Annotated in this window: 52 protein-coding genes and 3 tRNA genes (1 of these 55 only partly in view); 33 read left to right on the top strand and 22 right to left on the bottom strand. The window is 58.3% G+C overall.

The window, feature by feature from the left end:
* The 7 genes in view from AQ621_RS05645 to metG are tightly spaced (at most 22 nt apart) and all read right to left on the bottom strand, a layout consistent with a single transcriptional unit that may run on beyond the window.
* Positions 1-223: the 5' end (the start) of an electron transport complex subunit E gene (locus AQ621_RS05645; RefSeq protein WP_058340636.1), read on the bottom strand. It extends 494 nt beyond the left edge of the window; the window shows 223 of its 717 coding nt (coding positions 1-223); it begins with the start codon at positions 221-223; its stop codon lies off the left edge, out of view.
* A gap of 1 nt (position 224) precedes the next feature.
* Positions 225-878 (bottom strand): electron transport complex subunit RsxG, encoded by a 654-nt coding sequence (gene rsxG / locus AQ621_RS05640; protein WP_022990080.1) that lies wholly within the window; start codon positions 876-878, stop codon positions 225-227.
* A gap of 2 nt (positions 879-880) precedes the next feature.
* Entirely contained in the window at positions 881-1,933 is a 1,053-nt protein-coding gene (rsxD, locus tag AQ621_RS05635; RefSeq protein ID WP_058340635.1) for an electron transport complex subunit RsxD, read from the bottom strand.
* Positions 1,934-1,954: 21 nt separating this feature from the next.
* Complete coding sequence (gene rsxC / locus AQ621_RS05630) at positions 1,955-3,820, bottom strand: electron transport complex subunit RsxC (RefSeq protein WP_058340634.1); 1,866 nt, start codon at positions 3,818-3,820, stop codon at positions 1,955-1,957.
* The gene (gene rsxB / locus AQ621_RS05625) at positions 3,820-4,398 is read right to left on the bottom strand and encodes an electron transport complex subunit RsxB (protein ID WP_058340633.1); all 579 of its coding nucleotides are present in this window, start codon (positions 4,396-4,398) and stop codon (positions 3,820-3,822) included. The genes rsxC and rsxB overlap by 1 nt, the downstream gene beginning before the upstream one ends.
* A gap of 15 nt (positions 4,399-4,413) precedes the next feature.
* The gene (gene rsxA / locus AQ621_RS05620) at positions 4,414-4,995 is read right to left on the bottom strand and encodes an electron transport complex subunit RsxA (protein ID WP_022990084.1); all 582 of its coding nucleotides are present in this window, start codon (positions 4,993-4,995) and stop codon (positions 4,414-4,416) included.
* A gap of 22 nt (positions 4,996-5,017) precedes the next feature.
* Complete coding sequence (gene metG, locus AQ621_RS05615) at positions 5,018-7,054, bottom strand: methionine--tRNA ligase (protein WP_058340632.1); 2,037 nt, start codon at positions 7,052-7,054, stop codon at positions 5,018-5,020.
* A 177-nt stretch (positions 7,055-7,231) separates the two neighbouring features.
* On the opposite strand from metG, the gene apbC reads away from it, so the two are divergent.
* The 4 genes from apbC to AQ621_RS05595 all read left to right on the top strand — a co-directional run bounded on the left by apbC (position 7,232) and on the right by AQ621_RS05595 (position 11,229).
* Positions 7,232-8,332 carry an iron-sulfur cluster carrier protein ApbC gene (gene apbC / locus AQ621_RS05610; protein ID WP_058340631.1) on the top strand — a complete coding sequence of 367 codons (1,101 nt, stop codon included), beginning with the start codon at positions 7,232-7,234 and terminating at the stop codon, positions 8,330-8,332.
* 385 nt (positions 8,333-8,717) lie between these two features.
* A complete protein-coding gene (gene dcd / locus AQ621_RS05605; protein ID WP_022990087.1) occupies positions 8,718-9,284 on the top strand; it encodes a dCTP deaminase in 567 nt (188 codons plus the stop codon).
* On the top strand, positions 9,281-9,880 hold the full coding sequence (locus AQ621_RS05600; RefSeq protein ID WP_022990088.1) for a YjaG family protein: 600 nt from the start codon (positions 9,281-9,283) through the stop codon (positions 9,878-9,880). Before dcd ends, AQ621_RS05600 begins: the two co-directional genes overlap by 4 nt.
* Before the next feature lie 65 nt (positions 9,881-9,945).
* Positions 9,946-11,229 carry a valine--pyruvate transaminase gene (locus AQ621_RS05595; protein ID WP_058340630.1) on the top strand — a complete coding sequence of 428 codons (1,284 nt, stop codon included), beginning with the start codon at positions 9,946-9,948 and terminating at the stop codon, positions 11,227-11,229.
* On the opposite strand, the gene AQ621_RS05590 is transcribed toward AQ621_RS05595, so the two are convergent.
* From AQ621_RS05590 to purM, 3 genes are all read right to left on the bottom strand, one after another.
* Positions 11,220-11,957, bottom strand: coding sequence for a DUF3108 domain-containing protein (locus AQ621_RS05590; protein ID WP_058340629.1), 738 nt, complete (start codon positions 11,955-11,957; stop codon positions 11,220-11,222). The genes AQ621_RS05595 and AQ621_RS05590 overlap by 10 nt on opposite strands.
* 73 nt (positions 11,958-12,030) lie before the next feature.
* Positions 12,031-12,693, bottom strand: a complete 663-nt coding sequence (gene purN / locus AQ621_RS05585; protein ID WP_058340628.1) for a phosphoribosylglycinamide formyltransferase — start codon at positions 12,691-12,693, stop codon at positions 12,031-12,033.
* Positions 12,690-13,754: a phosphoribosylformylglycinamidine cyclo-ligase gene (gene purM, locus AQ621_RS05580; RefSeq protein WP_058340627.1), complete on the bottom strand. Its 1,065-nt coding sequence runs from the start codon at positions 13,752-13,754 to the stop codon at positions 12,690-12,692. The genes purN and purM overlap by 4 nt, the downstream gene beginning before the upstream one ends.
* Before the next feature lie 191 nt (positions 13,755-13,945).
* Between purM and AQ621_RS05575 the strand changes: the two genes are divergently transcribed.
* The 5 genes from AQ621_RS05575 to AQ621_RS05555 are packed head-to-tail and all read left to right on the top strand — an operon-like array spanning position 13,946 to position 17,554.
* On the top strand, positions 13,946-15,091 hold the full coding sequence (locus AQ621_RS05575; RefSeq protein ID WP_058340626.1) for a DUF2066 domain-containing protein: 1,146 nt from the start codon (positions 13,946-13,948) through the stop codon (positions 15,089-15,091).
* A gap of 21 nt (positions 15,092-15,112) precedes the next feature.
* Complete coding sequence (locus tag AQ621_RS05570; protein WP_022990094.1) at positions 15,113-15,673, top strand: CDP-alcohol phosphatidyltransferase family protein; 561 nt, start codon at positions 15,113-15,115, stop codon at positions 15,671-15,673.
* Positions 15,670-16,371 carry a DnaA regulatory inactivator Hda gene (hda, locus tag AQ621_RS05565; protein ID WP_058340625.1) on the top strand — a complete coding sequence of 234 codons (702 nt, stop codon included), beginning with the start codon at positions 15,670-15,672 and terminating at the stop codon, positions 16,369-16,371. Before AQ621_RS05570 ends, hda begins: the two co-directional genes overlap by 4 nt.
* Before the next feature lie 40 nt (positions 16,372-16,411).
* Entirely contained in the window at positions 16,412-17,209 is a 798-nt protein-coding gene (locus AQ621_RS05560; RefSeq protein ID WP_022990096.1) for a ParA family protein, read from the top strand.
* A gap of 9 nt (positions 17,210-17,218) precedes the next feature.
* A complete protein-coding gene (locus AQ621_RS05555; protein WP_058340624.1) occupies positions 17,219-17,554 on the top strand; it encodes a YqcC family protein in 336 nt (111 codons plus the stop codon).
* 18 nt (positions 17,555-17,572) lie between these two features.
* On the opposite strand, the gene nadC is transcribed toward AQ621_RS05555, so the two are convergent.
* The gene (nadC, locus tag AQ621_RS05550; RefSeq protein WP_058340623.1) at positions 17,573-18,412 is read right to left on the bottom strand and encodes a carboxylating nicotinate-nucleotide diphosphorylase; all 840 of its coding nucleotides are present in this window, start codon (positions 18,410-18,412) and stop codon (positions 17,573-17,575) included.
* 214 nt (positions 18,413-18,626) lie between these two features.
* Between nadC and AQ621_RS05545 the strand changes: the two genes are divergently transcribed.
* The 3 genes from AQ621_RS05545 to AQ621_RS05535 all read left to right on the top strand — a co-directional run bounded on the left by AQ621_RS05545 (position 18,627) and on the right by AQ621_RS05535 (position 22,452).
* Complete coding sequence (locus AQ621_RS05545) at positions 18,627-20,888, top strand: DUF1631 domain-containing protein (RefSeq protein ID WP_058340622.1); 2,262 nt, start codon at positions 18,627-18,629, stop codon at positions 20,886-20,888.
* An 85-nt stretch (positions 20,889-20,973) separates the two neighbouring features.
* The gene (gene ampD, locus AQ621_RS05540; RefSeq protein ID WP_058340621.1) at positions 20,974-21,564 is read left to right on the top strand and encodes a 1,6-anhydro-N-acetylmuramyl-L-alanine amidase AmpD; all 591 of its coding nucleotides are present in this window, start codon (positions 20,974-20,976) and stop codon (positions 21,562-21,564) included.
* Entirely contained in the window at positions 21,565-22,452 is an 888-nt protein-coding gene (locus tag AQ621_RS05535; RefSeq protein ID WP_058340620.1) for a hypothetical protein, read from the top strand. It abuts the gene before it with no gap.
* Between the two features lie 25 nt (positions 22,453-22,477).
* Here AQ621_RS05535 and AQ621_RS05530 read toward each other — a convergent pair whose 3' ends face one another.
* The 5 genes from AQ621_RS05530 to AQ621_RS05505 form a co-directional block, all read right to left on the bottom strand.
* A complete protein-coding gene (locus tag AQ621_RS05530; RefSeq protein WP_058340619.1) occupies positions 22,478-23,035 on the bottom strand; it encodes a cob(I)yrinic acid a,c-diamide adenosyltransferase in 558 nt (185 codons plus the stop codon).
* Positions 23,036-23,059: 24 nt separating this feature from the next.
* A complete protein-coding gene (locus AQ621_RS05525; RefSeq protein ID WP_058340618.1) occupies positions 23,060-23,944 on the bottom strand; it encodes a ketopantoate reductase family protein in 885 nt (294 codons plus the stop codon).
* 4 nt (positions 23,945-23,948) lie between these two features.
* Positions 23,949-26,801, bottom strand: coding sequence for a valine--tRNA ligase (locus AQ621_RS05520; RefSeq protein ID WP_058340617.1), 2,853 nt, complete (start codon positions 26,799-26,801; stop codon positions 23,949-23,951).
* Positions 26,802-27,272: 471 nt separating this feature from the next.
* Positions 27,273-27,785 (bottom strand): DNA polymerase III subunit chi, encoded by a 513-nt coding sequence (locus AQ621_RS05510; RefSeq protein WP_058340615.1) that lies wholly within the window; start codon positions 27,783-27,785, stop codon positions 27,273-27,275.
* Positions 27,775-29,265 carry a leucyl aminopeptidase gene (locus tag AQ621_RS05505; RefSeq protein WP_058340614.1) on the bottom strand — a complete coding sequence of 497 codons (1,491 nt, stop codon included), beginning with the start codon at positions 29,263-29,265 and terminating at the stop codon, positions 27,775-27,777. Before AQ621_RS05505 ends, AQ621_RS05510 begins: the two co-directional genes overlap by 11 nt.
* A gap of 228 nt (positions 29,266-29,493) precedes the next feature.
* On the opposite strand from AQ621_RS05505, the gene lptF reads away from it, so the two are divergent.
* Positions 29,494-30,597, top strand: coding sequence for an LPS export ABC transporter permease LptF (gene lptF / locus AQ621_RS05500; RefSeq protein ID WP_058340613.1), 1,104 nt, complete (start codon positions 29,494-29,496; stop codon positions 30,595-30,597).
* A complete protein-coding gene (gene lptG, locus AQ621_RS05495) occupies positions 30,590-31,651 on the top strand; it encodes an LPS export ABC transporter permease LptG (RefSeq protein ID WP_058340612.1) in 1,062 nt (353 codons plus the stop codon). The genes lptF and lptG overlap by 8 nt, the downstream gene beginning before the upstream one ends.
* Before the next feature lie 15 nt (positions 31,652-31,666).
* Here the strand turns inward: lptG and AQ621_RS05490 are convergent, their stop codons facing one another.
* Positions 31,667-32,203, bottom strand: coding sequence for an RDD family protein (locus AQ621_RS05490; RefSeq protein WP_022989562.1), 537 nt, complete (start codon positions 32,201-32,203; stop codon positions 31,667-31,669).
* A gap of 105 nt (positions 32,204-32,308) precedes the next feature.
* Between AQ621_RS05490 and alaS the strand changes: the two genes are divergently transcribed.
* From alaS to AQ621_RS05460, 6 genes are all read left to right on the top strand, one after another.
* Positions 32,309-34,939, top strand: a complete 2,631-nt coding sequence (gene alaS, locus AQ621_RS05485) for an alanine--tRNA ligase (protein ID WP_058340611.1) — start codon at positions 32,309-32,311, stop codon at positions 34,937-34,939.
* A 103-nt stretch (positions 34,940-35,042) separates the two neighbouring features.
* Positions 35,043-36,284, top strand: a complete 1,242-nt coding sequence (locus AQ621_RS05480) for an aspartate kinase (RefSeq protein ID WP_058340610.1) — start codon at positions 35,043-35,045, stop codon at positions 36,282-36,284.
* A gap of 170 nt (positions 36,285-36,454) precedes the next feature.
* A complete protein-coding gene (csrA, locus tag AQ621_RS05475; protein ID WP_022989559.1) occupies positions 36,455-36,652 on the top strand; it encodes a carbon storage regulator CsrA in 198 nt (65 codons plus the stop codon).
* 126 nt (positions 36,653-36,778) lie between these two features.
* Positions 36,779-36,868 (top strand) — tRNA-Ser (locus AQ621_RS05470).
* A 59-nt stretch (positions 36,869-36,927) separates the two neighbouring features.
* A tRNA-Arg gene (locus tag AQ621_RS05465) sits at positions 36,928-37,004 on the top strand.
* 21 nt (positions 37,005-37,025) lie between these two features.
* Positions 37,026-37,102 (top strand) — tRNA-Arg (locus AQ621_RS05460).
* Between the two features lie 234 nt (positions 37,103-37,336).
* Here AQ621_RS05460 and AQ621_RS05455 read toward each other — a convergent pair.
* The gene (locus AQ621_RS05455; RefSeq protein WP_036219739.1) at positions 37,337-37,873 is read right to left on the bottom strand and encodes a DUF2058 domain-containing protein; all 537 of its coding nucleotides are present in this window, start codon (positions 37,871-37,873) and stop codon (positions 37,337-37,339) included.
* Between the two features lie 104 nt (positions 37,874-37,977).
* Here AQ621_RS05455 and dbpA point away from each other — a divergent pair, with 104 nt between their 5' ends.
* The 4 genes from dbpA to AQ621_RS05435 all read left to right on the top strand — a co-directional run bounded on the left by dbpA (position 37,978) and on the right by AQ621_RS05435 (position 42,994).
* Positions 37,978-39,351: an ATP-dependent RNA helicase DbpA gene (gene dbpA, locus AQ621_RS05450; protein ID WP_058340609.1), complete on the top strand. Its 1,374-nt coding sequence runs from the start codon at positions 37,978-37,980 to the stop codon at positions 39,349-39,351.
* 223 nt (positions 39,352-39,574) lie between these two features.
* Complete coding sequence (locus AQ621_RS05445) at positions 39,575-39,826, top strand: OadG family protein (protein ID WP_022989556.1); 252 nt, start codon at positions 39,575-39,577, stop codon at positions 39,824-39,826.
* A 41-nt stretch (positions 39,827-39,867) separates the two neighbouring features.
* The gene (gene oadA, locus AQ621_RS05440; RefSeq protein WP_022989555.1) at positions 39,868-41,646 is read left to right on the top strand and encodes a sodium-extruding oxaloacetate decarboxylase subunit alpha; all 1,779 of its coding nucleotides are present in this window, start codon (positions 39,868-39,870) and stop codon (positions 41,644-41,646) included.
* A 13-nt stretch (positions 41,647-41,659) separates the two neighbouring features.
* The gene (locus AQ621_RS05435; protein WP_058340608.1) at positions 41,660-42,994 is read left to right on the top strand and encodes a sodium ion-translocating decarboxylase subunit beta; all 1,335 of its coding nucleotides are present in this window, start codon (positions 41,660-41,662) and stop codon (positions 42,992-42,994) included.
* Between the two features lie 165 nt (positions 42,995-43,159).
* On the opposite strand, the gene AQ621_RS05430 is transcribed toward AQ621_RS05435, so the two are convergent.
* From AQ621_RS05430 to imuA, 3 genes are read right to left on the bottom strand one after another with little or no spacing between them, the layout of a single operon-like run.
* Entirely contained in the window at positions 43,160-46,276 is a 3,117-nt protein-coding gene (locus AQ621_RS05430; protein WP_058340607.1) for an error-prone DNA polymerase, read from the bottom strand.
* Positions 46,276-47,694: a Y-family DNA polymerase gene (locus AQ621_RS05425; protein WP_058340606.1), complete on the bottom strand. Its 1,419-nt coding sequence runs from the start codon at positions 47,692-47,694 to the stop codon at positions 46,276-46,278. The genes AQ621_RS05430 and AQ621_RS05425 overlap by 1 nt, the downstream gene beginning before the upstream one ends.
* Positions 47,695-47,698: 4 nt before the next feature.
* Entirely contained in the window at positions 47,699-48,388 is a 690-nt protein-coding gene (gene imuA, locus AQ621_RS05420) for a translesion DNA synthesis-associated protein ImuA (RefSeq protein ID WP_058340605.1), read from the bottom strand.
* A gap of 126 nt (positions 48,389-48,514) precedes the next feature.
* Between imuA and AQ621_RS05415 the strand changes: the two genes are divergently transcribed.
* Complete coding sequence (locus AQ621_RS05415) at positions 48,515-48,850, top strand: 4a-hydroxytetrahydrobiopterin dehydratase (RefSeq protein ID WP_022989328.1); 336 nt, start codon at positions 48,515-48,517, stop codon at positions 48,848-48,850.
* 27 nt (positions 48,851-48,877) lie between these two features.
* Here the strand turns inward: AQ621_RS05415 and AQ621_RS05410 are convergent, their stop codons facing one another.
* Positions 48,878-49,492 (bottom strand): phage integrase N-terminal SAM-like domain-containing protein, encoded by a 615-nt coding sequence (locus AQ621_RS05410; RefSeq protein WP_227508248.1) that lies wholly within the window; start codon positions 49,490-49,492, stop codon positions 48,878-48,880.
* Between the two features lie 465 nt (positions 49,493-49,957).
* On the opposite strand from AQ621_RS05410, the gene AQ621_RS05405 reads away from it, so the two are divergent.
* The 8 genes from AQ621_RS05405 (at position 49,958) to AQ621_RS05360 (ending at position 56,788) form a co-directional block, all read left to right on the top strand.
* Positions 49,958-50,800, top strand: a complete 843-nt coding sequence (locus AQ621_RS05405) for a tyrosine-type recombinase/integrase (RefSeq protein WP_058340604.1) — start codon at positions 49,958-49,960, stop codon at positions 50,798-50,800.
* Positions 50,797-51,924, top strand: coding sequence for an IS91 family transposase (locus AQ621_RS17245; RefSeq protein WP_082640910.1), 1,128 nt, complete (start codon positions 50,797-50,799; stop codon positions 51,922-51,924). Before AQ621_RS05405 ends, AQ621_RS17245 begins: the two co-directional genes overlap by 4 nt.
* Before the next feature lie 331 nt (positions 51,925-52,255).
* On the top strand, positions 52,256-52,768 hold the full coding sequence (locus AQ621_RS05390) for a hypothetical protein (protein WP_145840251.1): 513 nt from the start codon (positions 52,256-52,258) through the stop codon (positions 52,766-52,768).
* 141 nt (positions 52,769-52,909) lie between these two features.
* The gene (locus AQ621_RS05385) at positions 52,910-53,395 is read left to right on the top strand and encodes a hypothetical protein (protein ID WP_058340600.1); all 486 of its coding nucleotides are present in this window, start codon (positions 52,910-52,912) and stop codon (positions 53,393-53,395) included.
* Between the two features lie 66 nt (positions 53,396-53,461).
* The gene (locus AQ621_RS05380) at positions 53,462-54,199 is read left to right on the top strand and encodes a hypothetical protein (protein ID WP_058340599.1); all 738 of its coding nucleotides are present in this window, start codon (positions 53,462-53,464) and stop codon (positions 54,197-54,199) included.
* A gap of 92 nt (positions 54,200-54,291) precedes the next feature.
* Positions 54,292-54,708 carry a GNAT family N-acetyltransferase gene (locus AQ621_RS05375; RefSeq protein ID WP_022992962.1) on the top strand — a complete coding sequence of 139 codons (417 nt, stop codon included), beginning with the start codon at positions 54,292-54,294 and terminating at the stop codon, positions 54,706-54,708.
* Between the two features lie 95 nt (positions 54,709-54,803).
* Positions 54,804-55,448: a hypothetical protein gene (locus AQ621_RS05370; RefSeq protein ID WP_058340598.1), complete on the top strand. Its 645-nt coding sequence runs from the start codon at positions 54,804-54,806 to the stop codon at positions 55,446-55,448.
* A 207-nt stretch (positions 55,449-55,655) separates the two neighbouring features.
* A protein-coding gene (locus AQ621_RS05360; RefSeq protein WP_413772290.1) for an IS3 family transposase occupies positions 55,656-56,788 on the top strand; the annotation gives its coding sequence in 2 pieces (ribosomal slippage) (positions 55,656-55,938 and positions 55,938-56,788; 1,134 coding nt in all).
* The last annotated feature ends 68 nt before the right edge of the window (positions 56,789-56,856 follow it).

Below are 56,856 nucleotides of genomic sequence, written 5' to 3'. Positions count from 1 at the left end.
CGAAGGCCGGCAACCGGACGGACTCACTGACAAAGTTCCGGATCACCGAGACGGACAGGTTGGAACCAATCAGCACCAGCAGGGTGGCAATGCCCAGACCGATGGCGTTGACCACGGTACTGGTCACCGCCAGCAGGGGGCACAGGCCTAACACCTGAACCAGCGCCGGGTTGTTGTGCCACAGCCCGTCTTTGATGATCTCTCCGTTGGTTTTGGTAGCCATGTCAGGAGTGCTCCTCAGACAGCGGATGGGCGGCAATGGCCTCGCGGATATCGGCCCGGTGTTTGCGGAAATACACCAGCGTTTTCTGGACGGCTTTCACCACCGCGCGCGGCGTGATGGTGGCTCCTGTGAACTGGTCAAATACGCCACCGTTCTTCTTTACGTTCCACTCCCGGGGCTTGGGATTGTTCAGGGAGCGGCCATTGAAATCATAAACCCAGTCTGATTTTCGGGTTTCGATACGATCGCCCAGCCCCGGTGTTTCCCGGTGGCTGGTTACCCGAACGCCCAGTACCGTGCCGTCCAGGTCCACGCCCACCAGCAGGTGGATGTTACCGGAATAGCCATCGGGAGCCACTGCCGGAAAGATCAGGCCCACCGGGCGGCCATCCTGCCGGGCTACCCATGCCAGTACCGGCCCGGCTTCCGGGGCTCTCTCGTCAGCCGGCAGGGCAACTGCGCTGTTCAGCAGGTCGTTGTTGTGGCGGCTCTCCGGAATAATCTCGAACAGGGCTTTTGCCTCGGCCCGGGCGGCTTGCTCGGCAATCCGGTCTTTGGTGAGGCCCTGGGTCAGCGCAATGGTGCCGCCGGTCAGTACGGCAAACAGGCCAAGGCCGATAGCGCTGCGACGGATGGAGGTGGTCAGTGTGCTCATGGTCAGCCTCCGTTCCTGCCCGGCAGGCCGCGCCGGGGCTTGTGGTGGCCGTAGGTTCTGGGCGGCGTGTAATGATCGATAAACGGAACGGCAAAATTCATCAGCAGTACGCTGAAGGCGACGGCGTCCGGGTAGTTACCCCAACTGCGAATCAGGTAGATGAGCACCCCGATGCCGGCGCCATAAATCAGCTTGCCCTGGTGGCTGGTTGCCGCCGAAACCGGGTCGGTCGCGATAAAGAAGGCACCCAGCATGGTGCCGCCGGCCAGCAGGTGCAGTTGCAGGGGCGCGTATTGGTCCGGGTTGCTGCCAAAGGCCAGGCTCATCAGGGCGATACCCGCCAGAAACGCCACGGGAATATGCCAGGTGATGATTTTCAGGCCGATCAGCAGCAGGCCACCGGCCAGGAAGGCCAGGTTGACCCATTCCCAGCCTGCGGCTATCTGCTCGCCGAATGTCGGGTGCTGCAGCACTTCAGCGGCGGTGTGGCTGGCAATCTTGTGCTTGTACTCATCCAGTGGGGTAGCCATGGTCCAGCCGTCGACCGTTGTCTGACTGGCGGAGAAAATGCTGCTGAGTGTTTCGCCGAATCCGGGAGCATTGCCCCAAAGGGTCGCCGCCTGTGCCCAGTTGGTGGTCATGGCCACCGGGAAGGAAATAAGCACCAGGGCATAGCCGACCATGGCCGGATTGAACGGGTTGGAGCCGAGCCCGCCGTATAGCTGCTTGGCCACCACGATGGCGGTAATCACCGAAATGCCGGAGACCCACCAGGGAGCAAACTGCGGCAGGGACAGGCCCAGCAGCAATCCGGTTACCGCCGCGGTATTGTCTTTCAGGAAAAACGCCACCGGCTTACCGCGGAGTTTCAGAATGGCGGCTTCGGCCGCCAGTGCTAGTGCGATACACCACACCACATTGATCAGGTTACCCCAGCCGAAAAACAGGGTCTGGGCCAGCAGGCCGGGCAGGGCGGCAAGAATGACCCAGAGCATGACCCGTGACGTGGGGCGGGCGTTGTGGGCATGGGGTGACGACTGTTGAACTAATGCCATGAACAATAAGCCTGCAATGGGTTATTCGGATGCGGCGGAGCCGGTTTGCTCAGCGAGAACGTTTCGGGCATCAGCCAGGGCCTGTTCGGCTCGCTGTACCCGGTCGTGGTTCTTGGCCACGGCCCGCTCCAGTTTGTCCACGTTGTCGGCCTGCTGGGCCCGGGCTTCTTCCAGCATGCCGTGCATGGTATCGAGCTTGCCCTGAGCCTGCATAAGCTGCTTCTCCAGTGCCTCGATATCCGGCAGCGCCTGCTCTTCCCCTGTAGTGTCGGGTGATGCAGTCTCTTGAGACGGTGCAGGCGTAGCTGCAGCCGCTTCTGCGGTTTTGGCGGCCTTGGCCTTTTTCCGCTCCAGCGCCTGCTGGACCAGGGCGGCCTTGGCGGCACGGTCGTCCACTGCTTCGCCCTGCTGTGCCGCCTGTTCTGCTTCAGCCTGTTTCTTTGCCTGGGCTTCTGCAGCGGCCTTGGCCCGTTCCTTTCGGCGCTGTTCCTTTTCTTCCTGCTCCCGATCAAGGCGGGCCTGGCGGGCTTCGAAACGCTCCCGGGCATGGTCGGATTTCAGCTGCTCTGCACGCTGCTGGCGGATTTCGCCCTTGGCGTACCGGTAATACTGCACCAGCGGGATTGAACTCGGGCACACGTAGGAGCAGGCGCCGCACTCGATACAATCGAACAGGTTCAGGTGCTCGGCTTTCTCGAACTCGGCGGCCTTGGCGTACCAGAACAGTTGTTGTGGCAACAACTCCATGGGGCAAGCCAGCGCACACTGGCCGCAGCGGATACAGGGTTGTTCCGGAGGTGGAGCTGGCAGTTCTTCAGCAGTTGCTGCAATCACGCAGTTGGATGTTTTTACTACCGGCACGTCATCTGAGTGCAGGGTATAGCCCATCATGGGCCCGCCCAGCACCAGGCGGTTGAGCTGTTCCGGCCGCAGCCCGGCCTGTGCCAGCAGATAACTTATGGGTGTGCCGATCAGCGCTTCTACGTTGCCGGGCTGTTGCAGTGCTTCACCGGTCAGGGTGACCACGCGGGAAATCAGGGGCTTGCCTTCAAAAACCGCCCTGGAGACAGCCAGCGAGGTACCGATGTTCTGGCACATCACGCCGACATCTGCAGGAATGCCGCCACTGGGCACTTCCAGGCCAGTCAGGATTTCGATCAGTTGCTTTTCACCACCGGAAGGATACTTGGTGGGGATCACCGCAATCTCGATCTGGGTGCCCTGAACCGCTGCCTGCATGGCGGCAATGGCTTCAGGTTTGTTGTCTTCTATGCCGATCACGCAGCGGGCAGGGCGAAGAATCCAGGCCATTACCTGCATGCCGGACACCACTTCGGCGGCATGCTCGCGCATGGTCATGTCGTCGGCGGTGATGTAGGGCTCGCATTCGGCACCGTTCAGGATCAGGGTTTCAACCTTGCGGTCCCTTGGCGGACGCAGCTTGATGTCGGTGGGGAAGCCTGCGCCACCCATACCGGCAATGCCGGCATTTCGGATGATCTGCAGAACCTGTTCCCGGTCCATCAGCTTGTAGTCGGAAATCGGGGACAGCTCTGTCCACCGGTCTTCGCCATCAGGCTTCAGAACCACGCACCAGTCGGACATGCCAGATGGGTGCGGCACCGGCAGCTGCTCGACAGCTTCAATGGTGCCGGAGGTAGGGGCGTGTACCGGCACGCCCATTCCTGAAGTAACATCGGCCACAACCTGGCCTTTGAGTACCTGGTCGCCAACGTTGACGACCACTTCTGCAGGCTCCCCGATGTGCTGCTGCAGGGGCAGAACCAGTCGCTCAGGAATGCCTGCTTGCTGAATGGGGCGGGTGGTGGACTGGTGCTTGTTTTCCGGCGGATGAATGCCGCCGGCGAAATTCCACAGCTGAGTCATCAGGTGCTGGCTCCCTGGCGGTCCGTGGCAATCAGGTTGGGCTTCGGTGGTGTCCAGGTCCAGGTGCGGATATCCGGCTCCAGGGTGACCATGTCGATGCAGTCAACGGGGCAGGGCTCTACGCACAGGTCGCAGCCGGTGCATTCGCTTTCGATGACGGTGTGCATATGCTTGGCGGCGCCGAGGATGGCGTCTACCGGGCAGGCCTGGATGCACTTGGTGCAGCCGATGCATTCATCTTCACGAATGACTGCGACACGCTTGGCCTGTTCAACGCCGTGTTCGGCGTCCAGGGGCTGGGGTTCTACGTCCAGCAGGTCTGCCAGGGCCTTGATGGTGCTTTCGCCGCCTGGCGGGCACTTGTTGATGGCTTCGCCGTGGGCTATGGCTTCGGCGTAGGGGCGGCAACCGGGGAAGCCGCACTGGCCGCACTGGGTCTGCGGCAACAGTGAATCGATCTGGTCTACCAGCGGATTGCCTTCAACCCTGAACCGCTCTGCGGCAAACCCCAGCAACCCGCCAAAGACCAGCGCCAGTGCCAGCAGAACCACAACGGCAATCAGAAAGCTTGTCCACATAAAACAACTGCTCCGTCAGACCGTAACCAGGCCGGTAAAGCCCAGAAACGCCAGCGACATGAGACCTGCGGTAATCATACCAATGGCGGCGCCACGAAAGGCAACCGGTACATCAGACACGGCAATACGCTCGCGCATGGCGGCAAACAGCACCAGCACCAGGGAGAAACCGGCCGCTGCGCCAAAGCCGTACAGCACGGATTCAACGAAGTTATTGTTTTTGTTCAGGTTAAGCAGGGCTACGCCCAGAACCGCGCAGTTGGTGGTAATCAGCGGCAGAAAAATACCGAGTACCCGGTACAGCAAAGGGCTGGTTTTACGCACCACCATTTCGGTGAACTGAACCACCACCGCAATCACCAGGATGAAGGTGATGGTTTTCAGGAAAGCCAGGTCCAGCGGTGCCAGCAGATAGGTATAGGCCAGATAGCTGCACACCGACGACAGAGTCAGCACAAACGTGGTTGCCAGCGACATACCCATGGCGGTTTCCAGTTTCCCGGAAACCCCCATGAAGGGGCACAGTCCCAGAAACTGCACCAGCACGAAGTTGTTCACCAGAATGGTGCTGACCAGTATCAGCAAATACTCTGTCATCGGAGCGTCTCAGCCTTGCTGCTTACATTACCCGCATGCCGGGTGTGGCGCCGGAATCCGGAGACAGGATGAAGATCTCTTTGCCACCCGGGCCTGCGGCCAGAACCATACCTTCAGACATGCCGAACTTCATTTTCCGGGGTTTCAGGTTGGCCACCATCACGGTCATACGGCCTTCCAGATCTTCCGGTTTGTAGGCGGACTTGATACCAGCAAACACGTTGCGTTCGCCATGGCCTATATCAAGTGTCAGGCGAAGAAGCTTGTCTGCGCCTTCCACATGCTCGGCTTTGACGATCTTGGCGACCCGCAGGTCCACCTTGGCAAAGTCGGGGAATTCGATTTCCTCAGCCACAGGTTCCAGGTCTGCGGCCGGCGCCGCTGAGGGCTGACCGACGGCTGCCGGCATTTCTTCTTTCGAAGCGTCCAGCATTTTCTCGATCTGCGCCATATCCACCCGGTTCATCAGCGGCTTGAACTTGTCGATGCCGTGATTTTCCAGCAGGGCGGCGCGGTTGTTCCAGTCCAGGCGGGAGTTCAGGAACGACTGCGCGGCATCTGCGGTCTTCGGCAGTACCGGTGCCAGGTAAGTCATCAGCAGGCGGAACATATTCAGGGCGTTGGTGCAGATGGCCTGCAGCTTGTCGTCCTGGCCTTCCTGCTTGGCAATCACCCAGGGCTGTTCATCGTTCACGTACTGGTTGGCGATGTCTGCCAGCTCCATGATCCGGCGCATGGCACGGCCGAACTCGCGAGTTTCGTAGAACTCGGCAATCTGCTCACCGGCATCGATAAATTCTTTCAGTTTGTCCTGCTCGGTGACCTTGCCCAGCTTGCCGTCAAAGCGCTTGGTGATAAATCCGGCGCTGCGGCTGGCGATATTCACCACCTTGCCGACCAGGTCCGAGTTCACCCGTGCGGCAAAGTCTTCCAGGTTCAGGTCCATGTCATCCACGCCACCGGTCAGCTTGGCGGCGAAGTAGTAACGCAGGTATTCCGGGTCCAGGTGATCCAGGTAGGTGCGGGCCATGATGAAGGTACCGCGGGACTTGGACATCTTCTTGCCGTTCACCGTCACGAAGCCGTGGGCCCAGACAGCGGTCGGGGTACGGAAACCGGCATCGTGCAGCATGGACGGCCAGAACAGGGCGTGGAAGTTGATGATGTCCTTGCCGATGAAGTGGTACACCTCGGCGGTGGAATCTTTCTTCCAGAAATGCTCGAAATCGATGCCTTCGCGGTTACACAGGTTCTTGAAGCTGGCGAGGTAACCGATAGGCGCGTCCAGCCAGACATAGAAATACTTGCCCGGGGCATCGGGAATCTCGAAGCCGAAATAAGGCGCATCACGGCTGATGTCCCACTCCTGCAGGCCGGCATCCAGCCACTCGGCCAGCTTGTTGGCCACCTGCGGCTGCAGGGCACCACTGCGGGTCCACTTGCTCAGGAAGTCGTGGAACTCCGGCAGCTTGAAGAAGTAGTGCTCGGATTCTTTCTCCACCGGCGTAGCGCCGGAGACCGCAGAGCGCGGGTTGATCAGCTCCGCCGGGGTATAGGTGGCACCACAGGCCTCACAGTTATCACCGTACTGGTCATCAGTCTTGCACTTGGGGCAGGTGCCCTTGATGAACCGGTCCGCCAGGAACATTTCCTTTTCAGGATCGAAGAACTGGGTAATCTTGCGGGTCGCAATATTCCCGTTTTCCTGGATCTGGCGGTAAATGTACTCGGAGAAATACTGGTTCTCCTCCGAGTGCGTGGAGTAGTAATTGTCGAAGCGGATATGGAAGCCGGCAAAGTCTTCCTGGTGCTCCTGGCGAATCCGGTCAATCAGCTCTTCGGGGGTAATGCCCTCACGCTCGGCCCGCAGCATGATGGCGGTACCGTGGGCATCGTCGGCGCAAACGTAGTAGCAGTTGTGGCCCCGCATGTTCTGGTAGCGCACCCAGATGTCGGTCTGAATGTATTCCAGCAGGTGCCCCAGATGAATGGGCCCGTTGGCGTAGGGCAGGGCGCTGGTAACCAGAATATCGCGCTGTTGCTTGCTCGCTTGCGTCATGGTGATGTCCGAACCTTATGTTGATACGGGTTGGAAAGACAAACAGGGCTCAGGAGCATCGGCAACCGCTTGCTCCAGGTGAAGACCCCGTATGGTCAGAAACGGCCACAGATGATACCTTCCAAGCCATCATTTTTCACCTGCAATCAAGCTTATGTGCTTATTCCGGAGACCCCGATGACCCAGATATCCCAACAGGCCCTTGAGGCCGCCGTAAAAGAATACCGGGACCCGTACCTGAACAAAGACCTCTACGAACTGGGCGCGGTAAAAAGCCTGAGCGCAGACGAACAGGGCAAAGTCACCCTGATGGTCGAATTGCCATACCCTTCAAAAGGCATCGCCGGCGGCCTGAAACAGATCGTCGCCAACGCCCTGGAGTTTGTGGACGGCGTTGAAAGCGCAGAAGTTCACGTGGGCCAGAAAATCCACGCCTGCAAAATCAACAAAGACATCGCCACCGTACCGGGCGTGAAAAACATCATCGCCGTCGCCTCCGGCAAGGGCGGCGTGGGCAAATCCACCACCGCCGTCAACCTCGCCCTGGCCCTGCAAGCCGAAGGTGCCCGAGTCGGCATCCTCGACGCCGACATCTACGGCCCCAGCATCGGCATGATGCTCGGCGTACCCGAAGGCCAGCGCCCGGACGTACGAGAGAACAAATACTTCGTACCCATCAAAGCCCACGGCCTGCAAGCCAACTCCATGGCCTTCGTTACCACCGACAAAACCCCCATGGCCTGGCGCGGCCCCATGGTCAGCGGCGCCGTCATGCAACTGCTCCAGCAAACCCTGTGGGATGAACTCGACTACCTCATCGTCGACATGCCCCCCGGCACCGGCGACATCCAGCTCACCCTCGGCCAGAAAGTCCCGGTCACCGGCGCCGTCATCGTCACCACCCCGCAAGACATCGCCCTGCTGGACGGCAAAAAAGGCATCGAAATGTTCCGCAAAGTCGACATCCCGGTGATCGGCGTCGTCGAAAACATGAGCGTGCACATCTGCTCCAACTGCGGCCACGAAGAACCCCTCTTCGGCCACGGCGGCGGCGAACGCATCGCAGAAGAATACCAAACCGTCCTGCTGGGCCAGCTGCCCCTGCACATGACCATCCGGGAACAGACCGACAGCGGCTCACCCACGGTTGTTGCTGAGCCAGATTCCGAAGTGGCGAGGCGGTATCTTGATATCGCGAGAAGGGTGGGTGCTGAGCTGTCTACCCGGGAGCGGAATCTTGGTGGAACGATTTCCAGTGTTTCTGTTACCGAACACTGAATCAGGACACCAGGCACAATCTGCGTCAACGGAATAACGGAATATAGGTTTTAACAAAGAGCGATTTCCGAGTAGTCGGTGCAGAGGAAGTGAGGGGCGCTTTCCAAAAATGTCGGAGGCCATGGATGGCCGGAGAGAAGCGCACAGGGGTGAGGCAAGCGTTTATGAAGCGGAGCTTCATGCGCAGCCGAACGCCAGCAATCTGTGATTGCTGGCTGGACCCGCTTGCGGGTGCTCGTAGCGGTTTTTGGAAAGCGCCCCTCACTTCCTCAGACTCCAAACTAGCAGGCTACAAGGATCGCGAACGCCAAGCCTTCGACAGCCATCAAGGGACAAGGTAAACTACGCCCCAATTTTCCCACCAGCTGGAAACGAGAATTCACCCATGAGCATCAAATCCGACAAGTGGATCCGCCGGATGTCCGAACAACACGGCATGATCGAACCCTTCGAAGCCGGACAAGTTCGGGAAAACGAAAAAGGCCGCGTCATCTCCTACGGCACCTCAAGCTACGGCTACGACGTACGTTGCAGCAACGAATTCAAAATCTTCACCAACGTCCACAGCGCCACCGTAGACCCGAAAAATTTCGATGAAAACAGCTTCGTCAACTACACCGGCGACGTCTGCATCATCCCCCCGAACAGCTTCGCCCTGGCACGCACCGTAGAATACTTCCGCATCCCCAGAAGCGTGCTCACCATCTGCCTCGGCAAAAGCACCTACGCCCGCTGCGGCATCATCGTGAACGTCACCCCGCTGGAGCCGGAGTGGGAAGGCCAGGTAACCCTGGAGTTCTCCAACACCACCAACCTGCCGGCGAAAATCTACGCCAACGAAGGTGTGGCCCAGATGCTGTTCTTCGAATCCGACGAAATCTGTGAAACCAGCTACAAAGACCGCGGCGGCAAGTACCTTGGCCAGACCGGCGTGACCCTGCCCAGGACATGAACGCCAACCAGTTTCTTAAAGCCGTCTCACAACTGCAGGGCTGGCGCGAATGCGCCTTCCTGCTGACCCTGGCCGAACGGGCCTTCCCTAACTACGCACTGTTTGCAGACGCAGTCGGCATGAAAAGCGGCGGTAAAATGCGCCAGCTGCTCGACCTTGCCTGGGGCATGCTGCAAAAAGACGCCTCCGAAGCGGCCATCCCCCAGCTGCTGAGCAAGCTTGAAACCCTTAGCCCGAATGTCGACGAGTACGATGCCTACGGCGTATACCCGGCCTTCGACTTCTGCCAGTTGCTGGAGCAGGCCCTGCTCAACCGCCTGAACCCCAACAAGCATCGGGCAACCGAAGCATCGCAGCTGGCTACCAAAACCGTGATGGATTTCGTCGAAATGTCCGAAGGTGAGGGCATGGATGACGATGAGCTGATCCGCATGTTCGAGCACCATCCCCTGCTCAAAGAAGACAAGCTGTTCCAGCGTGACACCGTGCTCGCCCTCAAGCGCCAGCGCACGCCCCGGGAAGACTTCATTGCCGAACTCAAGGCCGAGGCCGCCAACGACGGCGTCAGCAATCTCGGTATTTCCCTCGATAGCTGAGCCGTTCCGGCTCAGATTAAACTTGTTAGCTACCTGTTGAATTGCCTGTTGAACGGATAACTGCCATGAAACTCTCTGCTTTTGGTCGTAAATTTACCGCCGACGCCGGTATCACTTCCCTGATGGATGACCTTGGCAATGCCATGGCCTCCGGCGAGGGAATGATCATGATGGGTGGTGGTAATCCCGGGCACATCCCGGAGATTCAGGAGCGGGTGCAGGAAATCCTGGCGGGTATGGCGGCAGACGAAGGGCAGGTGCGGCGGCTGGTGGGTATCTACGACCCCCCTCAGGGCGAGAAGCAGTTCATTGCCTCGCTGGCGGAGTTGCTGAACAATGAATACAACTGGGGCCTGAAGCCGGAAAACATCGCCCTGACCAACGGCAGCCAGGCCGCCTTCTTCATGTTGTTCAACATGTTTGGCGGTGAATATGGCGAGGGTCAGCGCAAGCACATCCTGCTGCCACTGGCGCCGGAATACATCGGCTATGCCGATGCGGGCATTGATTCAGACTTATTCCGGGCTGTGCAGCCGGACATTTCATTTACCGATGCCCACGAATTCAAATACCGGGTGGATTTTGATGCGGTGGAGGTTACGGGTGAAACCGGTGCAATCTGTGTCTCCCGGCCCACCAATCCGACCGGTAATGTCATCACCGATGAAGAGTTGGCCCGGCTCGAAGAAATGGCCCGGCAGCAGGATATTCCGCTGATTGTCGATGGCGCCTACGGTACGCCGTTCCCGAGCCTGCTGTTTGTGGATGCGCAGCCCACCTGGAACGAGCAGATTATTCTGTGCCTGAGCCTGTCCAAACTTGGTTTGCCGGCTGCCCGTACCGGTATCGTGATTGCCGCAGAGCCCATCATCAAGGCGTTGTCCGGCATCAATGCCATCATGAACCTGGCCACTGGCAGCTTTGGCGCCATGCTGGCGGAGCCGCTTGTGCGCTCTGGCGAAATCCTGTCCCTCAGCCGGGATGTGGTGTGCCCCTTCTATAAGGCGAAAATGGAAAAGGCCGTGGCAGCGTTCCGTGACGCTATGGGCGAAGACAGCTGCCGTTGGTACATCCACAAACCGGAAGGTGCCATGTTCCTGTGGCTATGGTTTCCGGATTTGCCGATTTCCAGCCTGGAGCTGTATCAGCGCCTGAAAGAGCGGGGAGTGCTGGTGGTGTCCGGGCACTATTTCTTCCCGGGCCTGCCGGATGACGACTGGAAGCATCGTCACGAATGCTTGCGGGTTACCTACTCCCAGGATGATGCGCAGGTGGCGGAAGGCCTGCGTATCATCGCGGATGAGGTCAAAGCGGTATGGCGGGAGTTCGGCCGGGCCGGTCAGTCCTGAACCCGGGCATCTCTAAGCTTCAGTTCGTATTCGCTGCCGTCCGGCTCTACCTGTAGCAGCCGGACCAGCAGGTAGTCCTGGGCCGGATCAAACCACATCAGGGTCCGGCGCCGGGCATTCTCGCCGCGAACCTTTTCCGCTTTCAGGGTGTTCATGGTGCGGCCCCGGTCGCTCAGGCTGTCTTCATCAATCACCGAGAACCGGTCTTCATCGTAGTCACCCTTGTCGAGCACATGGTAGGTGACGTCCCGTTTGCCTGCTTTCAGGTCCTGGTGCAGTTGCAGCTGGTAGCCCAGCGGGTCCAGGGTGCCTTCCCTCAGCTCAACGTTGAACGACTCGCCCCGGTAAGAGCCCCTGGCCATACCTTTCTGCCAGTCGAAATCGATGGCTTGTTCGCGATCTTTAATCAGAAATCCTGACAACCGGTAGCGATAGCGCAGGGGAATGACCTGGCCGTCCTGCCACTTGAAGATCAGTGATTCGTCGATATCGGCAATGAAGGAGTCAACGTCTGTACGGTACAGCCAGACGTTGTTGCCCTGGTCGGTCAGTGTGCGCACGCCTTCGCCGTTCAGGCTGACACCCTTTGACATGGAAGCGGTGTAGCTGGCTTCGTACGGGGTAAGCTCAGGGCTGGCGTCGGCAGCGCTGGCGGAGAGTGCAAGCAGGCCGGACAAAAGCCCGGCCAGCAGGGCGGAAGTTCTGGTGACAGCTGGGTTTCTTTGCATCCGGTTGCCTCTTTCTCTGTCTATGCTTGCGACAGTCTAGCTGCTCCCGGTGCTCAGGAGGATGACAAACTGTTCAGCTGGCTGTCAGCCGCATGGGGTGTTGCAGAAGTTTGCCGTCAAACTGGACGCCGTCGGCGGTCAGCTGAATGCGGCCTTCGCAGAACCAGCGCACCACGATGGGGTAAAGCACATGTTCCTGCTGCTGTACCCGCTCGGCCAGTGATTCTGTATCGTCGTCCGATTGAACCGCGACTTCGGCCTGTGCGATTACCGGGCCACCATCGAGTTCTTCGGTAACGAAGTGAATGGATACGCCGTGAACCTTGTCGCCGGCATCGAGCACCCGCTGGTGGGTATTCAGGCCGGTATAGGCTGGCAGCAGGGAAGGGTGGATGTTCAGCATCCGGCCCCGGAATGCCCGCACAAAGTCGGCGGTCAGGATGCGCATGAAGCCGGCCAGTACGATCACGTCCGGGTTCAGGCGCCGCAGCTCGGCCATCAGGGCGCCATCAAACTCTTCGCGGGAACCATACTTCTTATGGTCCACCACGAAGGTTTTGATGTTTGCCTGGGCTGCCCGCTCCAGCGCGAAGGCACCGGGGCGGTTGCAGCCAACGGCGAGGATTTCGCCGGGGAAATCCCGTTCACGGCTGGCGTCTATCAGGGCCTGAAGGTTGGTGCCGCTGCCCGAAGCCAGAACAACAATGGTCGGTAGCGGTGCTGGGTCTGCCATCATGCCTTCAGCAGCTCCGGTGCGTAGCGCACCTTCGGCTCGGCATCACTGGCATCGGCGGCTTCCATAACGCCAACCTGCCAGACTTTCTCGCCCATGGCATTGAGGGTATCGATGGCCAGGTCTTTCTGGTCAGCCGGTACACACACAATCATGCCAATACCACAGTTGAAGGTGCGGTACATTTCTTCAGCGGCCACGCCGCCTGCGTCCTGCAGCCACTGGAACACCGGGGGCAGTTCCCAGCTATGGGTATCGATGGCGGCAACGGTGCCCGCCGGCAGTACCCTGGGAATGTTTTCCGGCAGGCCGCCACCGGTGATGTGGCACAGTGCGCGCACATCGACTTCGCGGATCAGTTGCAGCAGGTTTTTCACGTAAATGCGGGTCGGGGCCATCAGCGCATCGGCCAGGGTGCTGTCTCCCATGGGCTGGCTGAGGTCCGCGTTGCTGACTTCGATGATCTTGCGGATCAGCGAGTAGCCGTTGGAATGCGGGCCGGAGGAGCCCAGGGCCAGCAGCACATCGCCTGGCTGTACACGGCTGCCGTCGATGATGTCGCTGCGCTCGGCCACGCCTACGCAGAAGCCGGCCAGGTCGTAGTCGTCGCCTTCGTACATGCCCGGCATTTCGGCAGTTTCACCGCCTACCAGGGCACAGCCGGAAAGCTCGCAGCCTTTACCGATGCCTTCTACTACCTGGGCTGCAATGTCGACATTCAGCTTGCCGGTGGCGTAGTAATCCAGGAAGAACAGGGGCTCGGCACCGCCAACGACCAGGTCGTTCACGCACATCGCCACCAGGTCGATACCGATGCTGTCGTGCTTTTGCAGCTGCATGGCAAGGCGAAGCTTGGTGCCCACGCCATCGGTGCCGGATACCAGTACCGGCTCCTTGTAACCTGCCGGGATGGATACCATCGCACCAAAACCGCCAAGACCGCCGAGCACTTCAGGACGACGGGTCCTGGCTGCGGTATTCTTGATGCGGTTGACCAGTTCGTTGCCGGCATCGATATCAACGCCGGCGTCACGATAGGTAAGGGAGGGCTTCTGTTCGCTCATGGAATGTTAACCGTTGGCCTGTGGGTCAAGCGGCGGATTTTAACAGGTGCGCACGGGGGCTCCAAATGGAATTCCCGCTTAGTCTCGGGAATTGCCTGCCTTATATTGCGAACCTGCAACAGGGGCTTGCTACTCTAGTCAAAGGTGATGGTGTATCCTGTGCGCCATTCATGGGAACGGCAGGGTGTTACATGACTGAATCACGACGGAAAAATTCCAGGCCTTGGCTGCTTTGGCCAGTATTGTCTGCATTGCTGGCCCTGGCCACTCCGGCCGCGGCAGTCTCTGTATCCGGGCTGTACAACGCCGACGTTCCGGTGCAGGGCGGTTCTGCCGCCGCGTTGCAGCAGGGCTATGCCGATGGTCTGCGCCAGGTAATGGTGCGGGTGTCCGGCAGTCGGGATGTGTTGCAGCGAGAAGGCATTGATCAGGTGTTGTCCGAGGCGGAAAGCCTGTTGCAGGCCTACCAGGTTGGCAGCGAGGCTGGCCAGTCACGGCTGCGGATGAGTTTTGGTGCAGTTGGCGTTAACCGGGCCCTGGCCTCGATTGGTGCGCCGGTCTGGGGTGCTAACCGCCCACTGACCCTCGCCTGGGTGGCGGTAGAGGATCGCGGTAGTCGCAGTTTGCTGACCCGCTCCGGCGCCGGTGCCGAGTGGCGTGATGCGTTCCGGCAGGCGGCTGGTGTTCGGGGCTTGCCGATCGAATTTCCGCCCGAGAACCAGGGTAGTGACCGGGCGTTGCTGTCTGATCTTTGGGGGCAATTTATCGGGCGCATCCAGAAGGCATCTGAAGATGTCTCCTATGACGTCCTTGCCCTGATCCGGGTGAGCCGCTCCGGTGGCCAGTGGCGCGCCGGCTGGGTTGTAGACGGCATGGGTATGGACGCTGCCGAGCGTTCGGTATCTGCCGGTAACCCGGATGACCTGGCCCAGGCCGTGGTCGATTACTGGGCCGAACAGTACGCCAGCCGCTACGCGGTTTCAGCCGGTGAAATCGGGGACTCGCCCAAGGTGGACGTGGTGTTCGACGGAGTATCCACACTGGCGGACTACGGGCGGATCAACAAGGTGCTTGAAGGCCTGACACCGGTAGTCTCGGTGAGCGCTGCCCGCATTCGCGGCGAACGGCTGACCGCGCGGATTGCGTTTACCGGCGAGCTGGAGCAGCTGAAAGAGTACATTGCGCTTGATCCGCGCTTTGTACCGGTTGAAGGTGAGTCCGAACAGACGCAGCCCGCCGATGAGCAGGATGCCGAACAGGCCTTTGAATCCCTCTATCAGGTGCTTAACTATCGCTGGCAGCCGTCCCCGGTTGTCAGCAGTGGTGAAGACGGCTGATAAATTGACGGAGGCAGCCGGGTGAAATCAACACAGTGGCGCTGGATTCCCAATGCCCTGACTTTCATGCGGATGGTGTTGATCATTCCGTTTGCAGGTGCGCTGCTGGATGGCAACTACCGGTTGTCATTGCTGATTTTCCTCGTGGCTGCCATCAGCGATGGCGTTGATGGCTTTCTCGCCCGCTATTTCAACTGGCGCACGCGGGTAGGGGCCATTGCTGACCCCCTGGCCGACAAGGCGTTACTGATTACCACCTACCTGATGCTTACCATCACCGGTATCCTGCCGGTGTGGCTGTTTGTGCTGGTTCTGGCGCGGGATATTGCGATTGTTGGCGGGGCATTGGCGTTTCATTACGGCATTGGCCGGTTCGAAATGGCGCCGAGTGTGCCCGGCAAGATCAACACGCTGGTGCAGATCCTGGTGGCCCTGGCCATTATCATCCTGCTGGCGGGCTGGCCGATGCAGCCCTGGGTGATTGATGCGGGCGTCTGGCTGGTGGCGGGTTCTGCCATCTTCAGCGGCTGCCACTATGTGATTGTATGGAGTTTGCGGGCCTTAAGGATGAAGCGATCATGACTACTGCCTCCCAGATGGCCCTAGGTGTCCGGCTGCGTGACGATGCCCGCTTTGACAATTTCCACGGCGACCGTAACCGCGATGCCGCCCGCAGGCTGGAAACCCTGTGTGAGCAAAACCACGACCTGCCGGTGATGGTGATCTGTGGCGATTCCGATACCGGCAAAAGCCATCTGTTACAGGCGGTCTGCCACAGGGTAGAGCAGCTTGGCCAGAGTGCTGTGTGTATCAGCATCGAAGAGTTGTTGCCATTTGGCCCGGATGCATTATCGGGGTTAGAGACCCGTCATGTAGTCTGTCTGGATGACCTGGACAAGCTGGCGGGCGATCCTCGCTGGGAAGAGGCGGTGTTCCATCTGTATAACCGGATCCTGGATCGCCGCGGTTTGTTAGTGGTGTCGATGTCGGAAGTGCCCGCCTCGTTACCCTTTGGCCTGGCTGATCTCGGTTCCCGGCTGGCCCACGGCCTGCTGGTGCAGCTGGGCGTGTACCGGGATGAAGACCGCATGCGCATCCTGGTGGCCCGGGCGGAACAGCGAGGCATGGTGATGACCGACGAAGTCGCCAGCTTCATCATGCGCCGGGCTCCCCGAAGGCTGGGCGAGCTGCTGGCCATCCTGGATTCTCTCGATGAGAACTCGCTGCAGGCCCAGCGCCGGCTCACCATCCCCTTTGTTAAAACCGTGATGGGCTGGTAGTCACAGATCAATAACTACAAGTGTTTACTGGAGAGATAACATGAGACGGGTTGTATTCAATCAGAAAGGTGGTGTGGGCAAGTCCAGCATCACCTGTAACCTGGCGGCCATCAGTGCGGCCCGGGGCAAGCGCACGCTGGTGGTAGACCTGGATCCACAGGGCAACTCCAGTCATTACCTGCTCGGCAAGCCTGCATCTGAACTGCGGGATACCGTGGCGGACCTGATGGAGCAAACCGTGGCGTTCAGCATGTTCAACCGGCGCCCGGACGAGTTTGTGCATGCCACGCCGTTTGATAACCTGTTTGTGCTGCCGTCCAGTCCGGAACTGGATTTTCTCGAGCGCAAGCTTGAAGCCAAGCACAAGATCTACAAGTTGCGGGAGTATCTGAAAAAACTCAGCGAGTCGTTCGATGAAATCTACATCGACACAGCCCCGGCCCTGAATTTCTATACCCGTTCGGCGCTGATTGCGGCCCAGCGTTGCCTGATTCCGTTTGATTGCGACGATTTCTCCCGCCAGGCGCTTTATAACATTCTCAACGAAATCCGGGAGTTGCAGGAAGATCATAACGAAGAACTGGTGGTTGAAGGTATCATTGCCAACCAGTTCCAGCCCCGGGCCAGCTTGCCGAGACAGCTGGTTAAGGAGCTGCTGGAGGAAGGTTTGCCGGTATTGCCGGTGAGGCTTTCCAGCTCGGTGAAGATGAAAGAATCCCACCAGAGCCGGCAGCCACTCATTCATATGGCTCCGAAACACGGCCTGACTCGTCAGTTCGAAGACCTCTACAGGGTGCTGCACGGGGAGTCGGTGGAGCTGGAACCGCTTCAGGATTGATCAGAACCCATGAGTGACGAAAACCAACACCTCGACCTGCTGACTGACGGACTGCTGCGGATAGAGATCGAACTCCGGCAGCTGGGAGTCTGGCAGGCCGAGCCGCCACCACAAGAGGCGTTTCAGAGCACCCAGCCATTTTGCCTGGATACCATGGAGTTTCCGCAGTGGCTGCAGTTTGTGTTTCTGGAGCGCATGAAAGTGCTGGTTGAGCACAATCATCCGCTGCCGTCTGCTTCCGGGATTGCGCCCATGGCGGAAGAGCATTTCCGGGGGCGTCCGGAATCCGGGCAGGGCCTGGTGAAGGCGCTGGAAGAAATGGACCGGTTGCTGACCCGGTCCTGAGCCCGGTAACTGGCCGGGTTATTCCAGCCGCATCGACAGGTCGATGGCCTTGACGTCTTTGGTCAGGGCGCCGATCGAAATGTAGTCCACTCCGGTCTCGGCAATTGGCACCAGGGTTTGCTCATTAATGCCGCCGGAGGCCTCCAGCCTGGCGCGGCCTGCAGTCAGCTTGACCGCTTCAACCATATCCTCCAGTGAAAACTCGTCCAGCATGATGATGTCGGCACCGGCTTCGAGGGCCTGGGTGAGCTCGTCCATATTCTCGGTTTCCACCTCAACCGGTTTGCCCGGCGCAATGCGGTGTGCTTCAGCAACGGCCCGTGCGATAGAGCCACAGGCCGCGATGTGGTTTTCCTTGATCAGGAAAGCGTCCCACAGGCCGATCCGGTGGTTGTCACAGTCGCCACAGGTCACCGCGTATTTTTGCGCCAGCCGCAGGCCGGGCAGGGTCTTTCGGGTATCCAGCAAGCGTACCTTGGTATGGGCAACCCTGGCCGCGTAGCCGGCGCACTGGGTGGCGACGGCAGAGAGTGTCTGCAGCCAGTTCAGGGCAGACCGCTCAGCCGTCAGTAGCGAGCGGGCAGGGCCCTGCATGCGGAACAGTACAGCATCGGCCGGCACATCGTCGCCGTCGCTGAACAGCCACTCCAGCTCTACGTTGGGGTCTACCTGCCGGAAGACTTCGTTGACCCACTCGACACCGGCCAGCCTGGCGTTCTCGCGGGTGATGACCCGGCCGCGGGCGGTTTTGTCTGCCGGAATCAGCATGGCGGTGATGTCGCCGTCCCCGATGTCTTCCCGGAGGCTGTGGGCTACGGATTCAATACGGGCCTGTCGGAGCAGTTCGGGGGCAATCATGGTGTTTTTCCGCTGGTCAGTGGGGTGGAATTAACGGCTGCGGGGCAATTCTACTGCTACCCCGGCAATTCACAAAATGCCACCATGAATTTCAACGTCTTGTGTCGGAAACAAATGGTGACAAAAACTGACACAAGGTGACGGCAACTGGTCGTATCATAGAGCTGCGGAGTAATATAAGTTTGTCACGCAGATTCGATCCCGGAGCAAGTCCATGGCGCACGATAGCAAGGTTGTCCGATTAGCTGGCCACAGGCCGGCGGGCCGGTTTACGTTGCCTGCTGCATTGGTCAGGTTGCGTGACACTGCGGGTCAGGAACTGAAAACCGTACTCGCCAGCTTTTTCGAACAGGCGGACGACAGCCTGTTCTCCCTGGCCGACCGTGCCGGTTCCAACAAAGATCAATCCGCCTATTTTGATGCCATGCGGGAGCTCCGGCTGCGCCGCCGGGCGATGTCGCTTTCCGTGTTGCAGTATGTCAGCCAGGCCTTTAACGAGCTGGGCCGGTTCAAGCCGGTGCGTTCCGGCGGCTCCCTGGAAGAGGTTAACCAGGACACCCTGAGCCTGGTCGAGCATTCCGAGCTTGAAGAGCAGGTAGCCGTTGAAAGCCTGACCAATCGCCTGCGTAACCGCCACCAGGAGCAGGTTCGCATGCTTGCGGCCCGGGTACGGCACCTGGTTCCCGAGCTGGAGCTGGCTGATGACCAGATTCCCCTGAGCGCCGAGGTTATTTGCGGCGGTATCGCTGAAGCCTGTTCAGACCTGGATATTGATATCCGGGCCAAGCTGGTTGTCCTGAAACTGTTCGAGCGCTTGCTGGCAGACAAGCTGGAGCAGTTCTACCAGAAATGTAACCAGACACTGATTTCCGAAGGCGTGATGCCGGGTATGAAGAATGCCCCGGTCGGCCGTGCGCCGGCGCCTTCAAGGCCAGCCAGTCAGCCGGTTCCGCCCGCCGCGTCGCAACAAGCCGAGGCCATGCCCCAGGCTCCTGCCGACGATGCCGGCAGCCAACTGGCCAGTGCTACCTTCAACGAATTGAGCGCATTGCTGCGGCAGGGTGGCGATGCCGGTGTTGTTTCCCGGCCAGCCGCTGGCGGCAATGTGTTGGACACCAGTCGCTTGCTGGCTCGCCTGACCGAGCTGCAGGCACTCAGCCGGGATGAGGCACAGGTTGAGCAGGTTATGCCCCTGCGTGAGCAGCTGCAGCCGGTATTACAGCCCGCTGAAGGTTCCAGCGTTTCTGTCACCCAGGTCGACAGCGATGTGATCAACCTGGTGGGCATGTTGTTTGACTTCATCCTGGATGACCGTCAGCTGCACCCGGTGATGAAGTCGCTGATTGGCCGGTTGCAGATCCCGGTGCTGAAAGTTGCCCTGAGCGACCGCAACTTCTTCAACCGCGGTGGTCATCCGGCGCGCAAGCTGCTGAACGAACTGGCGCTGGCGGCAATCGGCTGGAATGAAAAGCGGCCGGGCATGCGTGACCCGCTGCGGGAAAAAATCGAAGAAGTGGTCGGCCGGGTGCTGGCAGAGTTCACCGACAGCGTCGACCTGTTTGAAGAACTGCTGAAAGACTTCGGCCACTTCATGGACCTGGACCGTCGCCGCCGTGAGCTGGTCGAGCAGCGCTTGCGTGATGCCGAAGAGGGCCGGGCACGGCAGGAAAGGGCAAGCCAGGCGGCAAAAGATGTCATGCTGGAGCAGGCCGAAGGCCGGGACATTCCCGAGGCTATCCGAGCATTGCTGGACGGCCCGTGCACCCGCTATCTGCAGTGGATCATGCTGCGTCAGGGCGAAGAAAGCCCTCAGTGGCAAGATGCCTGCGAACTGGTCACACGGCTGATCTGGACGGTAGACCCGAGCCCGATTACCGATTCTACCCGTGCCGAGTTGCTGAGGGCGATTCCGGGCGTTGTGGAAGACCTGCGGGCAGCGCTCAAGGAAATTTCCTGGGATCCGTTTGCTACCGACAATGCCGTTCGCGATCTGGAGTTGGCCCACGTAGGTGCGTTCCAGAAGCTGGTAACCGCGCCGGTAGAGGTTGAAGACGAGCCGGTTGTGGACGAGCTGCCTGAGGTTTCAGAACCTGAGCCGGCTGTCCAGGCCGAGCCAGAAGTCGCCTTGGCTCCGGAGCCTGTTCCCCGGCCAGAAGTTGCGCCAGAACCAGAGCCGGAGCCCGAAGCTTCCATTGATCCGGAATGGCTTGCCCGGGCGGATCAGATGCGGGTTGGTTCGTGGGTGGAGCTCAAGCGCGACGACACCCGCCTGCGTTGCAAGCTGGCAGCGTTTATCAAGGCTACCGGCAAGTACATCTTCGTGAACCGCAGTGGTGCCAAGGTGGCTGAGTATCAGCGGGAAGAACTGGCGACAGCCATGCAGACCGGTTTGATCGGCATGCTGGACGATGGCCTGATTTTTGACCGGGCCCTGGAATCCATCATCGACAACCTGCGATACAGTCGCAAGGACTGACCGCTGCAGGCGACTCCGTGGCATCGGAATGGACTTTGTGATTCAATCTCCGGATCGAGTCACCCATTGCGTATCTGGATGCACCTTGCCTGATCAACACTTCAACGCCCGGGTCGAACAGCTTCGAGCGACGGGCCGGTTCCCGGATGCCCGTTGGTGTCCTTCCCCGAATTTCGGCCCCCGCCCCGAGGGTGCTGCCATTTCGTTACTGGTGGTACACAACATCAGCTTACCGCCGGGCGAGTTCGGCGGTGGCCATATCGAGGAATTCTTCTGTAACCGGCTGGATCCTCACGCCCATCCCTATTTCCAGACCATTGCAAATTTGCAGGTTTCCGCCCACGGGCTTATCTGCAGAGACGGCTCGGTGGTCCAGTTTGTCAGCTGCCTGGACCGCGCCTGGCATGCCGGGCGCTCCTGTTTTGAGGGAGAGGAAGAGTGCAATGACTTTTCCATCGGTATCGAACTGGAAGGGGCAGACGACGTGTCCTACACCGATGCCCAGTATCAGTCCCTGGCCCGTCTGGCTGCCCTGGTTCGGGCTGCCTGGCCGGCGATTACGGCAGAGCGGATTACCGGCCACTGCGATATTGCCCCGGGCAGAAAGACGGACCCCGGTGAGGCCTTCCAGTGGGCGCACTTCCATCGCGTTTTAAGCACAACGGAGAATGCCTGAATGGTACTGGTGGTTTTTCTGCTCGCCTATGTGATCCGGCAGCGCCTTGACCGGCTCGGTGTGTTATCCAGTGACGACCTGTGGCGATCCTGGCTGCATATCGGGGCCCGCAGCAAGGCCGGCAAAGAAGGTTCCCTGTTTTTAGGCCTGTTACTGGCTCTCGGCCCCGCTGTGTTATTGGGGGCCTTGGTTCTGGCGGCCGGTTACGGTGGTATTCGTGTTGTGGTTTACCCCGTGGAACTGATCGTTCTGGTGCTGATGATGGGCGTGCCCGGCTGGCGCCCCGTACTGGAGGCCTACACTGAGGCCTGGGGCCGCGGTGACATGCAGGGAGCCTGGCATCATATCGAAGACCGTTTGCTTGAGGATGAGCGGGGCAGTGCGCAAAGCGCAGAAGTGATGCATTTGTCGGTTTCCCGTGCCTTGATGGTATCGGTGTTCGAGCGGTTTTTCCTGGTGGTGTTCTGGTATGTGGTTGGCGGAATCTGGCTGGCAGTCATTGCCCGTGGACTGGTGGCACTGGCAGAGCAGTGGCCCCAGCCGGCTGCCCGGCAGCGCTTTGCCATCGCGGCAGACATTATGGCCTGGGTGCCGTCTCGTCTACTGGCTTGTACCTTTGGCGTGGCTGGGGACCTGGCGGGCTGGTCCCGATCCATCCGTCTGGTGGTGCCGGGGTTCGGCAAGCCGACAGACAATGTGCTGATGACCGCTGCCAGCGGCTCCCTGACGGGCTATGCCCTGGATCCGGAACGGTTCGGCCAGGTATACGCCGATGACTGGCCGAAATTCGGTGGCCGTAGCATTCGGGCCATGCGGGATTTGCTCAGCCGCAGCATGCTGGTGTGGATCTGCGCCATCGCGCTGTTGGTGATTGCCGGGATCGTATGATGCCCGGCAAACAGGAATCTGGCCCTCAGAGGCCGGATTTTTTTTGCTCCCAGAGAATTTCCTGGGCGCTGTCCCGGCGGGCCAGTACCCGCGCAACTACGAACAGCAGGTCGGACAGCCGGTTCAGGTAGTGGCGGGAGGCGGTGTTGATGGAGTCTTCGTGGCCCAGGGCCACGACTACCCGCTCCGCGCGCCGGCAAACAGCGCGGGCCATGTGACAATGAGCCGCAGCAGCGGAACCACCCGGCAGGATGAAGTTCTTCAGGGGAGGCAGGCCTTCGTTGTAATGGTCCAGCGTGGTTTCCAGCCAGGTGATGTGCTCATCCCCGATGACTTTGCTGCCCGGAATGGCAAATTCCCCGCCCAGATCGAAGAGGTGGTGCTGGATGCGGCGAAGCACCTCAATCAGCGCATCATCCGCCGGTAAGGTTTCCACCAGGATACCGATATGGCAGTTCAGCTCATCGGCGGTTCCCATCGCTTCCACTCGCTGGGCGTTCTTGGCAATCCGGTTGCCATCGGCCAGGCCGGTAGAGCCATCGTCTCCGGTGCGGGTGTAGATCTTTGACAGGCGATTACCCATGGTTTGAACTCCCTTCTGTAGTGATCAGTTGAGTTGTTTTACCTGTTCGGTGAGCATTTGGTTCACTGGTACGGCAATGTTGTACCGGTGGCCCAGGCGAGTTAGATAACCGTTGATGAAGTCTATCTCGGTTTCTCGGCCCGCCAGCATATCTGCGCGCATCGATGACGTGTTTGCGGCGGTTTTCCGGGCTACGGCTTCGATGGTTTCCCGCAGGCTATCCGGAGTAACGGAGGTTTGCCCCGCGGCATCCAGAAGCTGGCTGATTTCCTGGCACATCGGATCGATCCATTTCAGATAGAACGGCTGGCCCAGAATCTCACCGTTGGGGCAGTCGAGCAGGGCGGTAAAGGCGTTGATGCCGGCATTAATAACCAGTTTCTGCCAGAGCCGGCCGAGAATATCCTGTTCCGGCTGGACTGCCAGGCCGCTGGTGGCAAGCTGTTGCGCCACCGGTTCTACATGGGCTTGCCCGGCAGGGTTAAGTGCACCTAGCCAGGTAGTACCGCGACCGGCGTGAACCGTCAGGCCTGCCTGCGGCCGGTTGGCGCCTTCGGTGGTGGAGGCCGCAAGCACGGGCCTTTCCGGCCAGGCTTCGGCAACCTGTTGCTGGCTCCCGAGTCCATTCTGGAACAACACGATGGGCGTTGACGATGGCATTGAGGGCAGGGCGGATTTGAGGGCGTTGAAGGTATCGCCGGCTTTGGTGGTCACCAGTAACAGATCTGGTGACTGGCCGGATTGAAGCCAGGGAACGGTGACGCTGAATGGCTCGCCTTCGATGGGCTGAAGGCGGTAGTGGACAGGTTCTGGGCGTTGGCCCGGGCGGGACACAAACGCTACCTGCCCGGCAGGTAGCGTTGCGGCCCAGAGCCGGCCCATAGAGCCGGCGCCGAGTATGGCAATCATGGCCTTACATGGCCTCGATTTCGGCCCGCTGTGCGCTGAGTCGCTGCAGGCTGCCCTGGGCATCCTTCAGCTTCTCTTTTTCCTTCTCGACCACTTCAGCCGGGGCCTTGGCGGTGAACTTCTCGTTGTTCAGCTTGCCTTCCAGGCGGCCGATTTCCTTGTTCAGGCGCTCCAGCTCCTTGTCCAGACGCTTGAGTTCGGCGCCCTTGTCGATCAGGCCGGCCATGGGCACCAGCACTTCCATTTCCCCCACCAGCTGGGTGGCGCTCATGGGAGCCTTGTCGCCCTCGAACCATTCCAGCTTCTCCAGCTTGGCCAGGGACATCAGGAACTGGCGGTTGTCGTTCAGGCGGCGCTGGTCGTCAGCGTTGCCGCCTTTCAGCAGCACTGGTACCTGTTTGCCCGGGGAGATGTTCATCTCGCCTCGGATATTCCGCACCGCCACGATCACGCCTTTGAGCCATTCGATATCGGCTGCCACGGCGGAGTCCTGCTTGCTTTCGTCCGGCTGCGGGAACGGCTGCAGCATGATGCTGTCGCCGGTTTTGCCGGCCAGCGGGGCAATGCGCTGCCAGATTTCTTCGGTGATGAAGGGCATCATCGGATGTGCCAGGCGCAGGACGGCTTCCAGCACGCGAACCAGGGTACGGCGAGTGCCGCGCTTGGCTTCGGGGCTGGCGTTGTCGTCACTCAGGGCCGGCTTGGACAGCTCCAGGTACCAGTCGCAGTATTCGTTCCAGATGAACTCGTACAGGGCGTAGGCGGCCAGGTCGAAGCGGTACTGGTCCAGGTGGCGGATCACTTCCTGCTCGCAGTGCTGCAGCTCGCTGATGATCCAGCGGTCAGCCAGGGACAGTTCCACCGGCTCGTCGTTCACGCCGCAGTCTTCGCCTTCGGTGTTCATCAACACGTAGCGGGCGGCGTTCCACAGCTTGTTGCAGAAGTTTCGGTAGCCTTCCAGGCGCTTCATGTCCCAGTTGATGTCACGGCCGGTGGTGGCCATGGCTGCCAGGGTGAAGCGCAGAGCATCGGTGCCGTGGGCGGTAATACCTTCCGGGAATTCCTTCTCGGTGCGCTTGCCGATTTTCTCGGCCAGCTTCGGCTGCATCAGGTTGCCGGTGCGCTTCTCAAGCAGGTCCGGCAGGCTGATGCCATCAATCATATCCAGCGGGTCGATCACGTTGCCCTTGGACTTGGACATCTTGTCGCCGTGCTCGTCCCGGATCAGGCCGGTCACGTAAACGGTCTTGAACGGCACCTGCGGGGTACCATCTTCGTTTTTCATGAAGTGCATGGTCATCATGATCATCCGGGCAACCCAGAAGAAGATGATGTCGAAACCGGTCACCAGCACGTCCGTGGGGTGGAAGGTTTTCAGGCGCTCGGTGATCTCCGGCCAGCCCAGGGTACCGAAAGTCCACAGGGCGGAGCTGAACCAGGTGTCCAGCACGTCGTCGTCCTGTTTCAGTTCCAGATCCGCAGCCAGGTTGTGCTTCTGGCGTACTTCGTCTTCGTTGCGGCCGACATAGATGTTGCCTTCGGCGTCGTACCAGGCCGGAATCCGGTGGCCCCACCAGAGCTGGCGGGAGATACACCAGTCCTGGATATCGCGCATCCAGGCGAAGTACATGTTCTCGTACTGTTTGGGCACAAACTGGATACGGCCGTCTTCCACTGCCTCGATGGCCGGCTTGGCCAGGGTCTTGGCATCGGCAAACCATTGATCGGTGAGCATCGGCTCGATGATCAGGCCGGAGCGGTCGCCACGGGGCACGCTCAGTACGTGGTCTTCAATTTTCTCGACCAGGCCTTCGGCTTCCATGTCTGCCACGATCTGCTTGCGGGCGGCCTCGCGGGTCAGACCTGCATAGGCTCTGGGCATGGTGCCGTCGATGTCGGTGTTCTCGGTGCCGTCAGAGTTGAAGACCTCGGCGATGTCCCGGATATTCGCATCCTGGGTCATCACGTTGATCATCGGCAGGTTGTTGCGCTTGCCTACGGCGTAGTCGTTGAAATCGTGCGCCGGGGTGATCTTGACGCAGCCGGAGCCTTTTTCCGGGTCGGCGTGGTGGTCGGCCACGATGGGAATCCGGCGGTTTACCAGCGGCAGCAGTACATGCTGACCGATCAGGTGCTGGTAGCGCTCGTCGTCCGGGTGCACGGCTACGGCGGTGTCGCCCAGCATGGTTTCCGGGCGGGTGGTGGCGACGATCACGTAGTCTTTGCCGTCCTGGGTTTTCTGGCCGTCGGCCAGCGGGTAGCGCAGGTGCCAGAAGAAACCTTTTTCTTCCTTGTTCTCGACTTCAAGGTCAGAGATGGCGGTGTGCAGTTTCGGATCCCAGTTCACCAGCCGCTTGCCGCGGTACACCAGGCCGTCTTCGTACAGACGGATAAACACTTCCTGCACGGCCTTGTAGAAGCCATCGTCCATGGTGAAGCGTTCGTTGCTCCAGTCCACGGAATTGCCCAGGCGGCGCATCTGGCGGGTGATGGTGCCGCCGGAGTGCTCTTTCCAGTCCCAGATGCGCTTGATGAACTCTTCCCGACCCAGGTCGTGGCGGGTTTTGTCTTCTTCTGCAGCCAGTTTGCGCTCAACCACCATCTGGGTGGCGATGCCGGCGTGGTCAGTGCCCACGGTCCACAATGCGTTACGGCCCTGCATACGCTTGAAGCGGGTGAGGGTGTCCATGATGGTGTGCTGGAACGCATGGCCCATGTGCAGGCTGCCGGTCACATTGGGTGGCGGGATGGCGATGCTGTAGGAATCGCCTTCTCCGCTGGGGCGGAAATATCCTTTGGATTCCCAGTTTTCGTACCACTGGCGCTCGATGTTTTCTGGCTGGTAGGTTTTTTCCATGGGATTATGCAGTGACCGTTTTGGTTGATTCACATAGAGAAATTCTGAATTGGGCGATTATACATGGTCACCTTGATTGCGGCGAACCTTCGACGCTCGTCGGGGCTTCGGTATGGGCTCAGTAGCCTGCTAGATTGGTGCAGTGTGGGGTTGGGGACAGGCTTTCCAAAAAGCGCTCCTTGCGGCACCCCTTCGGGGCCCGGCCCACAATCACAGATTGTGGTCGCTCAGCTTTCGCATGAAGCTTCGCTTCATAAGCGCTCGGCTGAGCCCCTGTGGCGCTTGTCTCCGGCCATCCATGGCCTACGAAATTTTTGGAAAGCCTGTCCCCAACCCCACAGATCGAATTTTTGCTGGTCGCTGGTGAGTATTGCTTTTTCTTTTTCGTTTTTGTCCGTGTGGGTCCGTGAGCGTCCGTGGCTAATAAATTTTATCTTTCCGTGTTTTTCCGTGTCTTCCGTGGCAAAAAAATCACCGCCGCCGCATATCATGCACCCGAGCCTCAATCCCCAACGCCCGCAGTTGCTTGTAATGCCCCCGAGCGAGGTTCAATACGCCCGGTTCGTTATGGGCCACCAGCGCCAGGCGACCGTACTGGTCAGCGTCGTCGGGCAACGTCGAGGACAGCACAATAACGGTATCCCAGTCCGTAGCCGCCGGCGGGTAGAGCAGGATGCCGACAGGGTCGGTGCAGGGGGTAGTCGGGTCTTTGGCGATGCTGTGGGGGATGAAGGCATCCGGGGCGATGTTCCACAGCAGGTCGTCGAGTTCTTGGGCGTGGTCTTCGGTGTCGCAGAGGATGCACACGCGGTCGCCCTGCTGCCAGGCTTTGTCCACCAGTTTGGCGGCGTGGAGGTTTCTGGCGGCGGGGGTGTTCTGGGCGAGGATGTGGAACCAGTAACGTTGGTTCTTTTCGTCCCGGCCGGAGGGGCCGGCAGCTGGGCTGCCGGGCTCCGGGGTAGGGGTTGGCTGGTTATCCTGCATGGGACATCAGGTAGTCGACCAGCAGGGGTACCGGGCGGCCGGTGGCGCCTTTGGCTTTGCCGGAGTTCCAGGCGGTACCGGCGATGTCCAGGTGGGCCCAGCGGTAGTCTTTGGCAAACCGGCTCAGGAAGCAGGCAGCGGTGATGGTGCCGGCCGGCCGGCCGCCGATGTTGGCCATGTCGGCGAAGTTGCTGTCGAGCTGGCTCTGGTATTCGTCCCAGAGCGGCAGGCGCCAGGCGCGGTCGCCGGTGCGCTCGCCGGCGGCCAGCAGTTCGTTGGCCAGTTCGTCGTTGTTGGACAGAAGGCCGGTGGCGTAGTTGCCCAGGGCGATGATGCAGGCGCCGGTGAGGGTGGCCATGTCGACTACGGCAGCCGGGTCAAATTTCTTCACGTAGGTGAGGGCGTCGCACAGTACCAGGCGGCCTTCGGCGTCGGTGTTGAGGATTTCAACGGTCATGCCGCTCAGGGTGGTTACGATGTCGCCCGGGCGGGAGGCGCCGCCATCCGGCATGTTCTCGGCGGCAGCAATCACCGCGACTACGTTGATTTTGGGCTTGGTCTCAGCCAGTACTTTCATGGCGCCGAATACGCTGGCGGAACCGCCCATGTCGTACTTCATCTCGTCCATGCCTTCGCCGGGCTTGAGGCTGATGCCGCCGGTGTCGAAGGTGATGCCTTTACCCACCAGCACGTAGGGCTTGTCCTTGGCTTTGCCGCCACGGTATTCCATCACGATCAGGCGCGGGGGCTGCTTGGAGCCTTTGCCTACGGCCAGGATGGTGTTCATACCCATCTTTTCCATCTGCTTTTCATCAAGCACTTCGGTCTTGATGCAGTCGTGTTCCTTGGCCATGGCCTGTGCCTGTTCGGCCAGCCATACCGGGTGGCAGATGTTGGGCGGGGTGTTGCCCAGATCCTTGGTGAAGTTCATGCCGCGGCCGGTGGACAGGCCCAGGTTGAAGGCATCTTTCAGGGCTTTGCCGGCACCGGAGGCCTGCACAGTCACTTTCTTGAGCTTGCGGGCAGCAGGCTTTTCGCTCTTGAAGCCGGTGAAGCTGTACAGCTGGTCTTCCAGGATGCGGCCAATCAGGTTCAGGCGCGCTTCTTCGTTGCTGACCGCATCTTCGCCCTGCAGCGCAGTGTCGGCCAGGCAGATCAGGGCGTTTTTGGACGGGCCGTCTTTCAGGGCGCCCATCATGGCGATCAGGGCTTTGCGGAAGTTGGCCGGTGTGCGGTCTGCATCTTTGCCGGTGCCGACCACAACCAGGCGCTGCCAGGGCTGGTCGACCAGCGGGATGGTGTTAACTGAAGCATTCTTGCCGGTCAGGTCGCCAGCTTTTTCGAGTTGCTTGATCAGCCCGCCCAGGGTTTCGTCTGCCTGTGTTGTGGTGTCAGGCCAGGTACCTTTTTCGGGGAGGCCGATGACCAGGCAATCGGTTTTGGTAGCGGCAATGGCTTTACTGCTCAGGCTGAAATTCATGGCAACTCCCGTTGTCAGGTTATTCTGTTTAGGTCCGCGCCGGGCGGGTTTGATCGAATGTTAATAAGGATTGGGGCAAAGCCGCGAATAATCAAGCGATAAGGCCTTATCGTTACGATGGCTTTAACGAGTTGTTCCTGTACTGTCATTCATTCCCAAGGTTACATAGAATACGCGCAGTTCCTCTTATCCTCCATCTCCTGAAAGGGCGCGGCCAGAGAGATCAGTTTGAGCATCATTTTCCGTTACCTCATCCGCCAGATCATGGTCAGCATGCTTGCTGTTTCCGGCATTTTGTTGCTGGTGTTCATGAGCGGCCGGTTTATAAAGTACCTGGCGAGTGCGGCTGAGGGCGAGCTGGCAGCGGGCGTGTTGTTCGCCATTATGGGGTACCGTTTCCCCGGCTTTCTGGAGCTGATCCTGCCTTTGGGATTGTTTATTGGCATTCTGCTGGCCTACGGCCGGATGTACCTGGAAAGCGAGATGACGGTACTGTTCGCCTGCGGTGTCAGCGAGCGGGAGCTGCTGCAGAAAACCCTGGTGGGTGCGCTGCCGGTGATGCTGGTGGTGGGCGCAATGAGCCTGTTTATTTCACCCTGGGGCATGAAGCAGGTGGAGCATATTTTCAACGAACAGCGCAAAGCCACCGAGTTTGAAATGCTCGCGCCCGGGCGGTTCCAGGATCTCAGCTCCGGTACCCGGGTGACCTATACCGAAGCGCTCAGTGACGACAAGCGTCAGCTGCAAGGTGTGTTTATTGCCGAGCATGGGCGCAACGGTGAAGGCGTTACCCTGATCACAGCAGAGACCGGCTCGCAGTTGATCGACGAGAAAACCGGCAGCCGGTTCCTGATCCTGGAAGAAGGCGGCCGCTTTCAGGGTATGCCGGGGCAGCTGGATTACAACGTAACCCGGTTCGAGGCCTATGGCCTCAAGATCCAGGCCGGCGAAGCGGGTGATCGCGAGCTGGAAGAGGGCATCAGTACGCTGGATCTCTGGCGATCAGACAACCTTGAAGATCGCGCCCTGTTGCACTGGCGCTTCTCCCTGCCGTTAATCGTTCCGATCGTTACCCTGCTGGCGGTTCGTCTGAGCCGGGTGAATCCCCGGCAGGGCCGGTTCTTCCATCTTTTGCCCGCAATGCTTGTGTACATCACCTATCTGGGCCTTCTGATCGTGGCCCGGGACGCACTGGCAGACGGCAAGGTGCCGGAGTGGATCGGCATGCTCTGGGTGCACGCGCTGTTCCTGGCGCTAGGGTTATGGCTGCATTTCGGGCCGGCCTGGCTGCATCGCCGCCGGCTGGAGAAGGAGGGCCGCGCCAGTGCGTAAGATCGACAACTATGTAATGCGCACCGTTGGTGGTGCCATGTTCCTGGTGATGGTGGTAGTGCTGTCGCTGGACGTAATCTTCGCCTTCATTGCCGAGCTGGAAGACACCCGCAACGATTACCAGACGGTGCAGGCGCTTTGGTACGTGGCGCTCACCTTGCCCCGCAGGATCTACGATTACCTGCCGCTCGGGGCGTTTATGGGGTGCCTGGTTGGGCTGGGGGCCATGGCGAGTTCGTCGGAGCTGACGGTGATTCGCGCCGCCGGGGTGTCGCTGAAGCGGATTGTCTGGTCTGCCATGAAGCCGGCGCTGATTATTGTGTTGCTGGGTGTGGCAATTGGTGAGTACGTGGCACCGAACACCGAACGGCTCGCCCAGAGCGACAAGGCTATTGCCCTGGGGGCTGGCAAGAATGTGGCATCGGCCCACGGTGTCTGGCATCGGGAAGGCAATACCTTTATGCATCTGAATGCGGTGCAGCCGGATGGTGGCCTGGTAGGGGTTTCGCTGTTCCGGTTTGATGATCAGCGCCAGCTGGAACAGTCCAGCTTTTCCGAGCGGGCGGTGTTCCAGGGTGATCACTGGTTGCTGGAGAACGTGGCGGTGACCCGCATGGAAGGTGAGCAAACGGTGCGGGAAGCCCATGAAACCCTGCGCTGGGATACCGGCTTGTCTCCGGATGTCTTGAGTGTGCTGATTGTGAAGCCGGAAAACCTGTCGATGAGTGGCCTGTATACCTACGCCACCTATCTGGGGGAGCAGGGGCTGACTGCGGCACAGTACTGGCTGGCGTTCTGGAAGAAAGCACTGATGCCGCTGGGTACTGCGGTGATGGTGCTGGTGGCCATTTCCTTTGTGTTCGGCCCCTTGCGTTCTGTAACCATGGGCTTCCGGGTGTTTACCGGCTTGCTGGTGGGCTTGTTGTTCAAGTACATGCAGGATCTGCTCGGGCCCATGAGCATGGTGTACGGCTTCAATCCCATGATTGCTGTGCTGGCGCCGATTGCCATCAATGCCGTGGTAGGTGCGGTGTTGATGAGAAGGGCCGGCTGAACCGGCCCTGAAGGTTTACTTTTTCGCGGCTTTTTCTACCTGAACCACAACGCTGTTGGATGCCCGGTCGGTCAGTGACAGTCCGTTGATCGGGTAGAACAGGGCGATAATAGCGGGAACGCTGATCAGCAGGGTAACGGTACCGATGTAATGGCTTGCCAGCATGGTGAGAAAAACCACCGCCGAGGCTGTGCCGTAACGAAACAGGGCCTGGGTCCAGCTGACTGACGTGCCGTCCAGGTTTTCGATCCGAACCCGCCATACCTGCATACCCAGAGTCTGGCCAATGCGGGTCCAGAAGTAGGCAAAGAACAGATACAGCACCAGGAAGAGCACGAAGGTGAGCCCCGGATCGCCCGAGAGCTGGCCGGCCTCAGCCATTTGTTCGTACTTGTCCCAGCCCGTAATCCACCCGGCAATCATGGTATAAATCCAGGTGGCGACCAGCAGGACCGCAATACTGATCAGGCCATCGTAAATAATCGCCAGAGCCCGCTTGAGGGCGGTTGCCGGTGGCAGCAGTTGCTCGGCGTCATGAAAGCGTCGGGGCATGGGGTCTCCTGTGAGGTTTCACGTTTTTCCTGTTCTCGGCGTGTGCTAGAGTAGCGGATTTGCACACGCATGTAAGTATTGCTATTTCAAAGGTATCAAAGGTCTATGAAAACCGCAGAGTTGCGACAGGCGTTTTTGGAATATTTCAAACAGCAAGGTCACACCATTGTGCCGAGCAGTTCGCTGGTACCGGCAGACGACCCGACACTGTTGTTCACCAACGCTGGCATGAACCAGTTCAAGGATACCTTCCTTGGCCGTGAAGAGCGCGACTATAACCGGGCAACATCGTCCCAGAAGTGTGTGCGCGCCGGCGGCAAGCATAACGACCTGGAGAACGTGGGCTATACCGCCCGCCACCATACCTTCTTCGAAATGCTGGGCAACTTCAGCTTCGGCGATTACTTCAAGCGCGAAGCCATTAACTTTGCCTGGACCTTCCTTACCGGTGAGAAGCACCTGAACCTGCCCCAGGAAAAGCTGTGGGTAACGGTTTACGCAGAAGACGACGAAGCCTTTGATATCTGGAACAAAGAAGTTGGCGTGCCGGCAGACCGCATTGTTCGCATTGGCGACAACAAGGGTGCGCGCTACGCTTCTGATAACTTCTGGCAGATGGGTGACACCGGCCCCTGCGGCCCCTGCACCGAAATCTTCTACGACCACGGTCCGGACGTGGCTGGCGGCCCTCCCGGTAGCCCGGAGGAAGACGGCGACCGCTACATCGAGATCTGGAACGTGGTGTTCATGCAATACAACCGCACCGCCGATGGCGAGATGCTGAACCTGCCCAAGCCTTCTGTGGATACCGGTATGGGCCTGGAGCGAATTGCAGCGGTGTTGCAGGGCGTTCACAGCAACTATGAAATCGACCTGTTCCAGGATTTGCTGAAAGCCGCTTCTGCAATTCTGGGTGGTGCAGCCACTACCGAGGCCTCGCTGCGCGTCGTGGCTGACCACATCCGCTCCTGTGCCTTCCTGATTGCCGATGGCGTGATGCCGTCCAACGAAGGCCGTGGCTTTGTGCTGCGCCGGATCATCCGCCGTGCAGCCCGTCACGGTAACAAGCTGGGTGCGAACGAACCGTTCTTCTACAAGCTTACCTGTGCCCTGGTTGAACTGATGGGCGATGCCTATCCGCAACTGGTCAGCAGCCGCAAGCAGATCGAAAAAGTACTGCTGCAAGAAGAAGAGCAGTTCGCCAAGACCCTGGACAAAGGCCTGCGCCTGCTGGAACAGGATATTGCCGAGCTGAAGGGCACTGAAATTCCCGGCGAAACCGTATTTACCCTGTACGACACCTACGGCTTTCCGGTAGACCTGACCAACGATATCGCCCGCGAGCGCGGCCTGACCCTAGACTATGAAGGCTACGAAAAGGCCATGGAAGCCCAGCGTGACCGTGCCCGGGCTGCGAGCAAGTTCGGCATTGATTACAACGCCGCAGGCATCACCATCGAAGGGAAAACCGAGTTTACCGGTTACGACCACATCGACGGCCACGAGCGAATCCGCACCGTTCTGGTGAATGGCGAAGAGAAAACCGCCGAAGCCGGTGACGAATGTGTTGTGGTGCTGGAGCGTACTCCGTTCTACGCAGAATCCGGCGGCCAGGTGGGTGACACCGGCCTGCTGACCTGGAGCGGTGGCCGGTTCAAGGTAACCGACACCCGCAAAGAAGGCGATAACCACCTGCACGTGGGCACGCTGGTAGAAGGTGAGCTGTTCCCGGGGCTGGAAGTTGACGCGCGTATTGACCACGCCCGCCGTGAACGCACCAAGCGTAACCACTCCGCCACGCACCTGCTGCACGCAGCACTGCGCAATGTTCTGGGTGAGCATGTAACCCAGAAAGGTTCCCTGGTAGACCCCGACAAACTGCGTTTCGACTTCTCCCATTTCGAGGCGGTCACTGCCGAGCAGCTGAAAGAAATCGAACGCCAGGTGAACGAGCAGGTACTGGAAAACACCCCGGTTGAGATCGACGTTACCGATATGGAAACGGCCAAGGCCAAGGGCGCTATGGCGCTGTTCGGCGAGAAGTACGGCGATGTGGTTCGGGTTCTGAGCATGGGTACCGATCACTATTCTGTTGAGCTGTGTGGCGGTACCCACGTATCCCGCACCGGCGATATCGGTTTGTTCCGTATTACCTCCGAGAGCGGTATTTCCTCCGGCGTTCGCCGTATTGAAGCGGTGACCGGCTTCGGCGCACTGGAATGGCTGGACGCCACCGAGCGAACCCTGCGTGAAACCGCCCGCCTGGTTAAGGGCACCCGCGAGACTGTCGTGGAGAAAGTTCAGCAGGTTCTCGACCGCAACCGTCAGCTGGAAAAAGACATGGATGGCCTGAAGGCCAAGCTGGCCAGCTCCGCCGGTAGCGACCTTGCTGGTAACGCGGTTGAGGTTGCCGGATTGAAGGTTGTGGCAGCAGAGCTGGAAGGCGCAGACCGCAAGGCCCTGATGGAAACCGCTGACCAGTTGAAGAACAAGCTGGGCGAGGGTGTGGTGGTTCTGGCCACTGTGGACGATGGCAAGGTGACGCTGGTTGCCGGCGTAACCAAGTCAGCCACTGGCCGCATCAAAGCTGGCGACCTGATGAAGCATCTGTGTGCCCAGGTAGATGGTAAAGGCGGTGGTCGCCCGGATATGGCTCAGGGCGGTGGTAACGATCCGTCCAGGCTGGCAGGTGCCCTGGCCGGAGTTCCGGGCTGGGTCGAGCAAAATATCGGATAAGCAACTGTTTTCGGAAGCGGGCGGAGGTTTATAATTCCGCCCGCTTTATTTGACTGGCGGAGCCTGGCTCCGCTGTAAGGCCCGTTTCGGAGTTTGGGAAAGCATGGCTCTGTTGGTTCAGAAATTTGGTGGTACATCCGTCGGCACAACCGAACGGATTGAAGCGGTCGCTGACAAGGTGTGTCAGTTCCGCAAAGATGGTCACGACATTGTGGTGGTGGTCTCCGCTATGAGCGGCGAGACCAATCGCCTGATTGCCCTGGCCAACGACATTATGGAAGAGCCCACGCCCCGCGAAATGGACGTGCTGGTTTCCACCGGTGAGCAGGTCACTATCGCCCTGTTATCTATGGCGCTGCAGAAGCGCGGCTGTGATGCCCGGTCTTATACCGGCTCCCAGGTGCGGATACTGACGGACAGCAGCCACACCAAGGCACGCATTAAAGATATCGATGAGCAGAACATGCGCGCGGATCTGGATGCAGGTCGGGTTGTTGTGGTTGCCGGTTTCCAGGGTGTTGATGAGCGAGGCAATATCACCACGCTGGGCCGCGGTGGTTCCGATACCACAGCCGTTGCCTTGGCGGCGGCGCTGAAGGCGGACGAGTGCCAGATTTACACCGATGTTGACGGCGTTTATACGACCGACCCGCGGGTAGTAGACAGCGCGCGCCGGCTTGAGCGAATTACGTTCGAAGAAATGCTTGAGATGGCCAGCCTGGGCTCGAAAGTGCTCCAGATTCGGGCCGTCGAATTTGCAGGTAAATACAATGTTCCATTAAGGGTGCTGTCCAGCTTTGCAGAAGGCGAGGGTACCCTGATTACTTTTGAGGATGAGAACGCCATGGAACAACCGGTTGTTTCCGGCATTGCCTTTAACCGTGATGAAGCCAAACTGACCATCTCCGGAGTGCCTGACACCCCGGGCAGCGCCCTGCGGATTCTCAAGCCGGTGAGCGATGCCAACATCGAGGTGGACATGATTGTCCAGAACGTGGGTGAGGATAACAAAACCGCATTCACCTTCACGGTTCACCGTAATGATTTCAAGCGCGCCCAGGACGTTCTGCGCGGCATCAGCACTGAAATCGGTGCCGGTGAAGTGGGCGGCGACACCAAGATTGCGAAGGTGAGCATTGTGGGTGTTGGCATGCGTTCCCATGCCGGCGTTGCAACTAAAATGTTCGAAGCGCTGTCTAACGAAGGCATCAATATTCAGATGATCTCCACATCGGAAATCAAGATTTCCGTGGTGATCGACGAGAAATATCTCGAACTGGCCGTTCGCGCACTGCACAGTGCCTTCGAGCTGGACAAGTCCGGGGTAGTAGAAGAAGGAATGTGAGGGCAGGGTGCCCTTTGCTTCCTCCTGAAGGTCATTGAGGAAATCTATAGAGGTTGGAGATTGTATAAGTATTATTCCGCCTTTAGACTTCGCGGTGATCTCATTATAAAAGCAATAAGTACATAGAAATGTAGTCGGAACAGGTAGCTTTGGAATAGGGAGAAAGGGATATGTTGATTTTGACTCGCCGCGTTGGCGAAACCCTGATGATCGGTGACGAAATTACCGTTACCGTTCTCGGAGTGAAGGGGAACCAGGTTCGCATCGGTGTTAACGCACCTAAAGATGTTGCCGTTCACCGCGAAGAAATCTATCAGCGGATTCAGTCCGAAAAAGGCTCTGACGAGCCGGAACCGGGCAATCGTTGATCAGAAAGAAAGCCGCTCAAGGGAAACCTGAGCGGCTTTTTTAATAATAGGGAAAATCGGTTAGAAAAATATCGTGTCAACCCTATGAAAACAGAAAAATTATGGTAGTATACGCCCCGTTCTCAAGGAGAGGTGGGTGAGTGGCTGAAACCAGTTCCCTGCTAAGGAACCGTACGAGCAATCGTACCGAGGGTTCGAATCCCTCCCTCTCCGCCATTTCCCAGCGGAAAGGCGAGAACCGGTTGAAGTAGCATTCAACCACTGCGAAAGATTGTGCGGCTGTAGCTCAGCTGGATAGAGTACCTGGCTACGAACCAGGCGGTCGGAGGTTCGAATCCTCCCAGCCGCGCCAATTTTCGCCAATCAGTTTCAAGCGGCTGTAGCTCAGCTGGATAGAGTACCTGGCTACGAACCAGGCGGTCGGAGGTTCGAATCCTCCCAGCCGCGCCATATTAAAGTCAAAACGCCTCAGTTTGTGTACCCCACAGGCTGAGGCGTTTTGCGTTGTATAGCTGGGAGGATTTGAACCGATAGAGGTTCGACCGAAACCCGCGAAGTGGGTTGAGGAACGCCGGAGCAGCGCGACGGCGGCCCCGAAGGGGAAGGGCCGAAGGCCCGCCTAATCCTCCCAGCCGCGCCATATTAAACAAAAAGCCCCGCCAAGTGCGGGGCTTTTTGTTTCTGTTACCACATCAAATCGTCGGGAATCTCATAACCCGCGTACGGATCGTCTTCGCCGGCGTCGTCCTGTTTCCGCTCATGCATTGAGATAACGGCGGCTTCATCCCGTTCCATAATCTTGCGTGCTACCTTGTCCGGGACAACTTCGTAGTTTTCGCCAAGGGCGACGATGGCCAGCCGCCCCCTCGAAAGCTGGTCAACCATCTTGTCGTCCACCAGGATTTTCTTGATCTTCTTGCCGTCAACAAACTGGTAAGACGTCTCGCCCCGGCTGCGATCCAGTCGGTTGGTTTCGATCAGCTGGCGAATCTGGGCCTGGATGGCTTTTTTCTCGGCTTCTTTCTGCCGTTCCAGGTTCAGCTGACGATCCCTTTCGGCCTGTTCCTGCCTCGCCTTGCGTGCGCGCTCTTCGGCTTCATTCACCTGGGCAGCGCCTTTCGGCTGTTGTTTCCGCTGTTTACGCTTTTCGCTGCGAATGGCCCGGGCCTTTTTCTCATCAGCCAGCCCGGCTTTCATAAGTTGTTCCTGCAAAGACGCCATCAGTGACTCCGTGGATTCGTGATAAACTTCAGCAATTATCTGTTCAGTATACGCCGTCAGTGCGCACTCAATAACCCACGTTTACTTCACCTCATGGATTTTTTATGTCTTCTTTCAAAGAGCTGGGCCTGTCGCCTGCCATGCAGGCCAACCTTGACCGGCTGAATTACACGCAGCCAACCGGTATTCAGGTAAAAGCCATGCCGCCGGCCATGGCGGGCCGGGATGTGATTGCCATGGCCCAGACCGGCAGCGGCAAGACCGCGGCCTTCGGAATACCGCTGATCGAAAAGCTGCAGCCGAAGCAGTTCGCGGTACAGGCGCTGGTGCTGTGTCCTACCCGGGAGCTGGCAGACCAGGTGGCCAAGGCCCTTCGGGAGCTGGCTCGGGCAAAGGAAAACGTAAAGGTGCTTACCCTGTGTGGCGGTGTGCCCATTGGCCCGCAGATTGGTTCGCTTAGCCACGGCGCCCATATTGTGGTGGGCACCCCGGGCAGGGTGGAGGACCACCTTCGGAAGGGCACCTTGAACCTGGATCGCCTGAAAACCCTGGTGCTGGATGAAGCAGACCGGATGCTGGACATGGGTTTTGAAGAAGTGATGACGTCAATTCTTTCGCAGACGCCACGTAATCGCCAGACACTGTTGTTTTCGGCTACCTGGCCAGACGCGATCCGTACCATCAGTGAACGCTTCCAGTCCGAGCCGGAAGATGTGCGGGTTGAGGCGCAGGAATCCGGGCCGGATATTGAAGAGCTGTTCTATGAAATCGCGCCGGATCAGCAGGTTGCTGCCGTGGCGGCGTTGCTTTCGCGTTTCCAGCCATCGGCCAGCCTGGTGTTCTGTACCACCAAGCGCGACTGTGATGAGCTGGCCGACGAGCTTTCCCGGTTGGGATTTGCTGCCTTGTCTTTGCACGGTGACCTCGACCAGAAAGACAGGGATGGCACGCTGGTGAAGTTTGCCAACCAGAGCTGCACCGTGCTGGTGGCTACGGATGTGGCAGCCCGGGGGCTGGACATCAAGGGCCTGCCGCTGGTGATCAATGCCGAGCCTGCGCGGGATCCGGAAGTTTACACCCACCGCATCGGGCGTACCGGCCGGGCGGGGGAGCAAGGCCATGCGATTACGCTGTGCACGCCGAAGCAGGGGCACAAGATAACCCGTCTGGAAGGTGATCGGGCAAAGTCCGCGGAGTGGGGTGATACGGCCGGGCTGTTGGCAGAACGGGTGCGCCCGGTACGCCCGCCAATGAAAACGCTGTGCCTGGCCGGAGGCCGCAAAGAAAAGGTTCGCCCCGGTGATGTTCTGGGAGCGCTCACCGGTGACGCAGGCATTCCCGGCTCTGCGGTAGGCAAAATTGATCTGTTCGATTTCCAGTGCTTTGTTGCGGTGCAGGTAGAGTGGGCAGATAAGGCGCTCGCCAGGCTTGAAGCAGGTAAGGTGAAAGGCAGGAAAATACGCGTTCGCTTCGCGTAATCGCGCTTTGAATAAAGTGGCGCTTCAGTTGTCTTTTCAGGCCGGAGCGCTCGGAAACTCCCTATAGAAATGTGTCCTTTAGGTTGCTCCTGATCAATGAAACCGGTAAATTACGCAGGATTTTGCCTCCCGTTTTGCTTTTTCAGGCCATAAGACTTTGGTCTTGTTTGGGCTGGTAGTAATCCGGGGAAATCACACAAACCAATACAGGTAGCTGTTCGCTATGAATGACCTGATGTCACAAGCCGTTGAGCTGATGATTGCCGGCATGGGTTTCGTGTTCGTGTTCCTGATTATTCTGGTATTCGCGACCGGCCTGATGTCCAAAATCATTCTGCGGTTTGCGCCGCCAGAGCCGGCAACCCCGGCCAGAACGCCACGTGCCAAGCCGAAGGCGCCCACGTCGGTTGACCCTGACACCGCCGAGGCCATCAAGAAGGCGATTGCACAATACCGGGCACGCCACAAGAAGTGACCCTGGTACAGATTAGAACCTTTTAACAGAAGGCTGACACGATGACTGACACGAAAAAACCGCTTGGGATTACGGACGTAATTCTGCGTGACGCCCACCAATCCCTGCTGGCCACCCGCATGCGGCTGGATGACATGCTGCCGATTGCCGAGAAACTCGACAAAGTCGGTTTCTGGTCCCTCGAATCCTGGGGTGGTGCTACCTTTGATTCCTGTATCCGTTACCTGGGTGAAGACCCCTGGGATCGCATCCGCGAGCTGAAAAAAGCCATGCCCAACACGCCCCAGCAAATGCTGCTGCGCGGCCAGAACCTTCTGGGCTACCGTCACTATGCGGATGACGTGGTAGAGCGGTTTGTAGACCGTGCCGCCGAAAACGGCGTAGACGTGTTCCGTATTTTTGATGCGATGAACGACCCCCGCAACCTGGCCACCGCCATCAAGGCTGTTCGCCAGACCGGCAAGCACGCCCAGGGTACGATTTCCTACACCACCAGCCCGGTACACACCATCGAGAACTGGGTTGAGCTGGCCAAGGAAATCGCCGACATGGGTGCCGATTCCATCGCCATCAAGGACATGGCCGGTCTGCTGAAGCCTTACGTGGCTTACGACCTGGTCAGCCGTCTGAAGAAAGAGCTGGATATCCCCATTCACATGCAGTGTCATGCCACCACCGGCATGTCCACCGCCACAGCAATCAAAGCCGCCGAAGCCGGCATTGATAACGTGGATGCGGCCATCTCCTCCATGAGTATGACCTACGGCCATTCGCCCACCGAGGCGATTGTGGCGATCCTGGAAGGGACCGACCGCGATACCGGCCTGGACCTGAACCTGCTTGAAGAAATCGCGTCTTACTTCCGCGAAGTGCGTAAGAAGTACGCCAAGTTCGAAGGCAGCCTGAAAGGCGTCGATTCCCGCATCCTGATTGCCCAGGTTCCGGGCGGCATGCTGACCAACATGGAAAGCCAGCTGAAAGAGCAGAACGCCAGCGACAAGTTCGACCAGGTGCTGGCCGAGATTCCCAAGGTACGTGAAGACCTGGGCTATATCCCGCTGGTAACCCCGACCTCCCAGATTGTGGGCACCCAGGCGGTACTGAACGTACTGACCGGCGAGCGCTACAAGTCGATCTCCAAGGAAACCGCCGCCATCCTGAAGGGTGAGTACGGTTCCGCACCGGCTCCGTTCAACAAGGAACTGCAGGAGCGGGTTCTGGATGGCAAAGAAGCGATCACTTGCCGCCCGGCTGACAAGATCGAGCCGGAAATGGACAAGCTGACCGCAGAGCTGAAAGACATTGCCAAGGAAAAGGGTATCAAGCTGGCCGAGCAGGAAGTGGACGACGTTCTGACCTACGCCCTGTTCCCGCAGATTGGCCTGAAGTTCCTGGAGAACCGCAACAACCCGGATGCATTTGAGCCGGTTCCGAGTGCTGACGACGTAGCGCCGGCCAAGAAAGCCGCAGGTCCTGAGACCTACACCGTGGAAGTGAATGGCCAGAAGTATGTGGTGGCCGTGAACGAAGGTGGCGAAATCAGCCAGATCGAAGGCCAGGGTGGTGCGTCTTCCGCACCGGCGGCAGCTGCTCCGGCCGCGGGTGACGGCGAGCCTGTACTGGCGCCTCTGGGCGGCAACATCTGGAAGGTGCACGTCTCTCCGGGTGACACCGTGGAAGAGGGCGATGTGATGATTATCCTCGAAGCCATGAAAATGGAAACCGAGGTGCGCGCACCCAAGGCCGGTACCATCGGTGAAGTCTTCATCAAGGAGGGGGATGCCGTCTCCGTTGATGATGAAATGCTGACAATCGCATAAGGGCCAGCATTCCATGGATAAAATGATGACACTGTGGACAGGTAGTGGCCTGTTCAATATCGAGCTCGGCCAGGTGGTGATGATCGCCATCGGCCTGCTGCTCCTCTATCTTGCGATCAACAAGAAATTCGAGCCACTGCTGCTGGTCCCCATCGGGTTCGGCGGTATCCTGGCGAATATTCCGGAGGCAGGGCTGGCCCTGACTGCGGCGGAGAATGCCATCCACTTCGCATTGAAGAATGGCTCTACGGAGATTCTGGCGGCCCTGGCGGCGCCCCTGGACGTGGCCTACCAGGCCGGCCAGGCGGTGACCCCCGAGCTGAAAGATGTCTTCAAGGAAGCGGTCAAGGAAGCCAGCTACTCCGAAATGGCCATGGCCAATTCCATCGCCCAGGATTACGGCTACGGCAACGGTATGCTGTACAACTTCTACTCCGTGGTAATCGGCAGTACCGTTGGCCCGCTGTTGATCTTCATGGGTGTAGGCGCGATGACCGACTTCGGCCCGCTGCTGGCAAACCCCAAGACCCTGCTGCTGGGTGCAGCGGCTCAGTTCGGTATCTTCGGTACGGTTCTGGGTGCGGCCCTGCTGGACTGGACCGGCGTTCTGGAATTTACCATTCTGGAAGCGGCGGCCATCGGTATCATCGGTGGTGCTGACGGCCCGACGTCCATCTATGTATCCAGTGTTCTGGCGCCACACCTTCTGGGTGCGATTGCGGTGTCTGCCTACGCCTACATGGCGCTGGTGCCGATGATCCAGCCGCCGATCATGAAGGCGCTGACCTCCGAGCAGGAGCGCAAGATCAAGATGAGCCAGCTGCGCCCGGTGAGCAAGAAAGAGAAGATCATCTTCCCGCTGGTGGTGCTGATTGCCGTGGTTCTGTTCCTGCCGGATGCGGCGCCGCTGCTGGGTATGTTCTGCTTCGGTAACCTGATGCGTGAGTGTGGCGTGGTAGAGCGTTTGAGCGATACTGCCCAGAACGCACTGATCAACATCGTGACCATTTTCCTGGGTCTGTCCGTTGGCTCCAAGCTGATGGCGGACAAGTTCCTGGATGGCCAGACCCTGGGTATCCTGGGACTGGGTATTGTGGCCTTCGGTGTGGGTACTGCTTCGGGTGTTCTGATGGCGAAGCTGATGAACAAGCTGAGCAAGGAGCAGATCAACCCGCTGATCGGTTCTGCCGGGGTGTCTGCGGTGCCGATGGCGGCGCGGGTGTCCAACAAGGTGGGCCTGGAAGCCAACCCGCAGAACTTCCTGCTGATGCACGCAATGGGCCCGAACGTGGCTGGTGTTATCGGCTCTGCGGTTGCAGCGGGTGTGATGATCAAGCTTCTGAGCTGATTGTTTTCACTGCTGTAGTTATAGAGAACCCTGCTTCGGCGGGGTTTTCTTTTTTGTAGCTTGCTAGTTTGGGGGCTGGCCCCGCCACCCCGATGCTTCTGAACTCCGAACTGTAAGCCATAAGAGTGCAGAAAAATTTGCCTTGTGGTGTTCGTTCTCGGGTGATCAGTGAAAATCTCTGGAGCTAACTGGTAACGAGTTAATCAGGTGGCTCAGGTCAGACAGTTTTCCGGCCATGACATGCACGATGTCTCCCTCTTTTTCGATAACGCCTTTTACGTGTAACAAGCGGGCAGTGAGTAACGGTTTGCGTTGGCGGCGGGCGGTTTCGAGCCAGACGACGACGTTGATGTTGCCGGTTTCGTCTTCGAGGGTGACGAAGGTTACGCCGGAGGCGGTGCCGGGGCGTTGGCGGCCGGTGACCAGGCCGGCGACCTGTACGGGGATGCCGGGGCGGGTGGTTTTTAGTTGGTCGGCGGTGAGGCAGTAGCTCAGGTGGCCTTGTTCGCGGAGCAGGGCGAGGGGGTGTCTTTGTAGTGTTAGGCCCTGGCTGCTGTAGTCGGCGAGGACGTTCTGGCCTTCGGTGGGTTCCGGGAGCAGGGGGCAGGGTTCGGGTTGGTAGTCTGCCATGGTTTCGTTGGCGAAGAGTTCTGCCGGTTCTTCGTGTTCGAGCAGTTGCCAGTAGGCTTGGTGGCGGTTGCTGGTGAAGCCGGGCATGGCGTTGGCGCCGGCGAGGAGTTCCATGTCGCGTTGGTTGAGGCCGGCGCGGGTGCGCAGTTCGGCGGCGCTTTGGTAGCCGTTTTTCGGGCGGTTCTGGTGGATGCGGTCTGCACCGCTGGAAGACAGTCCCTGAATAATTCTGAGGCCCAGGCGCAGGTGTTGTTCCGGGCCTTTCAGGGTGTGTTCACGGTGGCTGTGGTTGACGTCTGGCGCCAGTACGGTGACCTTGTGGCGTTGGGCGTCCTGCACTAATTGGCTGGGGGAGTAGAAGCCCATGGGCTGGCTGTTGAGCAGGGCGCAGTAGAAGGCGGCCGGGTGGTGGCGTTTGATCCAGGCGGAGACGTACACCAGTAAAGCGAAGCTGGCGGCGTGGGATTCCGGGAAGCCGTAGCCGCCGAAGCCGCAGATCTGTTGATACAGGCGCTCGGCAAAGTCCGGATCGTGGCCCCGTTCGAGCATGCCGTTGATGAGTTTGTCCCGGAACGGGGTTAAGTCCCCGTGGGATTTCCAGGCGGCCATGGCCCGGCGCAGTTTGTCGGCTTCGCCTCCGGTAAAGCCGGCGGCGACCATGGCCAGTTTGATCACCTGTTCCTGGAATATGGGCACGCCCAATGTGCGTTCCAGTACCTGGCGGACGGCATCGTTGGGGAATTCGACGGGTTCCAGGCCGTGTTTGCGGCGCAAATAGGGGTGCACCATATCGCCTTGAATGGGGCCGGGGCGCACGATGGCGACTTCGATCACCAGATCGTAGAAGGTTTCCGGTTTCAGGCGCGGGAGCATGTTGATCTGGGCCCGGGATTCCACCTGGAATACGCCGATGCTGTCGCCTTTTTGCAGCATGGCGTAGGTGTCCGGGTCTTCCTGGGGGACATCCTGCATGGTGAAGGTCTGGCCTTTTTCTTCGCTGATCAGCTCCAGCGCCTTGCGGATGGCGGTGAGCATGCCCAGAGCCAGTACATCCACTTTCATCAGGCCCAGGCTTTCCAGGTCGTCCTTATCCCACTGGATGACCGTGCGGCCTTCCATGGCGGCGTTTTCCACCGGCACCAGTTCCGCCAGTGGCCCTGCGCTGATAACAAAACCACCTACGTGTTGAGACAGGTGGCGGGGAAAGCCCAGTAAGGTGTTCACCAGGGTAAAGAACTGCTCCGCCACTTTCGGGTTGCGGGTGAGCCCCTTGTCCAGAATCTGCTGACGCCAGTTGGTGCTTTTATCGCGCCAGTCGATGCCATCCAGCAGTTTCTCCACCAGGGCGGCATCAAAACCCAGTGCCTTGCCCACATCCCGGATGGCACTGCGGTAGCGGTAGCGGATGACCGTGGCGGCCAGAGCTGCCCGTTCCCGGCCGTAGCGCTGGTAGATGTACTGGATGACCTCTTCCCGCCGCTGGTGCTCGAAATCCACATCGATATCCGGCGGCTCGTCCCGGTCTTTCGAGATGAAGCGTTCAAACAGCAGCTCGACCTTGGCCGGGTTCACCTCGGTAATGCCCAGGCAGTAACAGACAGCCGAATTGGCGGCTGATCCTCGCCCCTGGCATAAAATGCCCCGGCTGCGGGCAAAGGCCACGATGTCGTGGATGGTGAGGAAGTAGTGCTCGTAGTTGAGCTCCGAGATCATCCCTAGTTCTTTGCGGATTAACGCCTGCACCTTCATCGGCGTACCTTCGGGGTAGCGGCGGCGTTCGCCTTCCCGGGTCAGGCGTTTGAGATAGGCCGCCGGGGATTCGCCTTCCGGTACAAGATCAGGTGGGTACTCATAGCGCAGGCTGCCGGGCTCGAAGCTGCAGCTGTTGGCAATGTTTACGGTTTCCTGAAGCCAGGCCGGCGGAAACAGGCGTTGCAGCACCGGGAGCGGGCGCAGGTAGCGTTCGCCGTTCTGGAACAGGCAGTGGCCGGCGTTTTCAACCGTGGCGTGGTGGCGCAGGGCGGTGAGTACATCTTGCAGGGGCTGGCGTTCCCTGGCGTGCATGTGTACTTCGCCGGTTGCTGCAACGGCTAGCTGTAAGTGTTCAGCCAGTGCGCGTACCCGGGCCAGCTGTTGCTCCTCGCCGGCCTCCAGGGTGCGGGTAGCGCCAATGCGCAGGCGTTGTTCAAACAACCGCTGCAACCATTCACCACACGCCACGGCCTGATCGTAGCTTGCCGCCGCCCTGGAAGGTGGTTGCCAAAGGCACAGGCAATGATCCAGCTCGTGGGTTTCAATATCCCGGGCAAACAGCTGGTACTGGCCTTTCTCTGCCCGGCGCCGGCCGGTGGTGATCAGCTGGCACAGCTGGCCGTAGCCCTTGCGGGACTGGGCCAGCAGGATGAAGCGGGGCGTGGCCGCGCCGGCGGGGGCATCTTCCAATTCAAACCAGCTGCCGGTAATCAGCTTTACCGGGCTGTCTTTCAAAGCGGCCCAGGCCCTGGGAATACCCGCCACCGAGCAGGCGTCGGTGATGGCGATGGCGTGGTAGCCAAGCTCCAGGGCCCGTTCCGCCAACTCATGGGGGTGCGAGGCCCCGGTGAGGAAGGTGAAATTGCTGAAACAGAAGAGTTCCGCGTAGCTACCTGCCATTAACCAAACCATCCATGTATGAACCAGCCATCGTTAACATCCCGGAACACCCAGGCCAACTCGCCGCCCGGTAACCGGGCGATGTAGTAATCCCGGTGTACCCGCTGGCCATCCCACCAGCCACCGCTGATGCGTTCCGGGCCGGAATGCCAGGCTACCGGCGTTTGTTCCAGTGGCCGGGGGCCTTTCAGCAACCACAAGGGGCGGTGGGGAAGTAGCGCCGAAGCGCTGTCCTGGCGCTTTCCGGGTTTGCGTACTTCGCTGGCAGACCAGGCATGTTCTGGCCGATGATCGTCCATTGGCGCCAGTTGCTTGAGGGCCTGTTCACCCAGTCGGGCCTGCAGGCGGCTGATCAGTGTGTGCCAGGCCTCGTTCAGATCCTGGGTTTCGCCCAGCAGATCCTGGCCCCCCGGCGCCTCTCGGCCGGTAAAGCGTTTAACCGCCAGAACAAGGCCGGTGACCGGAGCCCGCAGCGGTTGCTGGTCCAGCTTCAGCTGTATCAGTTTCAGAAAAACCTCGGCCCGGTGCTCCGGCCCGGTGGTGCGGATACGCAGGCGGGTGGGCTCTTCATGTCGGTGCTGCAACACCAGCAGCAGAGTGTCGGTATCCTGCTGGCGCCAGCACAGGTCTTCTTCCAGCTCTGCCAGTATTCGCTGCAGCGAGAACAGCAGCCCCTGAGCGTGCTCCACCTCCTGAATAAAGTCTGCCCGCTGCCGGAACGTGTGGGGTGGCTGCCAGGGTGCCTTGGGATCGGCCCGGGTGCCCTGTATTTTCTGGATAATGGCCAGCAGTTCCGGTGATAACCGCCGGGCCAGTTCCGGGGCAGGTAGGGCAAATACCTCACCCAGGGTGTTCAGGCCAAGGCGCTGAAGGCGAGTGCAGGATTTCTTGTCAAAGCCCGCAGCCTGTAATGGCAGATTGCCAAGCGCCGTCAGGATATGGCCTTTGTCTGCCGTGCATTCGCCCTTGCCGGTATGGGCCAGCAACCGGGCAGCGAGCGGCGTGTGGCCAATAGCCACCCAGGCCGTGAGCTGGCGCTCCGTTAACGCCTGTTCCACGGTTTGCCAGATGGCCGGCAAACCGCCGTACAGCTTCTGCAGGCTGCTGACTTCTGCCCATAATCCATCCGGCGGCGCCAGCGTGATGTGTGCGGCATAGTGGTACAGCCAGCGGGCCTGGTCCTCCAGCAACCAGGCCTCCTGTTTTGCATCTGCCCGCATAATGTTGAGATCCGGAGCCAGGCCGAGGGCCGTTTTCAGTCGCATACCCGGGGTAATACCCAGGTCCCGGGCGGTGGGGCAGGCCTGAACAATGTTCTGCCCGGTACCGTCTACAATCGCCAGGGCGCCCGTGGCATTCTGGCTGCGGCGGACGTGGTCCAGCAACAGGTGAGGGAAATGCAGGTAAAGCCAGAGCACAGGGCTACTCCCGGGCCTCGGGCCAGGGCCCCTGAACGACGCGGGAGGAATCCTGAACAGCAATGTTGGCCCGGTGCCCGAGAGCAATGGAACAACGCTGCCCCGGCCAGCTACCGCGGCGTTTGATGATGTTTACCTTGAGCTCCTGATGTTCACCGGGGGCCAGTTCCAGCCTTAACGCTGCCGGAGAGTTCTGGTCTGAAAACCGGCAGCTACGGAACAGCACGCATACATTGCCGCCGGCTTCTGATGCCAGTTGCAGGCGCCGGACATCCCGGCTGGCGAGCTTGCCCGGCCAGGCCAGCACCAGCCCGGTAACCGGGGAGCGCAGGCAGTTTTCCATGGTCCATAAAAAGTCCCCCTGATCCCGGGTGTTGATCATCACCAGGTGGCCCAGATCCACCCCTTCACGGGCGAGGGCGGGAGCGTAAGGCGTGTGCGGCGGATTCAGCCAGAAAATGGTTTTGCCGGCGGCGGATATCCGTTGCATCAGCGGCAGTACCAGGTGCAACTCGCCAATGCCGCAGGTGTCGAGCAGGCACTCACTCAACGCACCCCGCGGCCAGCCCAGACCGCCCAGCTGGTTATCCAGCACCTGATAGCCCGTCGACTCCGCCGGCTGGGTGGTCTTTCTGTGCTTATGGCCCTGCCAGATACGGGCATCTTGCAGAAGGCTGCTGAGTAATTCGCTCATAGGAAATTATCCGAATACTGTTTATACATACAGTATTCTTGTGAGGGCGGAATTTCAACTGCCAACTTGATAAAACCGGGCACGCCACCCACGCTGAACACAGCAACCAGAAAAGGAGGACGAGCCATGACAAAACTAAGCCAACAAGCCTGTGAAGCCTGCCGCGCAGACGCCCCCAAAGTGACCGGCCAGGAGAAACAGGAACTGCTGAGCGCCATCCCCGACTGGGAAGACGTGATGGTAGATGGCGAGGAACAATTACGCCGGGTATTCACCTTCAAAAACTTTGTGGAAGCACAGGCCTTCACCAACAAAGTGGCGGACCTGGCCGAAGCCGAAAACCATCACCCTGCCATTTTGCTGGAGTGGGGCAGGGCGACAGTGCGGTGGTGGACCCACAAAATCGGCGGTTTGCATAAAAATGACTTCATCATGGCGGCCAGAACAGACGAGCTTTATTAAAAGGCTTCGTCTACCGGGCTGCGTACACTAAAGTCGTGGCCCCATATCCACCTGATGCTGCAGAAGAGTTGAGTGGATTTGCTTCTGAAGAGGCTCAATCAGGCGTTCTGGCAGCAGTGTGATCCTGTCTTTACCACCTTTACCTTCCCGGACAATTAACTGCTGCATTCCGAAATTGATGTCTTTTATCCGGAGCCGAAGCGCTTCACTGATTCGTAAACCAGCACCGTAAAGCAGCATAGCGATCAGTTTGTACTCGCCTTCCAGGCAAGCAATTACCCGCCGGGCTTCATCCGGACTGAATACCACTGGCAGCTTCTTGGGTTTTCTGGCTGGCTCATATTGGAGCTCTTCCAGGGGCGACCCCAAAAACTCGCGATATAAAAAGATCAGAGCATTCAGAGCCACTCGCTGGGTAGCCACGCTGACATTTGCCTGCAGTACCAGGTGAGACAAAAATGCTTCTACCTCACCAGAGCCCATGGTTTCTGGGTGCTTTCGGCCATGAAACCGGATAAAGCGCTTGATCCAGAAGACATAGGTTTGCTCGGTTTTGTAGGCCAAGCCTCGCAGCCGGATAAAGCTCCGAAGCCGATCCAGAAACCGGGTTGGCTGGGCCGGGATGGGGGCGGGGATATCCATATCCTTAGTACTCCTTAAGCTGTATATATGTACAGTAAAATAATTTCAGGTGAAGTCAACCGAGAAATTTCGACGGAGTTATACGAACGCGTTCGCAAAACTCCGGAAAATCCCAAAGAATTATTCGTAACCTTCTGATATGGTTAAAAAGTAAAAGTTAAAAGGGCGGAGTTATACGCCCCAGGATAAGGGCAAGGAGTGGTTCTGTTGAGGGCGTATAACTCCGGCGGTAGCCGTGGTGGATTGCTCTCATGCTTTTGTTTTTTATTGGAAAAATTAAGAATTTCGGGCGCGTTTGGGTTGGAGTTATACGAACGCGGGATATACGAACTCGTTCGTAGAATTCACTGTTGAACTAAACCGCTTCGCGGTAGCGAGTGGTCTCGGCGTTGGCCGCAAAATCAGGTGAAGTGACGGATACTTTTGAAGAGCCCTTATGGGCTGCTCAAAAGAGGAGATGCCGCCATGACACCGTTACGTCAGACCATGATCCAGGCCATGCGTCAGCATGGCTTTTCCCCACAGACTCAAAAGAGTTATCTCTACGTCGTCACTGATTTGGCGCGGTATTACCGCCGATCCCCGGACCAGTTGGAGGTTGGGGATCTGCAGACCTACTTCAATTATCTCGTCCAGGAGCGTTCCCTGGCGCCGGCCAGTTGCCGGCTGTACCTGCTCCTGTACCTGCAAGTGCTGCACTGGGCAGATTTCGACGTGAACCTGGTGTTGCCCAAGCGACCGCAGCGTATTCCTGAATTACTGACCCGTCAGGAGGTTGCACGGATATTGGCAGCCACCAGGAATCCGAAGCATCGGGCCTTGCTGTCGATAACCTATGGCTGCGGCTTACGCGTGAGTGAAGCTGTGGCGTTGCAGGTAAAGAGCATTGATGGCGAGCGTCACTTGCTCCATGTCCACCTGGGTAAAGGCGGCAAGGACCGAATGATTCCATTGGCTGACGTGTTGCTAAACCGGCTGCGGGAATACTGGCGCCTTGGGCGCCCCATGACCTGGTTATTCCCAAGCGAGGTGTTGACGGGACAGCATCTCACGACAACCACCGCCCAAAAGGTGTACCGAAACGCCAAGAGCGCCAGTGGTGTGCAGAAGTGTGGAGGGATACACGCGCTACGTCACGCCTATGCTACCCATCAGCTGGAGCATGGTGTGGCCCTCAATGATTTGCAGAACTTCCTGGGGCACAGTGACCTGCGCACCACCGAACGATATCTGCACTGGTTGCCAGGGCTTTCCTCCCAGAATCGCTCGCCTGCGGATTTGATTGCAGATCTTGGAGGTGGGCGATGACAGGTGCAGTCACGGTTCAGTCGGTGCTGAACCAGTTTTTGGTCACGGAATCACTGGATAGCCATCGTCGGAAGGTCTGTAGCCGCCTGATAGATTGCCGAACGGCACGGATGGGCGGCATGGAAATGCAGTGTGATCAATGCAAGGTGCGCACCGTTCATTACTACGGTTGCCGGGACCGGCATTGCCCACAATGCCAGGGGCGGGCAAGCCAGCAATGGTGTGAGCGCCAGCGCCGATCGCTGCTGCCGGTTCCGTACTTCCACCTGGTGTTTACCTTACCTCATACCCTGAACGGCTGGGTGCAGGTGCATCCAGATGTGGTCTACCGTCGCCTTTTCGAGTCGGTTTGGAACACGCTCCGTCAATTTGGCTTCAGAACCAAACACTTGCAGGGAGAGTTGGGCATGACCGCTGTCCTCCATACTTGGGGGCAGAACCTGAGTCGCCATGTTCATGTACATTGCTTGATTCCGGGCGGGGTGCTCACAGAAGCTGGCGAATGGCACCGGGCTAAGCATCAGTATTTGTTCCCGGTCAGGGCGTTGTCACGGCGCTTTCGCGGACGGATGGTGTCGTCGCTCAGAAGCTCAGCCAGAGCCGGCGAACTGCACAGGCTTACTGAGCCTGAGGCCATTAACTCTGTGCTCAATGACTTGATGGCGAAGGATTGGGTGGTTTACGCCCGTCATTGCCTGAACCAGGCTGAAACCGTGGTGGACTACCTCGCTCGCTACTCCCATCGCGTTGCCATCAGCAACGGCCGTTTGTTGGCACAGGAGGGTGAGCAGATCGTGTTCCGGTACAAGGATTACCGGGATGGAGATCGCCAGAAGGCTCAGCAACTGGACGGGGTGGAATTTGTGCGGCGGTTCCTGATGCATATCCTGCCAAAAGGGTTTATGCGCATTCGACATTTTGGCTATTTAAGTAACCGGACCCGGCGACAAAAGCTGAGCGTTATTCATCAGGCGCTCCAAAGGCCCGTCGAGTCTGACGTTGAAACGTTAATACATTCAGGGACGTCATGCGCCTGGCCGTGCACTCGATGTGACGACGGCATGGTTTATCGGGTTCGACAGATTCCTCGGTGCAGAACACTGGGAAGTCTAGTGACGGCCTAGCCGCACCTGGCGGCTGACAGCACGCATACAGTTCCAGAGGAGCTGGGCGTTGACTCGCGTTCTGACTGGAAATGGAACAAAGAGCGGGTTAGTCTGGCCAGAATACACAAGGATGGGATCATTTATGGGAACCAATGGAAGGATCTTCACGTCCACCGAGGTCTTTTACGCACTCGATTTGTCGTTCCGACCTCTGTCCAAAAATTACTTTACCCTTATAGACAGTTTGCGGGCTTCGGTGCCGGCGGCTTAGTCCAACCCACATTTAAAGGTCATGCTGCGCACGACCTTTAAATGCTTAAGTGTTAGAAAATTGTTTACCGGAGGCATTGTGTCTTTTAAAGCACTGGGGTTGATCTGCTGTTTGGTTTTTGCAGTACCATCATGGGGTCAATCTGCACTAAAAGTATTGGATCAGGAATCAGTAAGCCGGTTGGACTTGGCTATGGTGCGCCTGAGCCAACGGGTTTTTGAGTACGAGGTGGAGAAGAAATTTCAGGAATATAGTGCATTTGAACTGCGGTATGCACGGGTAAGATATCGTGGTAATGAGAATCAGATAGAGTTCTTTGCGCTGATTCAGGCAGATCCGACGGAGTTTTATTGCGAACTAGCGCTAAGGGATTTTATGAAAAAATTCTATTTTGGAGCTTCAGCAAAACTATTCTACTCAAATTTTTTTATGCCAGCTGGATCACCTCAAAATTCTTACGAGACTAATCTTTATCAATCTGTCTATGAGAGTACTGTGTTTCGCGTAGCAATCGCGGATTCAGACATGCAGCGAAAGTTTGAGTGCAATTTCTATGGGGCAAATCCTAAAATAACTTACTCAAAATTGTAGTGTATTGATTAACTGGAATATTTCTAACCAGTCATTCAAGTTCGTTCCCGGCCTGGCGGCCGTCCACCGGACGCCCTTTCCGTTGCACTCCAAGGGCGCCGCTTAATATTGGCGTTAGGCCTTTTCAGAGGGATCATCAAAATGCCGGTCACGTTTTCCACGTTCTCATCTGCCGTTGCTGCCACATGGAAGCTTGGAAAGGCTGTGCATGATTGGGTCACAAACGCCCCGCTCAGAAAAGACTTTGAATCTTTCCTGACATGCTTGGAGCATCGACGCGTTTTATATGCCGAATGGCAATATGAGAGTATGCCTGCGGTCTTGGCTAGTCTCTCAGACATCCTTGGCGAGATAAGGGCTCTCCGCTCCAAGCATCCGAACAACGTCGAGTTAGGTGTCCTCCTGGGTGAACTCATCGTGTCACTGCAGGAATGCCTCGATAAGCTGCACCAACATTCGCAATCAACACCGGCAGCTGAAATGAAAGCCTACAAAGTGCTCCTCAAAGTAAGGAGCGATATGGCAAGAACCCTGGCAATTTTGTGTGGAAAGACGGGTGTATCCCCGCATGGAAACGATCTTGAGAAATTCATTATGGACATGGCCTTGGTGCGCCCAAAGGCCTAACAAGTTCGGCCAACGGTCGCTCCTGACGTCGCGCCGCTGCCGCAAGCGTTAGGCAGAGGAGAGGAAATGCCATACGAGCCTCCAATTAAAAGAAATCCCCGAGAGCTCACGGTGGATCAGCACTTCCATACAGCCCATGCCATCTCTAAATTCTACGATCATGATGGCAAGGTCGAAGTGAGGATGATTAGAACCGGGGAGGTCGTAAAGAGGCATAAAAGGGCAAAAATATTCTGCACAAAGCGTACTTGGGATCAGCGTGCTGAAACCGGGTACATGCTCGCGATAGAAACAGCCTTTCACGATGAAATCGATAATATAAAAGCATTCTCCGATCGAAATCACGATGCCCTTTCTCGATACCATCTTCTCTGGCGATTGCGACACCATTTTCACCAGTCCGACTGCCAAGATTTGGTTTTGAAGGGTGTTACGGGCTCAGGTTTAACGAAAGATCAAGAGGAGATCGTCGAGAGTAAAGGTGGTGCGTTCTTCAGAGATGAGGGTGTAGTAGCATCCCGTTTAGCAAGTGGCTTGGAGATACAGATTTCCCTTGATCGTTATTGGCACAACTACGAGGGTATTAAGTGGGGTCTTATACGGGCTGAAGAAGGTGAATTCATCGTGGCTGATGCGTATCACCAGCTTCCATTCATGCCAGTCTCCCCAAATACAGCATTCTTGGCGGGCGCGGAAGATTATACGGTGAGCAGGGAGACGGTCTGTAATTTGAATAATAAATCCATCGCGGCATCGCATGAATATTACTTCGCTAGGGAGCTTGCAGCATGCCCTGTTGCCTAACAAGGCCAGGCACGGCGACGTCTACTACATTGCGGCTTCGCCTCCATTCCGTAGCCGCGCATGCTGGCTGGCGTTAATTGCCAAGGAGAGGTATGGCTATCAGCTTTCAGGTGAATCACCCTATCACCACGGACCAGTTCATCGGTTTGTTGGAGAGCTCTACCCTTGGGGAGCGTCGGCCAATTCACGATCGAGACTGTATGGAAGGGATGATTTCCAACTCCAATCTCGTCGTAAGCGCGTGGGATGATGACTTGTTGGTCGGCATCGCTCGCAGCGTCACGGATTTTCACTATGCCTGCTACCTGTCAGATTTGGCAGTTCATCAGAACTATCAAAGATCAGGAATAGGCAAACGATTACAGTCACTGACCCAGAAGCAACTGGGGCCGCTCTGCAAATTGATACTCATCGCAGCACCGGCAGCCAATTCGTACTATGGTCAGCTTGGCTACACGCACAATGATCGCTGCTGGGTTCTGGATGCGGGGGTGACCATTGGCAATTAACAAGGCCAGGCACGCGACGTCTACTGCATTGCGGCTTCGCCTCCATTCCGCAGCCGCGCATGCTGGCTGGCGTTAGCACAAAAAGGAGATAGTAAGTGCTTGATTGGGTGTATGTTGTTTTGATCTCAATTGGAGTGATCGGAGCTTTTGTCTTTGTTTCCTGGGCCTTTGGCACCATCATCGAAGATATCTTTGAGATGAAACAGATAAACAACTTCTCGAATGATTTTAAGGATACTGTTAAGCATAGCCAGCCAACGTGGGAGGATGTAAAAGAAATCGCCTCTACAAGAGGGCTAACCCAGTCTAAAATCCAATATACAATAAGAAAATACTATCGCGAGATTATGGCAGGCAGGGAAGATGATCTATCTCCTCATAAAGAGTTAATAAAGGACTATATTGACCAATATCGGAAAGATGAGCCTTTTGAGGGGCTGCCAAACGAAGTTCGAATTCACTTGGAGAGATTGAGAGATCAAATAGATGGTAACGAACACCTGTTAGAGCCGTTGACGTCTCAGATTAAAGATCTCCTCACCATAAACAAGAAAGAGCAGAAACATCAGAAGTATTACACCATTGGTGGTTTTTTTGTTGGACTTGCTGGGTTTACATTTGCGATATATACAAGTTTTATAGATCCGCAGATCGAACCGCCTGAGGTTAGTCAATCAATGTCACAAAATGAGAGTGCTAACAAGACAATTCAGCCGACCGCTGATGCGGCGGCTGATTGAGGCGTTAGATTTCAAAAGGTAGATCATGTCACCTGAAATATTGAGTTTGATTGCGTTGGTAATTGCACTGACTTCGACAGTGATTAACTATCTTGTGCTTAGATTACAGCGCGATCCAGAAGTGGTTGTTTATGCAGTGTGAAGTGGACCCCAAATTTTGGACAGGTGCCTAAGCTCTGATTCATCATCTCCATAAGGAGGAGAATCATGAGCAAGAAACGCAAGCAATACAGCGCATCATTCAAGTCCAAAGTCGCCCTGGCTGCCCTCAAGGGCGACCAGACCACATCCGAAATTGCTGCCCGTTTCCAGATCCACCCCACCATGGTCAGCACCTGGAAGCGCGAACTGCTGGAGAATGCCCCGGGCCTCTTCGAAGGCAAGAAGAAAGCCGGCAAGCAATCCGATGAGCCCAGCACAGACGAACTTTACCGAGAGATTGGCCGACTGACGGTGGAACGCGATTTTTTGTCGCGCAAGCTCGATCAGTAAGCCGTCAACAGCGGTTGGCGATGATCGAGCGTGGTCATCCCCAAGTCAGTCTTTCGCGCCAGTGTGAGCTGCTCAAGCTGAGCCGCTCATCGGTGTACTACGTCCCTCGTGAGCAGTGTCAGGAGGATCTGGATCTGATGTACCTGATTGATCAACAGCACCTGGAAACGCCGTACTATGGCTCTCGCAAGATGCGGGTCCACTTGCAGCACCAGGGCTATCGGGTCAACCGGAAGCGGGTGCAGCGGCTGATGCGCACCATGGGCATTCAGGCGGTGTATCCGCGCCCCAGAACCAGCATTCCGGGCGATGGGCACAAGGTGTACCCGTATCTGCTCACAGGGCTGAAAATCGACCGCCCCAACCAGGTGTGGGCAACAGATATTTCATATATCCCGCTGGCCCGGGGCTTCATGTATCTGGTTGCCATCATCGACTGGTACAGCCGCAAGGTGTTGTCCTGGCGAGTCTCCAACACCATGGACACAGACTTCTGCGTCGATGCACTGGAGGAGGCTCTACAGCGCCACGGAACACCGGAGGTCTTCAACACCGATCAGGGCGTCCAGTTCACCAGCGAGGCCTTCACAAGCGTTCTCAAAGAGCATGGCATCCGGATCAGCATGGACGGCAAAGGCTGCTACCATGACAACATCTTTGTGGAACGGCTCTGGCGCAGCGTCAAACACGAGTGCGTCTACCTCACTGCCTTCGAGGATGGCCGACACTTGAAGCAGGCGCTCCACCGGTACTTCCGGCATTACAATCAGACCCGGTACCACCAAACCCTTGATTACCAAACACCGGATGAGGTGTACTACCAACAACCCATGACCCTGGCAGCTTGAGCCGGGAATACAGCCGGATCAGAGCTTAACTGCACCTTCAGGCTGTCCAACTGATGGGGTCCACCTCA

Origin of the sequence: Marinobacter sp. P4B1 (genome assembly GCF_001447135.1) — a bacterium.
In the GTDB taxonomy this organism is placed as follows: domain Bacteria; phylum Pseudomonadota; class Gammaproteobacteria; order Pseudomonadales; family Oleiphilaceae; genus Marinobacter; species Marinobacter vinifirmus.
The sequence above is the reverse complement of the archived record's forward strand: the minus strand, read 5'-3'. Positions and strand labels throughout refer to the sequence as shown.

Excerpts from the sequence above, each read along its gene's own strand:
- AQ621_RS05430 (WP_058340607.1), bottom strand. The coding sequence starts at position 46,276 with ATGGCAGGTAGCTACGCGGAACTCTTCTGTTTCAGCAATTTCACCTTC.
- AQ621_RS05385 (WP_058340600.1), top strand. The coding sequence starts at position 52,910 with ATGCCGGTCACGTTTTCCACGTTCTCATCTGCCGTTGCTGCCACATGG.
- AQ621_RS05600 (WP_022990088.1), top strand. The coding sequence starts at position 9,281 with ATGAACGCCAACCAGTTTCTTAAAGCCGTCTCACAACTGCAGGGCTGG.
- AQ621_RS05525 (WP_058340618.1), bottom strand. The coding sequence starts at position 23,944 with ATGATTGCCATACTCGGCGCCGGCTCTATGGGCCGGCTCTGGGCCGCA.
- dbpA (WP_058340609.1), top strand. The coding sequence starts at position 37,978 with ATGTCTTCTTTCAAAGAGCTGGGCCTGTCGCCTGCCATGCAGGCCAAC.
- nadC (WP_058340623.1), bottom strand. The coding sequence starts at position 18,412 with ATGATTGCCCCCGAACTGCTCCGACAGGCCCGTATTGAATCCGTAGCC.
- oadA (WP_022989555.1), top strand. The coding sequence starts at position 39,868 with ATGACTGACACGAAAAAACCGCTTGGGATTACGGACGTAATTCTGCGT.
- AQ621_RS05595 (WP_058340630.1), top strand. The coding sequence starts at position 9,946 with ATGAAACTCTCTGCTTTTGGTCGTAAATTTACCGCCGACGCCGGTATC.
- AQ621_RS05505 (WP_058340614.1), bottom strand. The coding sequence starts at position 29,265 with ATGAATTTCAGCCTGAGCAGTAAAGCCATTGCCGCTACCAAAACCGAT.
- apbC (WP_058340631.1), top strand. The coding sequence starts at position 7,232 with ATGACCCAGATATCCCAACAGGCCCTTGAGGCCGCCGTAAAAGAATAC.
- AQ621_RS05590 (WP_058340629.1), bottom strand. The coding sequence starts at position 11,957 with ATGCAAAGAAACCCAGCTGTCACCAGAACTTCCGCCCTGCTGGCCGGG.
- rsxB (WP_058340633.1), bottom strand. The coding sequence starts at position 4,398 with ATGTGGACAAGCTTTCTGATTGCCGTTGTGGTTCTGCTGGCACTGGCG.
- AQ621_RS05560 (WP_022990096.1), top strand. The coding sequence starts at position 16,412 with ATGAGACGGGTTGTATTCAATCAGAAAGGTGGTGTGGGCAAGTCCAGC.
- rsxC (WP_058340634.1), bottom strand. The coding sequence starts at position 3,820 with ATGACTCAGCTGTGGAATTTCGCCGGCGGCATTCATCCGCCGGAAAAC.
- rsxG (WP_022990080.1), bottom strand. The coding sequence starts at position 878 with ATGAGCACACTGACCACCTCCATCCGTCGCAGCGCTATCGGCCTTGGC.
- AQ621_RS05530 (WP_058340619.1), bottom strand. The coding sequence starts at position 23,035 with ATGGGTAATCGCCTGTCAAAGATCTACACCCGCACCGGAGACGATGGC.
- rsxD (WP_058340635.1), bottom strand. The coding sequence starts at position 1,933 with ATGGCATTAGTTCAACAGTCGTCACCCCATGCCCACAACGCCCGCCCC.
- AQ621_RS05410 (WP_227508248.1), bottom strand. The coding sequence starts at position 49,492 with ATGGATATCCCCGCCCCCATCCCGGCCCAGCCAACCCGGTTTCTGGAT.
- AQ621_RS05510 (WP_058340615.1), bottom strand. The coding sequence starts at position 27,785 with ATGCAGGATAACCAGCCAACCCCTACCCCGGAGCCCGGCAGCCCAGCT.
- AQ621_RS05545 (WP_058340622.1), top strand. The coding sequence starts at position 18,627 with ATGGCGCACGATAGCAAGGTTGTCCGATTAGCTGGCCACAGGCCGGCG.
- metG (WP_058340632.1), bottom strand. The coding sequence starts at position 7,054 with ATGACGCAAGCGAGCAAGCAACAGCGCGATATTCTGGTTACCAGCGCC.
- purM (WP_058340627.1), bottom strand. The coding sequence starts at position 13,754 with ATGAGCGAACAGAAGCCCTCCCTTACCTATCGTGACGCCGGCGTTGAT.
- AQ621_RS05555 (WP_058340624.1), top strand. The coding sequence starts at position 17,219 with ATGAGTGACGAAAACCAACACCTCGACCTGCTGACTGACGGACTGCTG.
- AQ621_RS05445 (WP_022989556.1), top strand. The coding sequence starts at position 39,575 with ATGAATGACCTGATGTCACAAGCCGTTGAGCTGATGATTGCCGGCATG.
- csrA (WP_022989559.1), top strand. The coding sequence starts at position 36,455 with ATGTTGATTTTGACTCGCCGCGTTGGCGAAACCCTGATGATCGGTGAC.
- alaS (WP_058340611.1), top strand. The coding sequence starts at position 32,309 with ATGAAAACCGCAGAGTTGCGACAGGCGTTTTTGGAATATTTCAAACAG.
- rsxA (WP_022990084.1), bottom strand. The coding sequence starts at position 4,995 with ATGACAGAGTATTTGCTGATACTGGTCAGCACCATTCTGGTGAACAAC.
- AQ621_RS17245 (WP_082640910.1), top strand. The coding sequence starts at position 50,797 with ATGACAGGTGCAGTCACGGTTCAGTCGGTGCTGAACCAGTTTTTGGTC.
- AQ621_RS05380 (WP_058340599.1), top strand. The coding sequence starts at position 53,462 with ATGCCATACGAGCCTCCAATTAAAAGAAATCCCCGAGAGCTCACGGTG.
- hda (WP_058340625.1), top strand. The coding sequence starts at position 15,670 with ATGACTACTGCCTCCCAGATGGCCCTAGGTGTCCGGCTGCGTGACGAT.
- AQ621_RS05375 (WP_022992962.1), top strand. The coding sequence starts at position 54,292 with ATGGCTATCAGCTTTCAGGTGAATCACCCTATCACCACGGACCAGTTC.
- AQ621_RS05480 (WP_058340610.1), top strand. The coding sequence starts at position 35,043 with ATGGCTCTGTTGGTTCAGAAATTTGGTGGTACATCCGTCGGCACAACC.
- purN (WP_058340628.1), bottom strand. The coding sequence starts at position 12,693 with ATGATGGCAGACCCAGCACCGCTACCGACCATTGTTGTTCTGGCTTCG.
- AQ621_RS05520 (WP_058340617.1), bottom strand. The coding sequence starts at position 26,801 with ATGGAAAAAACCTACCAGCCAGAAAACATCGAGCGCCAGTGGTACGAA.
- AQ621_RS05415 (WP_022989328.1), top strand. The coding sequence starts at position 48,515 with ATGACAAAACTAAGCCAACAAGCCTGTGAAGCCTGCCGCGCAGACGCC.
- dcd (WP_022990087.1), top strand. The coding sequence starts at position 8,718 with ATGAGCATCAAATCCGACAAGTGGATCCGCCGGATGTCCGAACAACAC.
- AQ621_RS05455 (WP_036219739.1), bottom strand. The coding sequence starts at position 37,873 with ATGGCGTCTTTGCAGGAACAACTTATGAAAGCCGGGCTGGCTGATGAG.
- AQ621_RS05575 (WP_058340626.1), top strand. The coding sequence starts at position 13,946 with ATGACTGAATCACGACGGAAAAATTCCAGGCCTTGGCTGCTTTGGCCA.
- AQ621_RS05490 (WP_022989562.1), bottom strand. The coding sequence starts at position 32,203 with ATGCCCCGACGCTTTCATGACGCCGAGCAACTGCTGCCACCGGCAACC.
- AQ621_RS05535 (WP_058340620.1), top strand. The coding sequence starts at position 21,565 with ATGGTACTGGTGGTTTTTCTGCTCGCCTATGTGATCCGGCAGCGCCTT.
- AQ621_RS05405 (WP_058340604.1), top strand. The coding sequence starts at position 49,958 with ATGACACCGTTACGTCAGACCATGATCCAGGCCATGCGTCAGCATGGC.
- AQ621_RS05435 (WP_058340608.1), top strand. The coding sequence starts at position 41,660 with ATGGATAAAATGATGACACTGTGGACAGGTAGTGGCCTGTTCAATATC.
- imuA (WP_058340605.1), bottom strand. The coding sequence starts at position 48,388 with ATGAGCGAATTACTCAGCAGCCTTCTGCAAGATGCCCGTATCTGGCAG.